The organism is Rheinheimera texasensis DSM 17496, assembly GCF_000711985.1.
GTDB lineage: Bacteria > Pseudomonadota > Gammaproteobacteria > Enterobacterales > Alteromonadaceae > Pararheinheimera > Pararheinheimera texasensis.
Genome location: NZ_JONU01000007.1, coordinates 115,344 through 173,014, shown reverse-complemented (window position 1 = coordinate 173,014; position 57,671 = coordinate 115,344). Strand labels below are relative to the sequence as shown.

52 protein-coding genes and 1 pseudogene (2 of these 53 cut by a window edge) are annotated in these 57,671 nt (G+C 51.5%); 32 read left to right on the top strand and 21 right to left on the bottom strand.

Going from position 1 to position 57,671, the window contains the following annotated elements; translation table 11 throughout:
• Nucleotides 1-611: the 5' end (the start) of a M61 family metallopeptidase gene (locus tag Q399_RS0100920; RefSeq protein ID WP_051685641.1), read on the bottom strand. The gene continues 1,186 nt to the left of window position 1, outside the view; the window shows 611 of its 1,797 coding nt (coding positions 1-611); it begins with the start codon at nucleotides 609-611; its stop codon lies off the left edge, out of view.
• A 66-nt stretch (nucleotides 612-677) separates the two neighbouring features.
• On the opposite strand from Q399_RS0100920, the gene hinT reads away from it, so the two are divergent.
• The 4 genes from hinT to Q399_RS0100900 all read left to right on the top strand — a co-directional run bounded on the left by hinT (nucleotide 678) and on the right by Q399_RS0100900 (nucleotide 3,494).
• A complete protein-coding gene (gene hinT / locus Q399_RS0100915; RefSeq protein WP_031564500.1) occupies nucleotides 678-1,028 on the top strand; it encodes a purine nucleoside phosphoramidase in 351 nt (116 codons plus the stop codon).
• A 65-nt stretch (nucleotides 1,029-1,093) separates the two neighbouring features.
• Nucleotides 1,094-1,492 carry an acyl-CoA thioesterase gene (locus Q399_RS0100910; protein WP_031564499.1) on the top strand — a complete coding sequence of 133 codons (399 nt, stop codon included), beginning with the start codon at nucleotides 1,094-1,096 and terminating at the stop codon, nucleotides 1,490-1,492.
• 111 nt (nucleotides 1,493-1,603) lie between these two features.
• The gene (locus Q399_RS0100905) at nucleotides 1,604-2,683 is read left to right on the top strand and encodes a sensor histidine kinase (RefSeq protein WP_031564497.1); all 1,080 of its coding nucleotides are present in this window, start codon (nucleotides 1,604-1,606) and stop codon (nucleotides 2,681-2,683) included.
• Entirely contained in the window at nucleotides 2,667-3,494 is an 828-nt protein-coding gene (locus Q399_RS0100900) for a LytR/AlgR family response regulator transcription factor (protein WP_245612796.1), read from the top strand. Before Q399_RS0100905 ends, Q399_RS0100900 begins: the two co-directional genes overlap by 17 nt.
• A gap of 70 nt (nucleotides 3,495-3,564) precedes the next feature.
• Here Q399_RS0100900 and Q399_RS0100895 read toward each other — a convergent pair whose 3' ends face one another.
• Nucleotides 3,565-4,551: an ATP-dependent 6-phosphofructokinase gene (locus Q399_RS0100895; protein ID WP_031564492.1), complete on the bottom strand. Its 987-nt coding sequence runs from the start codon at nucleotides 4,549-4,551 to the stop codon at nucleotides 3,565-3,567.
• A gap of 178 nt (nucleotides 4,552-4,729) precedes the next feature.
• On the opposite strand from Q399_RS0100895, the gene Q399_RS0100890 reads away from it, so the two are divergent.
• Nucleotides 4,730-5,680: a DMT family transporter gene (locus tag Q399_RS0100890; RefSeq protein ID WP_031564490.1), complete on the top strand. Its 951-nt coding sequence runs from the start codon at nucleotides 4,730-4,732 to the stop codon at nucleotides 5,678-5,680.
• 101 nt (nucleotides 5,681-5,781) lie between these two features.
• Here the strand turns inward: Q399_RS0100890 and pyk are convergent, their stop codons facing one another.
• Nucleotides 5,782-7,218, bottom strand: coding sequence for a pyruvate kinase (pyk, locus tag Q399_RS0100885; protein ID WP_031564487.1), 1,437 nt, complete (start codon nucleotides 7,216-7,218; stop codon nucleotides 5,782-5,784).
• Between the two features lie 136 nt (nucleotides 7,219-7,354).
• Entirely contained in the window at nucleotides 7,355-8,212 is an 858-nt protein-coding gene (locus Q399_RS0100880) for a MurR/RpiR family transcriptional regulator (RefSeq protein ID WP_031564485.1), read from the bottom strand.
• 264 nt (nucleotides 8,213-8,476) lie between these two features.
• Between Q399_RS0100880 and zwf the strand changes: the two genes are divergently transcribed.
• From zwf to Q399_RS0100855, 5 genes are read left to right on the top strand one after another with little or no spacing between them, the layout of a single operon-like run.
• Nucleotides 8,477-9,949 (top strand): glucose-6-phosphate dehydrogenase, encoded by a 1,473-nt coding sequence (zwf, locus tag Q399_RS0100875; RefSeq protein ID WP_031564483.1) that lies wholly within the window; start codon nucleotides 8,477-8,479, stop codon nucleotides 9,947-9,949.
• Between the two features lies 1 nt (nucleotide 9,950).
• Entirely contained in the window at nucleotides 9,951-10,640 is a 690-nt protein-coding gene (pgl, locus tag Q399_RS0100870; protein ID WP_031564481.1) for a 6-phosphogluconolactonase, read from the top strand.
• Nucleotides 10,641-10,648: 8 nt separating this feature from the next.
• A complete protein-coding gene (edd, locus tag Q399_RS0100865) occupies nucleotides 10,649-12,481 on the top strand; it encodes a phosphogluconate dehydratase (RefSeq protein ID WP_031564479.1) in 1,833 nt (610 codons plus the stop codon).
• Nucleotides 12,474-13,448, top strand: a complete 975-nt coding sequence (gene glk, locus Q399_RS0100860; protein ID WP_031564477.1) for a glucokinase — start codon at nucleotides 12,474-12,476, stop codon at nucleotides 13,446-13,448. Before edd ends, glk begins: the two co-directional genes overlap by 8 nt.
• 2 nt (nucleotides 13,449-13,450) lie before the next feature.
• A complete protein-coding gene (locus Q399_RS0100855) occupies nucleotides 13,451-14,098 on the top strand; it encodes a bifunctional 4-hydroxy-2-oxoglutarate aldolase/2-dehydro-3-deoxy-phosphogluconate aldolase (RefSeq protein WP_031564475.1) in 648 nt (215 codons plus the stop codon).
• A 75-nt stretch (nucleotides 14,099-14,173) separates the two neighbouring features.
• Here the strand turns inward: Q399_RS0100855 and Q399_RS0100850 are convergent, their stop codons facing one another.
• Nucleotides 14,174-15,595, bottom strand: a complete 1,422-nt coding sequence (locus tag Q399_RS0100850) for an aminotransferase-like domain-containing protein (protein WP_031564473.1) — start codon at nucleotides 15,593-15,595, stop codon at nucleotides 14,174-14,176.
• 146 nt (nucleotides 15,596-15,741) lie between these two features.
• On the opposite strand from Q399_RS0100850, the gene Q399_RS0100845 reads away from it, so the two are divergent.
• The 5 genes and pseudogenes from Q399_RS0100845 to Q399_RS22495 all read left to right on the top strand — a co-directional run bounded on the left by Q399_RS0100845 (nucleotide 15,742) and on the right by Q399_RS22495 (nucleotide 20,987).
• On the top strand, nucleotides 15,742-16,653 hold the full coding sequence (locus Q399_RS0100845) for a DMT family transporter (protein WP_031564470.1): 912 nt from the start codon (nucleotides 15,742-15,744) through the stop codon (nucleotides 16,651-16,653).
• Nucleotides 16,654-16,806: 153 nt separating this feature from the next.
• Nucleotides 16,807-18,411 carry an ABC-F family ATPase gene (locus tag Q399_RS0100840; RefSeq protein WP_084164125.1) on the top strand — a complete coding sequence of 535 codons (1,605 nt, stop codon included), beginning with the start codon at nucleotides 16,807-16,809 and terminating at the stop codon, nucleotides 18,409-18,411.
• A 173-nt stretch (nucleotides 18,412-18,584) separates the two neighbouring features.
• On the top strand, nucleotides 18,585-19,667 hold the full coding sequence (locus Q399_RS0100835) for a methyl-accepting chemotaxis protein (protein ID WP_031564467.1): 1,083 nt from the start codon (nucleotides 18,585-18,587) through the stop codon (nucleotides 19,665-19,667).
• Between the two features lie 180 nt (nucleotides 19,668-19,847).
• Nucleotides 19,848-20,576 (top strand): annotated as a pseudogene (locus Q399_RS22500) (methyl-accepting chemotaxis protein); the annotation flags it as partial.
• A gap of 36 nt (nucleotides 20,577-20,612) precedes the next feature.
• Nucleotides 20,613-20,987 carry a CZB domain-containing protein gene (locus Q399_RS22495; protein ID WP_422784839.1) on the top strand — a complete coding sequence of 125 codons (375 nt, stop codon included), beginning with the start codon at nucleotides 20,613-20,615 and terminating at the stop codon, nucleotides 20,985-20,987.
• A 71-nt stretch (nucleotides 20,988-21,058) separates the two neighbouring features.
• Here Q399_RS22495 and Q399_RS0100825 read toward each other — a convergent pair whose 3' ends face one another.
• The gene (locus Q399_RS0100825; protein ID WP_031564463.1) at nucleotides 21,059-23,290 is read right to left on the bottom strand and encodes a methyl-accepting chemotaxis protein; all 2,232 of its coding nucleotides are present in this window, start codon (nucleotides 23,288-23,290) and stop codon (nucleotides 21,059-21,061) included.
• 237 nt (nucleotides 23,291-23,527) lie between these two features.
• Between Q399_RS0100825 and Q399_RS0100820 the strand changes: the two genes are divergently transcribed.
• Entirely contained in the window at nucleotides 23,528-24,394 is an 867-nt protein-coding gene (locus tag Q399_RS0100820; protein ID WP_031564461.1) for an MBL fold metallo-hydrolase, read from the top strand.
• A gap of 140 nt (nucleotides 24,395-24,534) precedes the next feature.
• Nucleotides 24,535-24,996, top strand: coding sequence for a dienelactone hydrolase family protein (locus tag Q399_RS0100815; protein WP_157836198.1), 462 nt, complete (start codon nucleotides 24,535-24,537; stop codon nucleotides 24,994-24,996).
• Between the two features lie 246 nt (nucleotides 24,997-25,242).
• Here the strand turns inward: Q399_RS0100815 and Q399_RS0100810 are convergent, their stop codons facing one another.
• The 4 genes from Q399_RS0100810 to Q399_RS0100795 form a co-directional block, all read right to left on the bottom strand.
• On the bottom strand, nucleotides 25,243-26,046 hold the full coding sequence (locus Q399_RS0100810) for a DUF1338 domain-containing protein (protein WP_031564457.1): 804 nt from the start codon (nucleotides 26,044-26,046) through the stop codon (nucleotides 25,243-25,245).
• 101 nt (nucleotides 26,047-26,147) lie between these two features.
• Entirely contained in the window at nucleotides 26,148-27,635 is a 1,488-nt protein-coding gene (gene astD, locus Q399_RS0100805; RefSeq protein ID WP_037045442.1) for a succinylglutamate-semialdehyde dehydrogenase, read from the bottom strand.
• Nucleotides 27,632-28,660, bottom strand: a complete 1,029-nt coding sequence (gene astA / locus Q399_RS0100800) for an arginine N-succinyltransferase (RefSeq protein WP_031564453.1) — start codon at nucleotides 28,658-28,660, stop codon at nucleotides 27,632-27,634. The genes astD and astA overlap by 4 nt, the downstream gene beginning before the upstream one ends.
• Before the next feature lie 53 nt (nucleotides 28,661-28,713).
• Complete coding sequence (locus tag Q399_RS0100795) at nucleotides 28,714-29,925, bottom strand: aspartate aminotransferase family protein (protein ID WP_031564451.1); 1,212 nt, start codon at nucleotides 29,923-29,925, stop codon at nucleotides 28,714-28,716.
• Between the two features lie 203 nt (nucleotides 29,926-30,128).
• On the opposite strand from Q399_RS0100795, the gene Q399_RS0100790 reads away from it, so the two are divergent.
• The 10 genes from Q399_RS0100790 (at nucleotide 30,129) to Q399_RS0100745 (ending at nucleotide 39,239) form a co-directional block, all read left to right on the top strand.
• Entirely contained in the window at nucleotides 30,129-30,557 is a 429-nt protein-coding gene (locus Q399_RS0100790; protein WP_031564449.1) for an Lrp/AsnC family transcriptional regulator, read from the top strand.
• 159 nt (nucleotides 30,558-30,716) lie between these two features.
• Complete coding sequence (locus Q399_RS0100785) at nucleotides 30,717-32,408, top strand: NAD-dependent malic enzyme (RefSeq protein WP_031564448.1); 1,692 nt, start codon at nucleotides 30,717-30,719, stop codon at nucleotides 32,406-32,408.
• A gap of 131 nt (nucleotides 32,409-32,539) precedes the next feature.
• Nucleotides 32,540-33,172: a hypothetical protein gene (locus Q399_RS0100780; RefSeq protein WP_031564446.1), complete on the top strand. Its 633-nt coding sequence runs from the start codon at nucleotides 32,540-32,542 to the stop codon at nucleotides 33,170-33,172.
• Between the two features lie 102 nt (nucleotides 33,173-33,274).
• Complete coding sequence (locus Q399_RS0100775) at nucleotides 33,275-33,766, top strand: DUF1543 domain-containing protein (RefSeq protein WP_031564444.1); 492 nt, start codon at nucleotides 33,275-33,277, stop codon at nucleotides 33,764-33,766.
• 113 nt (nucleotides 33,767-33,879) lie between these two features.
• Complete coding sequence (locus Q399_RS0100770; RefSeq protein WP_157836197.1) at nucleotides 33,880-35,967, top strand: TonB-dependent copper receptor; 2,088 nt, start codon at nucleotides 33,880-33,882, stop codon at nucleotides 35,965-35,967.
• Entirely contained in the window at nucleotides 35,967-36,452 is a 486-nt protein-coding gene (locus Q399_RS21300; RefSeq protein WP_051685638.1) for a copper uptake system-associated protein, read from the top strand. The genes Q399_RS0100770 and Q399_RS21300 overlap by 1 nt, the downstream gene beginning before the upstream one ends.
• Nucleotides 36,453-36,473: 21 nt before the next feature.
• A complete protein-coding gene (locus Q399_RS0100760; RefSeq protein WP_031564439.1) occupies nucleotides 36,474-36,773 on the top strand; it encodes a hypothetical protein in 300 nt (99 codons plus the stop codon).
• 164 nt (nucleotides 36,774-36,937) lie between these two features.
• Entirely contained in the window at nucleotides 36,938-37,642 is a 705-nt protein-coding gene (locus tag Q399_RS0100755) for an SOS response-associated peptidase (protein WP_031564436.1), read from the top strand.
• A 512-nt stretch (nucleotides 37,643-38,154) separates the two neighbouring features.
• On the top strand, nucleotides 38,155-38,658 hold the full coding sequence (locus Q399_RS0100750; RefSeq protein WP_157836196.1) for a DUF2726 domain-containing protein: 504 nt from the start codon (nucleotides 38,155-38,157) through the stop codon (nucleotides 38,656-38,658).
• A 287-nt stretch (nucleotides 38,659-38,945) separates the two neighbouring features.
• Nucleotides 38,946-39,239 (top strand): BrnA antitoxin family protein, encoded by a 294-nt coding sequence (locus Q399_RS0100745; RefSeq protein WP_031564431.1) that lies wholly within the window; start codon nucleotides 38,946-38,948, stop codon nucleotides 39,237-39,239.
• A gap of 293 nt (nucleotides 39,240-39,532) precedes the next feature.
• Here the strand turns inward: Q399_RS0100745 and Q399_RS0100740 are convergent, their stop codons facing one another.
• From Q399_RS0100740 to gyrA, 10 genes are all read right to left on the bottom strand, one after another.
• A complete protein-coding gene (locus tag Q399_RS0100740) occupies nucleotides 39,533-41,251 on the bottom strand; it encodes a potassium/proton antiporter (RefSeq protein WP_031564429.1) in 1,719 nt (572 codons plus the stop codon).
• Nucleotides 41,252-41,274: 23 nt separating this feature from the next.
• Entirely contained in the window at nucleotides 41,275-41,976 is a 702-nt protein-coding gene (gene pyrF / locus Q399_RS0100735; protein ID WP_031564427.1) for an orotidine-5'-phosphate decarboxylase, read from the bottom strand.
• Nucleotides 41,977-42,007: 31 nt separating this feature from the next.
• Nucleotides 42,008-43,138 carry a tetratricopeptide repeat protein gene (locus Q399_RS0100730; protein WP_031564425.1) on the bottom strand — a complete coding sequence of 377 codons (1,131 nt, stop codon included), beginning with the start codon at nucleotides 43,136-43,138 and terminating at the stop codon, nucleotides 42,008-42,010.
• Between the two features lie 4 nt (nucleotides 43,139-43,142).
• Complete coding sequence (locus tag Q399_RS0100725) at nucleotides 43,143-43,385, bottom strand: lipopolysaccharide assembly protein LapA domain-containing protein (RefSeq protein ID WP_031564423.1); 243 nt, start codon at nucleotides 43,383-43,385, stop codon at nucleotides 43,143-43,145.
• A gap of 44 nt (nucleotides 43,386-43,429) precedes the next feature.
• Complete coding sequence (gene ihfB, locus Q399_RS0100720) at nucleotides 43,430-43,783, bottom strand: integration host factor subunit beta (protein ID WP_479691986.1); 354 nt, start codon at nucleotides 43,781-43,783, stop codon at nucleotides 43,430-43,432.
• Between the two features lie 3 nt (nucleotides 43,784-43,786).
• Nucleotides 43,787-45,460, bottom strand: a complete 1,674-nt coding sequence (gene rpsA, locus Q399_RS0100715) for a 30S ribosomal protein S1 (RefSeq protein WP_031564420.1) — start codon at nucleotides 45,458-45,460, stop codon at nucleotides 43,787-43,789.
• Between the two features lie 100 nt (nucleotides 45,461-45,560).
• A complete protein-coding gene (gene cmk, locus Q399_RS0100710; protein ID WP_031564417.1) occupies nucleotides 45,561-46,244 on the bottom strand; it encodes a (d)CMP kinase in 684 nt (227 codons plus the stop codon).
• 121 nt (nucleotides 46,245-46,365) lie between these two features.
• Nucleotides 46,366-47,643, bottom strand: a complete 1,278-nt coding sequence (aroA, locus tag Q399_RS0100705; RefSeq protein WP_031564414.1) for a 3-phosphoshikimate 1-carboxyvinyltransferase — start codon at nucleotides 47,641-47,643, stop codon at nucleotides 46,366-46,368.
• The gene (serC, locus tag Q399_RS0100700) at nucleotides 47,643-48,725 is read right to left on the bottom strand and encodes a 3-phosphoserine/phosphohydroxythreonine transaminase (protein WP_031564411.1); all 1,083 of its coding nucleotides are present in this window, start codon (nucleotides 48,723-48,725) and stop codon (nucleotides 47,643-47,645) included. Before serC ends, aroA begins: the two co-directional genes overlap by 1 nt.
• A 213-nt stretch (nucleotides 48,726-48,938) precedes the next feature.
• A complete protein-coding gene (gene gyrA / locus Q399_RS0100695; RefSeq protein WP_031564409.1) occupies nucleotides 48,939-51,575 on the bottom strand; it encodes a DNA topoisomerase (ATP-hydrolyzing) subunit A in 2,637 nt (878 codons plus the stop codon).
• Between the two features lie 201 nt (nucleotides 51,576-51,776).
• Between gyrA and ubiG the strand changes: the two genes are divergently transcribed.
• The 5 genes from ubiG (at nucleotide 51,777) to yfaE (ending at nucleotide 57,431) form a co-directional block, all read left to right on the top strand.
• Entirely contained in the window at nucleotides 51,777-52,502 is a 726-nt protein-coding gene (ubiG, locus tag Q399_RS0100690) for a bifunctional 2-polyprenyl-6-hydroxyphenol methylase/3-demethylubiquinol 3-O-methyltransferase UbiG (protein WP_031564406.1), read from the top strand.
• A complete protein-coding gene (locus Q399_RS0100685; RefSeq protein ID WP_051685636.1) occupies nucleotides 52,496-53,179 on the top strand; it encodes an HAD family hydrolase in 684 nt (227 codons plus the stop codon). Before ubiG ends, Q399_RS0100685 begins: the two co-directional genes overlap by 7 nt.
• A gap of 476 nt (nucleotides 53,180-53,655) precedes the next feature.
• Entirely contained in the window at nucleotides 53,656-55,944 is a 2,289-nt protein-coding gene (nrdA, locus tag Q399_RS0100675; RefSeq protein WP_031564400.1) for a class 1a ribonucleoside-diphosphate reductase subunit alpha, read from the top strand.
• A gap of 102 nt (nucleotides 55,945-56,046) precedes the next feature.
• The gene (gene nrdB / locus Q399_RS0100670) at nucleotides 56,047-57,177 is read left to right on the top strand and encodes a class Ia ribonucleoside-diphosphate reductase subunit beta (protein WP_031564398.1); all 1,131 of its coding nucleotides are present in this window, start codon (nucleotides 56,047-56,049) and stop codon (nucleotides 57,175-57,177) included.
• Entirely contained in the window at nucleotides 57,177-57,431 is a 255-nt protein-coding gene (gene yfaE, locus Q399_RS0100665; RefSeq protein ID WP_031564396.1) for a class I ribonucleotide reductase maintenance protein YfaE, read from the top strand. Before nrdB ends, yfaE begins: the two co-directional genes overlap by 1 nt.
• Before the next feature lie 201 nt (nucleotides 57,432-57,632).
• On the opposite strand, the gene Q399_RS0100660 is transcribed toward yfaE, so the two are convergent.
• On the bottom strand, nucleotides 57,633-57,671 hold the 3' end of the coding sequence (locus Q399_RS0100660) for a YceI family protein (protein ID WP_031564393.1). The gene runs 531 nt beyond the window's last position; only the last 39 of its 570 coding nucleotides appear in the window; its start codon lies off the right edge, out of view; the stop codon is at nucleotides 57,633-57,635.

Here is a 57,671-nt window from a genome sequence, read left to right as displayed (position 1 = left end):
ATACGCTGCACGTCTGTCGCAACTGCACCGCATAACACCAGATGATGCGGCACCTTATCGATGACAAAACTGGCGACATCCAGCTTACCTGCCAGAACCGGACAATCAATTAACTGCGCATAATTAGGCGCGCGATAAAAACCAAATTGCAACGGCGCCGTGTCTTCTGCTCGCGGTAAGCCTGTCGCCAGTTGCCAGTGTTGCGGAGCCTGGCCGCGCCGGATCTCAACCAAATGCGGCAGATGCTGTTGCCCAACGACCTGCAGGCAGCTCGCCGCAGGATTTATAACGGCAATATCGGCACTGAGATAATTAGCGCGCACTGACAAATCAAAGGCATAAAGCCGATAACTTACTTTGACCTGTTGGCTCCGATGTTCAAGTAACCAGCTTTGTTTATCGGTCTGAACCAGCGGCAACGGCCCGGCCTGGTCATATGCCCGGATATCCAGCAGATGGCGGGCAAAGTCGCGGATCATATAAGAACCGGGGATCCAGGCCGGCAGAGTCAAAAGCACACCTGCTTTGTCATGCGGCATCAGTTCCACGCAAATATCGACATAGTGACCGGCTAAATCTGCCAGTTCCAGCTGGTAACGAACTTCATTCATCACATATACTTCCGGCTTGCTGTTTCGCCGGATTATAACGCCGGCGCTGCATAATAAGGAGTTGAAATGGCACAAGAAACGATTTTCAGTAAAATTATCCGCCGCGAAATCCCCGCTGACATTTTATATCAGGACGAACTGGTCACAGCTTTTCGCGATATCAATCCACGCGCCCCAACGCATATTCTGATTATCCCTAATGTATTAATCCCGACCGCGAATGATGTCGAAGCAGTGCACGAAGCTGCACTCGGCCGGCTCTTTACCGTCGCGCGCAAACTCGCTGCAGAGGCTGGTATTGCGGAGAATGGCTATCGGCTGATTGTAAACTGCAATCAACACGGTGGTCAGGAAGTGTTTCACCTACATATGCATTTAGTCGGTGGCAAAGCATTAGGCCCGATGCTGGCGCGCTGAAGCGTTTGTCGGATACGCCGTACATCAACTAGAATGCGCGGCTTTTCCATTAGGGAGTTCCCAATATGATGAACGAAGCACAAGTTGCAGTGCGCATTGAGCAAGCAGTCACCCGCGTCACTAAAACCGTATTTCCGGGCCGCACCAATCATCACAATACACTGTTTGGTGGTGAAGCTCTGGCCTGGATGGACGAGGCCGCCTTTATTGCCGCCACGCGTTTTTGTCGCAAGCCACTGGTCACTGTCAGCTCGGACCGTGTCGACTTCAAAGAATCCATCCCGGCCGGGACTATCATTGAACTGGTTGCCCGTATCGACCATGTCGGCCGTACCAGCATCCGTGTGAACGTCGATATATTTGTTGAAAATATGTACAGCGACGACCAGCACCGGGCTATTTCCGGGTCTTTCACTTTTGTCGCGCTTGGACCGGATCGCAAGCCAACTCCGGTACTGGGTTAAGATAAGGCCGACTATCGCTGCGACTAACAGAGACTGGCGCGGGATCAATGCCGATTCATCCGAAGGCAGCTTTGGTATAATCGGCCACCTCATTTAGATGGAAATCTGCGCTTGCTGCGAATTTTTGAAGACCGACACCGCCAGTTTTGGATTTTGCACAGCCTCGGATGGCTGGGTTTTGCGTTGGTTGCTTTTCTCGGTTCGCTCTTTCAGGAAATGCGCGATGCTTATCTGTTAGTCGTTGCGCTCGATGCCTACGCCGGCTGGCTGTTGACGATCCCGCTACGGTATTTCTACCAGCGCATCCGCAGCTGGCATCCGGCCGCGCTGATTGCCACAGTGTTGTTGGCTTCTTTGGTCACCGCGGCCTGCTGGTCGGTTATCAAGAACTTCAACTACTGGGAAATCTACCGGCATGGTTTTCGGCCAAAAGACTGGCTGCAATATCTGGAACAAACCCCGGTCGCTTTTTATGTGATGCTGAGCTGGAGCGGCTTATACTTTGGTGTGCGCTATTATCAAAGCCTACAGCAGGAAAAACAAAAGCTGCTGACTGCATCAAACAAAGCGCACGAAGCCCAGCTCAAGATGTTGCGCTATCAGCTCAATCCACATTTTTTATTTAATACGTTAAACGCCATTTCTACACTGGTGATGCTGGGCGAAGCCGACACTGCCAATAAAATGCTCAGCCGGCTCAGTGACTTTTTACGGTATTCCCTCTACAAAGACCCGATTAAAAAAGTCGCGCTGTCGCAGGAAATTCATGCCGCCGCTTTGTATCTTGAGATTGAAAAAGTCCGCTTTTCTGAACGCCTGACGATTGAATACGACATCGCTGACAACACCGAATCCGCGCTGGTACCCAGCCTGATTTTGCAGCCATTGGTAGAGAATGCGATTAAATATGCCGTCGCCAGGCAGGCAAATGGTGGTCTGATTGCGATTAAGGCACGTAAATTTGGTCATGATTTGCTTATAGAAGTTGCTGACAATGGCCCGGGCATGCCAATTGATGCCGGCCTGCCGAAGGAAAACAGCGGACTTGGGCTGGTGAATACCCGCGAGCGCCTGGCTGCATTGTATGACAAGAATTTCTCACTGGTGCTGACTCACAATCAGCCACAAGGTGTCAAAGTGAATATCCGGATCCCATTTGAGGTGGAAGAGACGAATGAAGAACATGCTTAAAGTTGTCGTAGTCGACGATGAACCGCTGGCACGAAAGGGCATGCTGATGCGGCTTGCTGCATTCAATGAGCTGGAAGTAGTGGCGCAGTGCAGCAATGGTGAAGAAGCCATTCACGCGGTACTGGAACACAAGCCAGATGTGTTATTTCTCGATGTTGAAATGCCGGTGTTAGATGGTTTTGCTGTGCTCAAACAATTACAGCAACAACTGAAACAGCTGCCTTATGTGATTTTTGTCACAGCATTTGATCATTATGCGCTGAGTGCATTTGATGTCAGCGCCGTCGATTATGTGTTAAAACCGGTGGAAACAGAAAGACTGCAGGCTGCTGTGGAAAAACTGCTGCGGGCTTATGAAGCCCGCGACGACCACAAGCATAAAGGCCAGCTCGCTGAAGTGGTGGCAAAGCTCACCGGTGAAGATACCGCGCAAATCTTAGGCCGTCTGGATAATGAACAACCGGTGATGAACGACAAGTTCCCGGACGCCATCAGCATCAAAGATTCCGGTGAAATCACCCGGGTGCTGGTCGCAAACATCGATTGGGTCGACGCGGCTGGCGACTATATGTGTATTCACACCAATGACGGTCAAACCCACATTTTGCGCCGCACCATGAAAGAGCTGGAGCAGGAACTGGACCCGCGTTTATTTGTGCGGGTGCATCGCTCGGCGATCGTCAATGTCGGCACTATCGCTAAATTGCAGATGCTGGCCAACGGCGAACATCAGTTGATGCTGACCAACGGCCAGTCGGTGAAAGTCAGCCGCAGTTATAAAGATCGGGTTAAAACTGTATTTGGCAGTTAAGCCGGCATTGCAGACAATAACGGCGTCTTTGAGACGCCGTTTTGTTTTTCAAGGCTCTTTGTCAACTGCTTTAATGCTGCTGTAAAATTCTGTCCTGCCAGGCTAATAAAAACGGGTCCGCTTTTTTGTGCTGGGCACCAGTGAGCCGAAGCGGAAACAACACCGCCTGACCGGCCTGTTCGCCAGCCATCATCATATGTGCATGGCCAGCCACCAGCTGTTCCACTGAATATGCGCCCAGTTTGGTTGCCAGAATACGGTCTGAACCGACCGGACTGCCGCCGCGTTGTAAGTGGCCAAGCACCACAGCGCGGCATTCAGTACCGCTTTGCACGGACAACTCCTGCGCCAGAGTCGCGGCGCCAGCAGGATACATGGTTTCTGCCAGCACAATAATGTAACTGCAAGCACCATGTTGTTGCTGATAACTGCGGATGTCGGCAGCGATGTCTGCGACATCAACAACTTCACCATACTCAGGGCAAATAATTTGCTCCGCACTGCCGGCAATACCAGCTGATAGCGCCAGATAACCGGTGTGGCGGCCCATCACTTCAACCAAAAAGGTCCGTTCAAAGGCATCGGCGGTGTCGCGAATTTTATCGATAGCTTCTAATGCCGTTTCCAGTGCTGTGGCAAAGCCGATGGTTAGATCAGTGCCATCCAAATCATTGTCGATGGTGCCAGGCAACCCAACCAACTGCCCGCGGTAATGTTGCGATAATGCTACACAGCCACGAAATGAACCGTCACCGCCAATCACCAGCAGTGCTTCAATGCAAAGCTCATGCAGAATTTCTGCGGCTTGCTGTGGGCCGCCGGGCTCCGGTAAACGTTTGCAGCGTGCGCTTTTAAGAATAGTGCCGCCAATGTGAGCTATCTGACGAACGTCTGCAGTAGTTAATATTTGGAAGTCACGCTGAAAAATGCCATTAAAACCGTGGCGAAAACCAATGACCTCAATGCCATACTGGCAGGCGGTCAACACTACAGCACGCAGCGCAGCGTTCATCCCGGGCGCATCACCACCCGAAGTCAGGACACCAATTTTTTTCATTTGTTTTACCCACAAGCGTTCATCTAACACCAGCATAAACCAGCGTAAATCATTTTTAGTTGATATAACGCAAACAGCAGACAATCCGCGACAAAATGCAGCGATAACTGCGGATAACAGGCGACAAATGTGGCAAAAACAACGACAATAGCGCGCTTTTTTTAACTAAGGGTAGGGTATGCATCAGGCGTCCGGCCGCAGTTTTTACGGCTTTATTCTGGCGTTAGTCACTGCAGTGCTTTGGGGTATGTTGCCCATTGCATTAAAACATTTATTGATGGATCTCAGCGCCAATACCATCACCTGGGTGCGGTTTTTAGTAGCGGCTTTGTTTGTGAGTCTGGTGCTTTGGCAAAAAAATGCGCTGCCAGCGGTGCGTGGTCTGAGTAAAAAAGCGCTAACGCTTTTAATCATCGCTATCGGCGGTTTGTTGTCTAATTACATCTTATACCTGATGGGCTTGCATTTATTAACGGCAGAAACAGCACAGGTGGTGATCCAGCTGGCGCCTTTTCTGATGATGATGGGCGGCATTTTTATCTTCCGCGAGCAGCTTTTACTGTGGCAAAAGATTGGTGCAACCTTGTTAGTGTCGGGATTATTACTGTTTTTTAATGAAAAACTGCTGATCTTGCTGACCCAGTTTAATCAGGACAGCCTCGGTGTGTTACTGGTGGTCATCGCCGCTGTGACCTGGGCTTGTTATGCGCTGGCACAAAAGCAGCTATTGATGACTTTTAACTCGCAGCAAATCATGTGGTTTATTTATCTGGCCGGCGCAGTATGTTTCCTGCCGCTGATTGATTTGAACCCGGTGCTGCAGCTGACTGGCTTACAGTGGGGTTTGCTGGCGTTTTGTTGTCTCAACACCATCATCGCGTATGGCGCATTTGCCGAAGCGCTGGAACACTGGGAAGCGTCGAAGGTCAGCGCTGTGCTTGCTATTACGCCGCTGCTGACTATTTTGTTCGCCAATATCGTCAGCTGGTTGTTTCCGGATGCTGCGCCAGCGCAGGGACTGAATTTCTGGTCCGTGACTGGTGCATTGCTGGTGGTCGCCGGTTCCGCCATCACAGCGTTATCACCGTTGTTAAAACACCATCTGGCTGGGAAACGACAGGCTGGCTAATACCAGCTGTTGCGAGTTTGCAGCTTGTTTACTTGTAAGTCAGCCATGCTGAAAAGCAAAAAAGGTCGCGATTGCGACCTTTTTTGCTTTTCACGCTGCGGTTATTTTACCGTAACAATTTTGCAGGTGTTTGAAGCACCAACGGTTTCCATCACATCACCGTGGGTCAGGATCACCAGGTCACCACTTTGCAGACCTGCCGCTTTTTTCACCGCGGCAACAGCTTCATCGGCGATATGGTCGTTGCTGATGCCATGGCTGTCAAACGACACCGGGTAAACACCGCGATACAACGCCATCTTGTTCAGCGTTTTCACATGACGCGATAACGCATAAATCGGATGCGATGAGGTGATGCGCGACATCAGTTTGGCGGTATAACCAGATTCAGTCAGCGCAATAATGGCTTTGATACCCGCCAGATGGTTTGCCGCGTACATCGCTGATAAGGCGATAGTTTCGCTGATTTCAGTGAAAGTAACGTCCATCCGGTGTTTAGACGACAACACTTTTGGATGCTTCTCAGCGCCGTCACAAACCCGGCCCATCGCTTTGACGGTTTCAGTCGGATATTTACCGGCAGCCGTTTCGGCTGACAGCATCACGGCGTCAGTGCCATCGAGAACGGCGTTTGCCACATCCATCACTTCGGCACGGGTAGGCATCGGACTTTCAATCATGCTTTCCATCATTTGCGTCGCCGTGATCACCACACGGTTCAGCTGACGGGAGCGGGCGATAATACGTTTTTGCTGGCCAACCAATTCGGCGTCGCCAATTTCTACACCTAAGTCACCGCGGGCAACCATCACGGCATCAGATGCCCGAATGATATCGTCCAGCGTTTCGTCATCAGCAACAGCCTCGGCGCGTTCTACTTTAGACACTATTAAGGCTTCAGAACCAGCCGCACGGGCCAGTTGACGAGCTAAACGTAAATCATCACCAGTGCGCGGGAAAGACACTGCGAGATAATCCACATCGATATCGGCAGCAAGCGCGATATCGTTTTTGTCTTTGTCCGTCAGAGCCGGCGCAGATAAACCACCGCCCTGGCGGTTAATGCCTTTGTTATTGCTGAGTTTGCCGCCAACTGTGACCTTGGTAACAATCCGGCTGCCTTCAACATGAGACACCACCAGTTGAATACGACCGTCGTCTAACAGCAATAAGTCGCCCGGGAATACATCACCCGGCAGCTCTTTATAGTCGATACCAACCTGGGTTTCATCACCGAGGCCTTTGCCAAGCGTTGCGTCCAACACGTATTCCTGGCCTTCAGCCAGTTCAACACAGTTGTTTTTGAAAGTAGAAACGCGAATTTTCGGGCCCTGCAGATCACCTAAGATAGCGACATGAGCGTTACAAGCCGCAGCTGCAGCGCGCACCATGGCCGCGCGTTGCTTGTGATCGTCGGCGGTGCCGTGTGAGAAGTTAAAACGAAAAACTGAGGCGCCGGCCTGAATTAATTTTTCAATGGCGGCCTGGGTATTAGTGGCTGGACCTAGCGTGGCGACTATTTTGGTTCTTCTTGGCATTGGCAACTCCTGCCTGTTGATTGGCAAAAACCGGGCGGGTGCCCGGTTCGAACTGCATTAGTTTAATGTAATTAAATTACAGAATATAGCGAGCATCTGAAAAAAAACTACAATTTTGGCCGTTTAACTGCTCCGATCAGCTATGAAAATCCTTTTTATCGAAACGCGAGCCACGCAAACTGTCTTTTACTTTCTTCAGATTTTCCCTGAACTTAGTGCCGCGACGCAGCGTAAAGCCGGTGGCAAGAATATCAATCAGCACCAATTGCGCCACGCGGGATGCCATCGGCATATACATATCAGTGTCTTCTGGTACATCCAGTGACAACACCAGCGTACATTCTTTCGCCAGCGGACTGTCATAGGCCGTGATACCAATGACTGTGGCGTCGTTTTCACGCGCGATGGCGGCGATGTCACAGAGGTTTTTCGTGCGGCCGGTGTGGGAAATACAGACAACGACATCACCTTCAGCACTATTAATGGCGCTCATGCGCTGCATAACGATATCGTCGAAACAAACCACCGGCACATTAAAGCGAAAGAACTTGTTCTGCGCATCATGGGCCACAGAAGCAGAAGCACCGAGGCCAAAAAAGGAGATTTTCTTCGCCTGAGTCAGCACGTCAACGGCCCGGTTAATCGTTGGGATATCAACGTTTTGCCGCGCAGCATCTAAGGCCGCCATCGTCGATTCAAAGATCTTGGCTGTATAAGCCTCAGGGCCGTCGTCTTCTTCGACGTGGCGGTTTACATAAGGTGTGCCGTTCGCCAGGCTTTGTGCCAGATGTAATTTAAAATCCGGGAATCCCTTGGTATCGAGGCGACGACAGAAACGGTTGACGGTCGGCTCAGAGACGTCTGCCATTTTTGCCAGTGCTGCAATACTGCTGTGGATGGTCGTTTGCGGGTTGGCCAGGATCACATCTGCCACTTTTCGCTCTGACTTACTAAAGCTGTTGACACTGTTGACGATTTTTTCCAGCACATTCATCCGCTTTTACCTGCATGTTATGAGACCTGCGACAGCAGGTTGATGTAATATTATCTGTAGTCTGACAAAGCCGGCTACATCAAAAGTGCTAAATTTACCACACTCAGGATGATAGTTGTCAAAGACTGCCTGAAGGCAACCGGCCCGTCAAAATCTTTAGTTATTATGTAATTTAATTACATCTTATTAGGTTTACAAGCGCTTTTCAGTCGGCTAGTATGCGGCTAAGTGTTGTAAAATTACATCTATTCAAGGGTCATTTGCATGACAGCAACAGCACAATCAAACAAAGCCTGCGATTTAATTCTGTTTGGCACCAAAGGCGACCTGGCGCGCCGTAAGTTATTACCCGCTTTATATCAACTGGAACGCGCCGGCCTGTTACACACGGACTCCCGCATTATCGGGGTTGCCCGTGACGCCATGAGCCTCGCCGACTATGTCGCGTTAGTTGAGACCAATTTACATAAGTTTATTAAAGAGCCGATTGAAGCGGATGTCTGGCAACGGTTGCAGGCTAAGCTGGTCTATGTGCAGATTGATCTGTCAAAAGAAGCAGATTATCTGCAATTAAAGGCAGTAACCAATCCGGCCAAACGAATTCCGGTCAGTTATTTCGCCACAGCACCTTCGTTATTTGGCAATATCTGTAAGGGGCTCGATTCAGCGGGTCTGTCAGCTGAGCCATCCCGCGTAGTGCTGGAAAAGCCTATCGGCCATTGTTTGGAATCGTCCAAAGTCATCAACGACGAAGTGGCGCGTTATTTCAAAGAATCGCAAATTTACCGCATCGACCACTACTTAGGCAAAGAAACAGTACTGAACCTGTTAGCACTGCGCTTTGCCAATGCGATTTTCGCTTCCAACTGGGACCACAATGCCATTGACCATGTGCAGATCTCAGTGGCCGAAGAAGTAGGCGTAGAGGGGCGTTGGGGTTATTACGACGACGCCGGCCAGATGCGCGACATGGTGCAAAACCACTTATTACAGGTGCTGTCGCTAATCGCGATGGAACCACCGGCACGATTGGATGCCGACAGCATCCGCGACGAAAAACTCAAAGTTCTCAAAGCGCTGCGGCCGATTAACCTGCAAAACGTGCAGGAAAAAACCGTGCGTGGCCAATATGCAGCCGGCTTTGTCGGCGGTAAAGCAGTGCCCGGTTATCTGGAAGAAGAGGACGCACGGCCGAACAGCAAGACCGAGACTTTTGTCGCGATTAAAGTCGATATCGACAACTGGCGCTGGGCCGGCGTACCGTTTTACCTGCGTACCGGTAAACGCATGCCAAATAAAGTGTCGGAAGTGGTGATTTGCTTTAAGCCACAGCCACACAACATTTTCCATGAAACTTATAAACAGTTACCGGCAAACAAACTGATCATCCGCTTACAACCGGATGAAGGCGTTGAGATCCAGATCATGAACAAGATCCCGGGCCTCGGCGAGACGATGCAACTGCAACAAAGCAAACTGGATTTAAGTTTTGATGAAACTTTCCAGTCACAACGGATCGCGGATGCTTACGAGCGTTTGTTGTTAGAAGCAATGTTGGGCAATCAATATTTGTTTGTGCGGCGTGATGAAGTAGAACAAGCCTGGAAGTGGGTCGACGGTATTCTCGACGCCTGGCGCGTCAATAATGAGCCGCCAAAAGCCTATCAGGCCGGCACCTGGGGCCCGGTAGCCGCCATCTCTTTGCTGGCGCGCGACGACCGAAACTGGGACGAATAACATGCAGCTGCAGCAATTTTCTGACTCACAAGCGCTGAACGCAGCTTTTGCCGCTGACATCAGCGCTAAACTGCAACAGGCGATCATTGAGCGCGGCACAGCGGTGTTGGTTGTCTCCGGCGGCCGTACACCGTTGCCTTTGTTTCAGACGCTGGCGAACACAGATTTAGACTGGTCAAAAGTCACGATCACGCTGGCAGATGACCGTTATCTGCCAGACGATGCGCCGGACAGTAATGAACGGCTGGTAAAATCAGCGTTATTACAGCACAAAGCAGCGGTAGCGACCTTTGTCAGTCTGTATGCCCCGGCTGAGGACGCCGAAGCCGCCGTGCCTGAGCTGTTAGCCCGCGTTCGTGATTTACCGCGCTTTGATGTGGTGATTTTGGGCATGGGCGAAGACGGTCATACCGCTTCGTTATTTCCCTGCAGCAAAGAACTGAATGCTGGCCTTGCCGACGATGCGCCGGATTTACTGGCGACCAATCCGACCACTGCTCCATATCAGCGGATCAGCTTCAGCAAACAGCGACTGGCGCAGGGGCGGGCGATTTTTCTGCATCTGGTTGGCAGCAAAAAATTACAAGTGCTGCAGCAGGCAGCTGCCGGTACTGACGTGGCAGCCATGCCAATCCGTGCTTTTATTCAGCTGACAGACCCAGAATTGTCAGTTATGTACGCAGATCAATAGAGGTTTATATGCACCCGGTCATACAACAGGTTACAGAACGGATTTTAGCGCGCAGTGAAAAAAGTCGGGCTATTTATCTGCAACGGATGGAAAAAGCCCGGCGCAAAGGCCCGCATCGCGGCGCTTTAGCCTGTGGCAATCTGGCGCATGGTTTTGCCGCCTGTAGTACACAGGAAAAAACTGACCTGCGCAGTCTGACCAAAGCCAATATCGGCATTATTTCCAGCTACAACGACATGTTGTCAGCCCATCAGCCGTATGAAACCTATCCGGCACTGATTAAACAAGCCTGTGCTGAAGTGGGTAGTGTCGCCCAATTTGCCGGCGGTGTACCGGCAATGTGTGACGGTGTCACCCAGGGCCAGCCGGGCATGGAGCTGTCGTTGTTATCACGCGACATCATTGCGATGTCTGCGGCTGTCGGCCTGTCACATAATATGTTTGACGGCGCCATGATGCTGGGGATTTGTGACAAAATCGTGCCGGGTTTACTGATGGCAGCTTTAAGTTTCGGCCACCTGCCGTTTGTGTTCGTGCCTGCAGGACCAATGCCATCTGGTATTCCGAATAAAGAAAAAGCCCGGGTGCGCCAGCTTTACGCTGAAGGCAAAGTGGGTAAAGACGAGTTACTGGATTCAGAAGCCAAATCTTACCACGCACCGGGCACTTGCACTTTCTACGGCACTGCTAACTCGAACCAGTTAGTGGTCGAAATGATGGGCCTGCACTTGCCGGGTTCGTCTTTTGTTAATCCGGGTACAGAGCTGCGCGATGCACTGACCAAAGCCGCTGCACGTCAGGTCACGCGTCTGACTGATTTAGGCGCCAATTACACACCAATCGGCCAAATCGTCGATGTCAAAGCAGTGGTCAACGGTATTGTTGGTTTGCTGGCAACCGGTGGTTCTACCAACCACACCATGCACTTAGTGGCAGTGGCCCGCAGCGCCGGCTTCATCGTGAACTGGGACGATTTCGAAGATTTGTCTAAAGCCACACCGTTACTGGCAAAAATCTATCCAAACGGCGAAGCCGACGTCAACCACTTCCATCAGGCCGGTGGTATGGCAGTGCTTATTCGTGAACTGTTAGACGCAGGTTTGGTGCATGAAGACGTGCACACTGTGGCTGGTTTTGGTTTGCGTCGTTACACCCAGGTGCCAGAGCTGCAAAACGGCGAACTGGTGTGGGTGGATGGCCCGGCCAAGTCACTGGACGACAAAGTCATTTCATCGGTCGCCAAGCCATTCAAAGCTACCGGCGGTGTGCATGTATTGGCTGGTAACATTGGTCGTGGCGTGATTAAAACTTCGTCACTGCGTGAAGGTACTGACATTGTTGAAGCGCCAGCAGTGGTATTCAGCGACCAGCACCAGCTGGATGCAGCCTTTAAAGCAGGTGCGCTGAATAAAGATTGTGTCGTCGTGGTGCGCTTCCAGGGGCCAAAAGCCTGTGGTATGCCGGAACTGCACAAATTGACCCCGCCGCTTGGCGTGCTGCAGGACCGAGGTTTTAAAGTCGCACTGGTCACTGACGGCCGCATGTCAGGCGCGTCCGGTAAAGTGCCGGCCGCTATCCATGTCACACCGGAAGCTATCGAAGGCGGCCCAATTGCCCGTATTCAGGACGGCGATATGATCCGTGTGAATGCACAAACCGGCGAATTACAGGTGCTGGTCGAAGCAGCGGAATTTAATGCACGGCCGCTCGCCACCTGCGACATGTCAGAAAGTTATTATGGCATGGGCCGCGAAATTTTCGGTGGCCTGCGCACAGTACTGACCGGTGCTGAACAAGGGGCCTGCAGTCTGTTTACCACTGAGGAGCACCTCAATGGCTAATGCTGCGATCCGCTTCGCCATAGTCGCTGACATTGGCGGTACCAATGCGCGTTTTAGCCGGGTCGATTTGACCACGCTGGAACTGGACAAGGTCGTGGTGTATCCGTGCGCGGAATTCGCCACGCTGGCCTTAGCGCTGCAGTATTACCGCGAGCAACAAAGCCTGACTGACATCGCCCATGTGGCAGTGGCTATTGCCTGTCCGGTCACCGGTGACTTTGTCAAAATGACAAATTTCCATTGGGAATTTTCCATCACGCAAATCAAAGCCGAACTGGGTCTTGTTGAATTTATCGTGCTGAACGATTTCACCGCTGTGGCGATGTCGCTGCCGGCTATTCGTGATGCCGAGCTGGTGAAAACCGGCGCAGGTGAGCGTGATCTGACCAAACCTATGGCTGTACTGGGTGCTGGTACTGGTTTAGGCGTGGCACACTTAATCCCAACGCAGCAGGGTTATATCCCATTGCCTGGTGAGGGCGGACACACCGACTGGACTGCGCAGAACGAGCAGGAATGGTTTATCCAGCGTTATCTGGCTGCGCATTATGGCCATGTCTCGCCGGAGCGGCTGTTATCAGGCCCTGGTCTGGAAAGTTTGTATCTGGCGCTTGCTGCTTATCAGCAGCTGGACGTGCCGGCCAAAACTGCCGCAGAAATCGGCCAGCAGGCACTCGATGGCAGTTGTGCGTTAAGCCAGGCCGTTGTCGCGCAGTTTTTTGCCTCGCTTGGCAGTCTGGCCGGTGATTTGGCACTGACCTTAAGTACCTTCGGTGGGGTTTATGTCGCCGGGGGTATTACACCAAAACTGCTGCCTTTGCTGGAACAAAGCGAGTTTCGTAGCAGATTTGAAGCCAAAGGACGTTTTACGGCGTTCAACCGGCAAATCGCAACTTATATCGTCACTGCAGAGCAACCGGGCTTACTCGGCTGTGCAGTTTACTTAAAACAAAAATTGGCGGGCTGATTATGTCGTTTTCAAACTGGCAGTTACAACCAGACACCTTATTTGCGCAAGGCCCGGTCGTTCCGGTGATCGTGATTAAAGACCTGGCTACGGCCGTTCCTATGGCGAAGGCCTTGTTGGCCGGTGGTATCAAAGTACTGGAAGTGACGCTGCGCACGCCGGTCGCGCTGGAAGCCATTGCCTTGTTATCCAAAGAAGTGCCGGATGCAATTGTTGGCGCCGGAACCGTGACCACCGCCGACCAGCTGCAAAAAGTGGTTGAAGCTGGCGCTAAATTTGCCATCAGCCCGGGCTTGACCCGTGAATTGCTGGTCGCTGGTAAAGAAGCGCCAATTCCGTTGATCCCGGGCATAGCATCAATCTCAGAACTGATGGAAGGCACAGGTTTAGGCTACACCCACTTTAAATTCTTCCCGGCAGAAGCGGCTGGTGGCGTGAAGACATTGAAGTCTATTCATGGCCCGTTCTCGGATATCCGTTTCTGCCCAACCGGCGGCATCAACGAGAAAAACTTCCTCGAGTATCTGGCGCTGCCAAACGTGCGTTGTGTTGGTGGCAGCTGGATTGTGCCGGATGACGCTATTGTCGCCGGTGACTGGGACCGTATCACCCAGCTGTGTAAAGATGCGGTGGTTAAAGCTCAGGCTTGATCTCTGTAACAGCATGATAAAACCGGCTACTGCCGGTTTTTTTATTTTGATACCCAGGAGTAATAATCAGGCTGTTCAATTAGCTTTTAGCTGTGCCAAAGCCTCATCCAAGACCTGCCACAACCGCGGCTCGGCACATTGACTGATATTAACCCGCATAAACCGGTCGGCATCCGGCCATTGGCTGAAATTTGGCCCCGGCGCCAGTACCACTTGTGCCTTGGCCGCGAGCGCTGTCAGCGCGCGACTGCTGATACCGGGCGGCAGTTGCAGCCAAAGGGCAAAACCAGCCTCAGGCACAAACCATGGCACAATGTCGCGTTTAACAAATTCCGCAATGACGTCACGACGCAGCCCGTCTAACCGCTGCTGTAATTGCTTCAGATGACGGCGGTAGCTACCGCTGGTCAGTACCTGATAGACCACCCGTTCCACAGTGGCCGGGGTTGAGGTACTGCTGATCAGTTTTAAATCGGTCAGTGAGGCAATGAGCTGTGGCGAGGCGGCGATATAACCCACGCGTAAGTCAGCTGAAATGGTTTTCGACAAACTGCCCAGATAAACGCCGTCCTGCAAACCGGTCAGACTGGCATAACGCAGCGCTGGTTGCTGCTCAAAATCGGCGTAAATATCATCTTCGATTAACAGCACCTGATGCTGTTTCAATAACGATAATACCTGTACCGCTTTAGGTGGGCTGACACAAGTGCCGACCGGATTCGACAACACTGAATTGGTCAGATAAGCGCGTACTTTATGGCTGCTGAGTAAAGTGCTCAGCGCAGTTAAATCAGGGCCATCGGCAGTGCGGGGTAGGTACAGCAGCTCCAACTGATGCAACCGCAGCATCGCCTGAAAGTTATAAAAGCCCGGGTCATCCACAATGACTTTGTCGCCAGGCTTTAACAACAGACGCAGAACTAAATCCAGTGCGTGAGTAGCACTGTGAGTCAATAACAACTGCTGCGGCGCGAGCGAAATCCGCAGTTCCGCCAGGCGGTTCACCAGATATTGCCGCAGCGGCAGATAACCCTGTGCTGGGCCGTAGTCAGTCAACGCCTGCTCTTGCCGGGCAATTTCTTTTAATGCCGCGCGGATCTCCTGCTGCGGCAGAAAGTCTGGGGTTAACCAGCCGGCAGCCGGTTTCAGCCAATTCGCCTCGCGCTGCAGCGTCTGGCGCATCAGCGCCACTTCATCGGCGAGCTCACTGGGGCTGCTGTTTTCATGCAGTTGCAGCGCCGGATTACGCCGCGCAACAAACACACCGCTGCCGGGCCGGCTTAGCACTAACCCTTCGGCATTAAGCCGCTCATACACATCGGCCACAGTAAATTTGCTGATGCCCAAATGCGACGCCAGCGCACGAACTGAGGGCAGGCGTGCACCGGCCGGCCAGCTGCCCTGCTGAATTTGCCGTTTGCTCTGTTGCAGCAATTGCTGCGTCAGGCCCTGTGCCGCGGCACTGTCGAGCAGAAAATCCTGTAGCGCCACTTGCATAATTCTCTCCCGCCCCTAGTGAACTGTCACGGCCAAACGACCAATACAGTTTGATAACAGTCTCAACAACTGTCCTGAGTGTACCGGTTTTTCTGCATTATTGTCAGTAGCAATTCAGCGTGCCGCTGTAAAGCAGGGAGTTTTTTATGTCAGAGCAGGTTTTGCCAAAGAATACGGTCAACACTCAGGCGTTGTCGCCGATGGCGATTGCTTATTTATGGGGGCTAAGCGGTGTGTTGATGTTTTCCGGCGGTCTGGTTGCGACCCGCATTGCGGTGCTGGAGCTGCCGGCGCTGTTTGTAGGTGCTGGCCGCGCTGCGGTTGCCGGTATTTTAAGCCTGCTGCTGTTGGCCGGGCTAAAACAACAGCTCCCGGAACGGCGCTACTGGCCAGGTTTATTGGTAGTGGCTTTTGGTGCTGTGTTCGCTTATCCGTTGTTATCTGCGTTGGCATTGCAGTGGACGGACGCCAGCCACGCCACTTTAGTGACTGCGCTGATGCCGCTGTTTACGGCGGTTTTTGGTGCCTGGCTCAGTGCTCAGGTGCCAAGACTTGGCTTTTGGTTGTTTGCCTGCGCCGGGGCGCTATTGGTGCTCGGTTACAGTCTGGCGCAGCATAAAATCAATTCTCTGGCACTGGCTGATGCTTTGCTATTACTGGCTTGTCTTTGTTGTGGGCTGGCCTATGCCAAAGGCGCCATGCTGGCAAAAGATCTCGGCAGCTGGCAGGTGATTTGCTGGGCACTGGTGCTGTCGTTGCCACTGTCATTGCCCTTGACTGTGGTGCAGTTGCCGGCTATTTCGCTAGCAGATATCTCAGTGTCCGCCTGGCTTGGCTTTGTATATCTGTCTTTGTTTTCGATGTTTCTCGGCTTTTTTGCCTGGTATCGCGGCCTGTCATTAGGCGGGGTGGCGCAGATCAGTCAGTTGCAGCAGCTGAGTCCGTTTTTGGGCTTAGGCTGGGCGGCAGTTTGTCTAGGTGAACACATCAGTGTGGTGCAGCTGGGTATTGCTGCGCTGGTGGTGCTTTGTATCGTGCTCGGACGGCGTTTTGGTTGATAAAACTTCTGTGAACTGTGACTTCTGCCACATCACGGCGTAGCCAAAATTTGGGTTAGCCGCTATAATAGCGCGCTTTTTGTCCCGGCCATGCGCCGGGCTTTTTTTGCTAACACGCTAACGGGCCCGCTCGGCCAACAGGAACCCCTGACTGTGATCTCTACTGCCAATATTACGATGCAATTCGGCGCCAAGCCGCTGTTTGAAAACATTTCGGTCAAATTCGGTCAAGGTAACCGCTATGGCCTGATCGGCGCCAACGGCTGTGGTAAATCCACTTTTATGAAGATCCTGAGCCGGGAGCTGGACCCGTCCGCCGGTATCGTGATGGTCGAGCCGAATATGCGCGTCGCCAAGTTGCATCAGGATCAGTTCGCCTTTGAACAATACAGTGTCATCGATACCGTGATCATGGGCCACGCCGAACTGTGGCAGGTTAAAGCCGAACGTGACCGGATTTATTCCAGCGCCGAAATGACCGAAGAGGATGGCATGAAGGTCGCTGATCTCGAAGTCGCTTTTGGTGAAATGGACGGTTACACCGCGGAAAGCCGCGCCGGTGAACTGTTATTAGGTGTTGGTATTCCGGTTGAACAACATTTCGGCCCGATGTCGGCAGTGGCGCCGGGCTGGAAACTGCGGGTGTTACTGGCGCAAGTACTGTTTGCCGATCCGGATATCATGCTGCTGGACGAACCAACCAACAACTTAGATATTAATACCATTCGCTGGTTGGAAGATACGCTGGCTGAACGCAACAGCACCATGATCATCATTTCGCACGACCGTCACTTCTTAAACAGCGTCTGTACCCATATGGCCGACCTTGATTACGGTGAACTGCGCTTATATCCGGGCAATTACGACGAATACATGCTGGCAGCGATGCAGGCGCGTGAACGTCTGATGTCAGACAACGCCAAGAAAAAAGCCCAGATTGATGAATTAAAAGCCTTCGTTGCGCGTTTCTCGGCGAACGCCTCTAAAGCGCGTCAGGCCACGTCACGTGCCAAGCAAATGGACAAAATCAAACTGGAAGAAGTGAAAGCCTCAAGCCGGGTGAATCCATTTATCCGTTTTGAACAGCAAAAACAGCTGTACCGACTGGCACTGGAAGTCGAAGATTTATCTAAAGGCTTTGATGGTAAAAAAGTGCTGAATAAAGTCAGCATGATGATCGAAGTCGGGGAAAAAGTGGCCATCCTCGGTGCCAACGGTATCGGTAAAACCACACTGCTGAAGTGTCTTGTCGGTGAATATCCGGTCGATGGCGGTCTGGTGAAATGGTCAGAAAACGTCAATATCGGTTATTACGCTCAGGACCACGAATATGAGTTCGCCGGCGACATGAAAGAAATGTCGTTATTTGACTGGATGTCATACTGGAAACAACCATCAGACGACGAACAAGCGGTGCGCGGTATTCTAGGCCGGTTGTTGTTCAGTCAGGACGACATCAAGAAGAAAGTTAAAGTGTTATCCGGTGGTGAAAAAGGCCGCATGTTGTTTGGTAAGCTGATGCTGCAACGGCCGAACATTCTGATCATGGACGAACCAACCAACCACCTGGATATGGAATCGATTGAATCGCTGAACATGGCGCTGGAGCTGTTTAAAGGCACCTTGTTGTTTGTCAGCCACGACCGTGAGTTTGTTTCATCACTGGCAACGCGGATCATTGAGATCACCGACCATGACGTGCGCAACTTCGTCGGCAGTTACGACGACTATCTGGCACAACAACTGGCGCAGGCATAATCCTAACAGCCTACATTGCGAAAAAAAGCACCTTCGGGTGCTTTTTTTCCGCCTATTTTCCACCAGTTCGGTAATTATCCGGCTTTCTTAATCCATTTACCTGCCGAGGGGCTTCTCAGCGTCAAAGCCTTGTCTTAGGATGGTTGTTCAATAATAAGAAATCGGGGAACCTCATGTTTTTTAATCGTGCGCTGAAAGAAGAAAACCAACAACTCAGGGAGCAGCTCAAAGAAGCACAACGCCAGGCCAGGGACAGCACACAGTATTTAGAGCAGCAGCTGGCCGGTCTTGAACAGCAGCTGCAGCAGCATGCCGCAGCACAACAGCAAAACCAATGGCAGGAAGTGCAACTACAAGGTGGCGAAGTGTTGAATGCAGTGCGGCAAAGTTTAAGCCGCCATGCGGATGACCTGATCGCCGAACGCACTGCACTGGCCAAACTGGAAGATATTTTTGGCCAGACCCAAAGTGCCATCCGCACTCTGGAAGACCGTGCCGTACAAATTACCGAGCATGCCAACCAAAGCGCGGCGACAGCTGCAGTGCTGGATGGTACCGCCAGTTCCATCAATCAGCTGATTTCGAGCATTCAGGAAATTTCCGACCAAACCAACTTACTGGCGCTCAATGCCGCGATTGAAGCGGCCCGCGCCGGTGAAGCCGGCCGCGGTTTTGCTGTTGTGGCCGATGAAGTGCGTCAACTTGCCGGCAAAGCCAATGAAGCGAGCAAACAAATCGAAAGCCTGATCCGCAAGGTGATAGAACAAACCAACAATATCAAAACCATGGTGTCACACAGCCAGCAAAGTGCGGCGGATGTGTCCTTGTCGTCCAAACAAATCGATTCTGTGGTCAACGAAGTGATTAATCGCTCGGAAGCGATGAAAAAACTTATCCGCAGCACAACCACGTTAACTTACCTTGATGGTTTGAAAATGGATTACATCAGCTGGAAAGCCGGTGTTTATCAGGCGATAGCCCAACAACGCGACTTGCCCGCATCGCAAGCCGAGCAAAAATTTCAGCAATGGTGCGGCGCTGGTGGTTATGGCGCCAAACATTATGGTCAGCTCAGCAGTTTCCGCAGTATCGAAAGCCCACACCGCGGCATGCATCAGGCTGCACGCGACGCGGTTCAGGCAGGGCGTAGCGGGGACACTTCGGCGCTTGCGCGGGCACTAGGACAGATGGAAGATGCTGCCCAACAAGTGGTGGTTGCTATAGAGCGGCTGCAGCAGGATGTCCGGGCGCAATAAATTTCCGCACTCTTTGACCTGAGACAATAGTCGAACTGTCGACTTAATCGTTTTTGTGTCAGGATGACAACAAAACCACGCCTGAATTGACAAGGTGAGCGAGTAAAGGCGTGGTTAGCTGTGTGGTGAGTTACGATGTCAGAACCTCACCATGCCCCATTTTGATCATTGCAAACACCGATGGATCTTCGTGTTATGCGCCAGCCCCCCTCTGACCGTACCGGAGCAACACTTATGTTTTTCACTTCAGCGTTAAAACAACGGATTGCCGAACTCGAACAACAACTCAGTCAGCAACAAAATCAACATCAACAGGAAATCGAACAACTGCATCATCAGCACCGTCAGCAACTGGCGAAAAACGAAGCGGCACTGCAACATGATGCACATCAACAGACTGTCTGTGCCACTATGCTGTTAGGTGGCGCCATGCTGAATCAGATCCGAGAAGAGTTGGCAAAAAATGCCGGCCAGCTGGAACACGAACATCGGGCCTTAACCGCGCTGGACGATATTTTCGGCCAGACCCATCAGGCGCTGGCCAATCTGGACCAGCGTGCCAGTCAAATCAGTAAAGATGCCGAGCAAAGTGCTTCTGTTACGGCAGTTTTGGATGGTACAGCAAACGCGATTAATCAGCTGATCTCCAGCATTCAGGAAATTTCCGACCAGACCAATTTGCTGGCACTCAATGCCGCCATTGAAGCAGCACGGGCAGGTGAGGCCGGTCGTGGTTTTGCCGTAGTCGCTGATGAAGTGCGGCAGCTGGCTGGTAAAGCACATCAGGCCAGCAACCAGATTGAACAGCTGGTCAAACAAATCATTGATCAGACGGGGCAAATTCGCAGTACTGTCGAGCAGAGCCGGCACAGCGCGACCGATGTCGCCACCTCCAGCAGCCAGATTGGTGCCGTGGTCGAACAGGTTATTAATACATCCAGTCATATGCAAAGCGTCATCAATCAAAGCGCAACCATGGCGTTTTTAAATACGGTGAAGCTCGACCATGCGGTGTGGAAACACAATGTCTATGAGCTGATCCAGCAACAGCGCTTCGGTGACACGGTGAATGCGCATACTGAATGCCGCTTAGGCAAATGGTATTTTGAAGGCGAAGGCAAAAAGCGTTACAGCGGTCAACGTAGTTTTCAGCAGTTAGACACGCCGCACAAAGCAGTGCATCAGTCCGGACGTGAAGCTTTAGCGGCCGGGCAACGCGGTGATTTTGCAGGCATGCAGCAAGCGTTGTTACAGATGGAACAAGCCAGTGCACAAGTCACTGACCTTATTACTCAGCTGCAACAGGAGATTTGGGCTTAACCGGGCTCTTTGCGGGATGCCACTGCCGTCATAGCCGGTGGCCTGCCAGTCTTGCTGCTATTGCCCGCGATTTAAACCTTAAGCTGGCTGGCCTGTGTTAACAACTGCGCACTGAGGCGTTGCTGCACTTCTGATTGCTCGGCCAGCATGCTCATTGCGCTGTCAGTCTCAACTGCCGACTGATGAATTTGCGCCAGTGCGGCACTGATTTGCTGGCTACGTGCGCATTCTTCGCTGCCAAGCCGGTGGATATCGGTGGCCACCTGCACAATTCTGGCGGCAGCGGCGCGAATTTGCGTCAGCATGGTATCGGCATGGGCCGCGCTTTGCAGACAATGTTCAGCCGTTTGCTGCTCCAGCTCCAGCCCCTGACGGGTTTGAGCCACTGAGCCAGCCAGCCGGTTTAACATCGTCTGAATTTCTGCGGTGGCATTAGCGGTATTGGCGGATAGACGCCGTACTTCATCAGCGACCACGGCAAAACCACGGCCATGTTCGCCGGCACGGGCCGCTTCAATGGCCGCGTTCAGCGCCAGCAAATTAGTTTGCTCCGCCACGCCACGAATAGTTTCCAACACCTGCATAATATCGGTCGATGCTTTATCCAGCGTCAGCATACTGCCGGCCGAATGTTTGACCTGCTCGGCCAACTGGCCAATCTGCTGATTCAGCGTTTTCACACTGTCCTCACCCGACACCGCTTGTTGATGGGTCAGGGCGGCATCGTCATTGGCCAGAGTGATTTGTTGCTGCAGTTGTAACAACGCAGCGGAAGCCTGGGCCGCTTCAACGTCCAGCTGCGTCAGCGCCGCTTTTTGCTGATAGACCGCTGTTTTGCTGCGCATGCTGATTTGCAGATTCTGTGCTGCCAGTTCCTGACTTTGCTGGCCGGCTTGCTGCACGCCACGCAGCAGCAGCGATAAACGGCTAAACAGTTGCTGCAGTGCCGAAGTGGTCTGACTGAGTTCGGTATCACGTTGCGGTGCAAATTGTTGCCTTAAGTCTTGCTGTTCGGCGGCCTGCATCAGCTGCACTGACAGCTGTTCCAGCGGTTTCGCAATACCGAAACCTAAACGGCGGGCCAGCCAGAATAACAAAACTGCAAGGCCGATGGCAGTCAGCGCGCTGCCTAACCACAGTTGTTGCTGCAGTCCCTGCAGCGACTGATAGAGCTCAGCAGTCTGCTGCTGCGTCACCAGTAGCACTGGCTGGCCACCGAGTGACACGGTTTCGGTACGCTGCAGATAGTCCCCGCCATCAGCGCCGGTGATCTGCCGGATTTGTTGTTTACCCTGTAGCAATGCGCGGATATCTGCAGCGACCGGGGTCGGCTGCGTGTTATCGCGCAGGGTAGTCAGCAGCTGGCCGCTGCCGTCCAGTAAGTAGCTGTCGCCGGAATGACCGAGGCCAATCGCGCTCCAGTTTTGCTGATCGGACATCAAAGCACTGACCGTAGCGAGCGGCAGCTGCAGCACCAGCACACCATTTAGTTTCTGGTCCTGCGGATTTAACACCGGCGCAGCCATAAACAGCGTCAAATGATCAAACTGCGCAGCAAAAGGCGCAGCAGCAGAAACTTGCCAGCCTGCTGCGGGTTGTTTGATCACCTGCTGCACTAAAGCCGCCAGTGCTGTTTTAGCGAAAGCACCGTCCTGTAGCGACGTGGCAAAGGCCGGGCCTTTGTTGACGGAATACAACACAGCTTTGGACTGTGCATCCACCAGATATAAATCGTCATAATGCAGTCGCGTCACCAGCTCGCGAAAACTCTGGTGAAATCTCTTGTGCTGCTGACCATAAACCGAGCCATCGGCACGGTCGGTCATTTTTGCCAGTTCACCGGGGTTATGCGGGTTAGTTGCGAGGTAATAACGCTGCAGCAAGAGGGTTTCCAACGAGGCCTTTTCCAGCCATTTGGCAACGTCTGGCTGGGCACCAAAGCTACTGGCTAAAGGAAGATAACGCTTTTGATACCACTGGCCGACTTCAGTACGCAGTGCATCGATACCGGGATTTTCGACTTCGTAACGATACGACTGATAAGGATTTTTCAGTGCCTGCAACGCTTCCTGCGTCATGCGGTTGTATGCCAGACTCTGCAACAAATCACGCTGCTGGTCCATATATTGACTCAGCGCCTGACGCCGGCCTGTTGCGACGGCCAAAAAACGCTGCTCAATGCTGTCGCTCAACGCCGTTTCGGCATTTTTACCGGCAATAAAACTACTGATCCCAACAGCCAGCACTACGGCGCCAATTGTTGTACCACCCATTACCCACATCAGTCTTTGTGCAATTTTCATCTGCGTTGTTCCACCATCAAACCAGCCCGTCGGCAGGGATCGCGCTGAGCTTAGGTGGATTAGATGACAGATTTGTGACATACGAGCCATTTAGATGGCTAAACCACCTTAATTGCTGGTTTACCAGACAACAACAAGCATATTACTTTTTTGCATATAACTAGTGCTTATAGTTATAGAATTAATTTGATATAGTTTTCGCAGATTTTCTAAGGTCGTTTGCCAGACGAGGCGCTTATGTCATCACTGCAGTTTTTAAGCTATTTCGACAAAGACTCTAATACTTTTAGTTACTTAGTGTGGGAGTCGGCAAGTAAGGCCGCAGTGGTCATTGACCCGGTACTAAATTTTGATCCGGCGTCGGGGCGAACCAGCAGCGCCGCAGTAGAGCGCATCATCCAGGACATCCAAGCGCAGCAGCTACAACTCAATTACATTCTGGAAACCCATGTACACGCCGACCATTTAAGTGGCGCAGCGGCATTAAAAGCGCTGTGTGGCGGCACTGTGCCGGTCGGCATTGGTGACCAAATTTGCCGGGTGCAGCAGGTATTCGGTGCGCTGTTTGCGCTGCCGACTCTGGCCGATGGCAAGCCATTTGACCTGTTACTCCCCGATGACACCATTTTGCCATTAGGCGACGCTAACATCCGCGTGTTGCATACGCCGGGTCATACTCCGGCTTGTGTATCTTTTCTGATTGGCGATTTGTTGTTTGTCGGCGACACCTTGTTTATGCCGGATTACGGCACCGCGCGCTGTGATTTCCCGGGCGGAGACGCAGCCACTTTATATCGCTCCATTCAAAAGCTGTTTGCGCTGCCTGATAGTACCCGGATGTTAATGTGTCACGACTATGGCGCTCCTGGCAGGCCTGATGTTGCCAACGAAACCAGTGTCGGCGAACAAAAATCTCAAAACATTCATGTCGGGCAGGGCCGCATGGAGGCTGATTTTGTCACTTTGCGCACCACCCGCGACGCCACCCTCAGCATGCCAAAATTGCTGCTGCCTTCCGTGCAGGTCAATATGCAGGCTGGTGAATTGCCAACGGCAGAAGCAAACGGCATCCGTTACCTGAAGCTGCCACTGAATCAGTTTTAAACAAGATGAAATCAACACGACATCTGCTGGTAGCCACCGATATTTTTGGTGCAACGCCAGCCTTGCGGGAAACTTTGGCAACACTGCCAGATATTTTACGCGGGCAGTTACAACTCACGCTTTGTCAGCCGGACAGCTGCATGAAAACCACAACCGTTTTTACGGATGACCAGCTGGCCTACCACGCATTTTTACAACAAGGCGGACTTGAGCGATATCAACAGCAGGTGCTGCAAACGCTGACAGCGGTTCAACCTGATCTGGTGCTGGGTTTCAGTGCCGGTGCTGCAGCACTCTGGTGTTCGTTAAGTCGTGCAGACTGTGCTGATTCAGCCGGGCAAGCGTTGCTCTGTTATGGCGGCCAAATCCGGCAGTACAGTGAATTAACGCCGCATTGGCCAGTGACTTGCCTGTGGAGTGATGAAAGTCATTTTGATGTGGTAGCGCTGCAACAACAGCTCGGCCAGTCCGGCAATGTGCGACAACAGCACTGGTCGCAGCGGCATGGCTTTATTAACCCGCACTCGACAGGGTATGACGCCAGCGCTGCGGATCTGTTCTGGCAGCGTTGTCAGCAATGGATACAAAACGGCGATTTTTAATCTGCGGCAAAAAAACAGCGGGCCCGAAGGCCCGCTGGCTTTTTCAACATCTTCACTTCAATTGACACACTCTTGAGGTGAATTCTTAAAGACCAACAAGCGAACTGCCCCCCGGCAGCTCAAACCTGCAGTCTGGATGCTCTGAGTTTTCAGGCTCAGTGAGCATTCGTTGGCGCCATTCGACCGGCATGTGACCGTCCATGGTTCGCATACACAAGCGCTTTAAATGGCGCCTTATCTGGCACCTTATCTGGCATTAGTACTTTCAAAAATTTTGTCCGCAGAAGCTGCGACAAAACCGGTATAGAGCGAGCCGTCTGCCGTTGGGTAACGCAGCGCGAATTCATAGAAACAACTTGGCACCGATAACACACCATCAGTGAAAGCAACTTCGGCTTCATCAGCCAGCGTCGAGGACTGCTCCAGCAACACGTCGGCGGAACCCTTGATTTCGCCACCTGAGGTATTGAGCGCGAAACCGGCGTCTTTCAGCGCCTGATTCACACTTTCAAGGGTGGTAAAGTTCTGCAGCGCATTCACCGACACCGTGAAATGGTTAGCGCGGAAACCCCAAACGGCCATCCAGGCGGCATATTCGCTTTCTTCCAGCAGCAGGCGATATGTTGCCTGATCAATGTCCCAGTGCCGGCCTGAGTAAATAAAATTCTCAGCAGTCACGGCTTCCACCGGGATTTGAGCAACCAGCTTCTGCACGGCTTGCTGCAGCATTGGCGAGCATTTTTCTACCAGCAACTCAGAAATAAACACTTTTGGCGCTGTTGGGTCCGGATGCTCAAAATGTTTGGCATAGAGCTTTTTCGCTTCGAAGTGATATTCACCGGCTTCGCGATAACCCACCGCCAGAAAATGGGCAGCCAGTTTATCCAGACCAACTTTATCCAGATTAAAAGTACGCAGCGCGATATGGTCGTTGATCACATCATCCTGCTGGCCAGAGCCGAGCAGGGCATGGATCTTCTCTGCAGAAGGAGTCAGTTGCACGTAGTCTTGCCACAGAGCGGCGAATAAATCTTTAAAATTGCTATGCATGGGTTTGCCTGTTATTTACTGCTAAGGCCGCAGATTTTAAAGCGCTACGGCCGGAACTACTTTGATCTTGCTAAAACTTTGTTTACTTTAAGCGGCTGGGCTCAGAGGCTGAGGCCAGGGCTTAAGGTTGCCGGCAGACTGACTTTGTCTGCTTCAACCGACGCCACCGGGTAAGCGCAATAATCCGCCGCATAATAAGCGCTGGCGCGATGATTACCGCTGGCACCGATGCCACCAAAAGGCGCACTGCTGGACGCACCGGTGATAGGTTTGTTCCAGTTGACGATACCGGCGCGGATACGGCTGAAAAACAGCTCGTAATCGCTGGCACTGTCCGCCAGCAAACCGGCAGACAAACCAAAGCTGGTATTGTTCGCTTCATCAATGGCCGCCTGAAAATCTGTGTAGCGATACAATTTCAGCAGCGGGCCAAAATGCTCTTCATCCGGCAGTGTTTTGGCGTGTGTCACATCGATAATACCTGGCGTGACAAAACCCAAACTCGGATCTATCTGTGTCAATTTCAACAGCGGCACGCCACCGAGCGCTTCAATATCTGCCTGCGCCTTGACCATGCCGGCAGCCGCTTTGCTGCTAATCATCGAGGCGTAAAACGGCTGTACTTCGGCAAAAGGTGCGCCGACAGCTAACTGCTTAGTCGCAGCCACTAAAGCGTCCAGAATGGCATCGCCATTGGCGGATTGTTCGATGAACAACCGGCGCGCACAGGTACAGCGCTGACCGCTGGTGATAAAAGCCGACTGGATAATGTCATGGACTGCTGCTTTCACATCTGCAACATCTTTAACAATCAGCGGGTTATTGCCGCCCATTTCCAGCGCCAGAATTTTGCCCGGATGGCCGGCAAATTGTTTGTGCAGCAGATGCCCGGTATTTGAGCTGCCGGTGAAAAATAAACCATCGATGCCCGGTAAATTGGCAATAGCTTTACCGGTAGTCACTTCGCCTTGCAGCAAATTCAGCACGCCGGCCGGTAGACCGGCCGCCAGCCACAGTTCCAGCATATGCTGCGCAACTAGAGGCGTTAATTCTGAAGGCTTAAATAACACAGTGTTACCGGCAATCAGCGCCGGGACTATATGGCCATTCGGCAAGTGGCCCGGGAAGTTATAAGGGCCAAACACAGCTACCACACCATGCGGTTTATGCCGGATAAAAGCCCGTGCGCCTGGCATCGGATTTTCCACTGTGCCGGTGCGTTCCTGATGGGCTTTGACTGAAATAGCGATTTTGCCAATCATCGCCGCGACTTCAGTGCGGCTTTCCCACAGAGATTTCCCGGTATCAAGCGCAATAGTGCGCGCTAAGGCTTCGGTGTTGGCTTTGAGTTGTTCAGCAAAAGCTTCCGCGATCGCGATACGTTCGGCCAGCGGTCGCGCTGACCAGCTATAAAAAGCGCTGCTGGCTGCCTGATAAGCTTGTTGGACTTGTGCTTCATCCGCTGCCTGGCCTTGCCAGACGACCTGATTGGTCGCCGGGTCAACAGACTGGAACAATGCGCCAGCACCTGCCTGCCACGCACCGTTGATCAGCTGTAAGCCCTGAATAATGTTTGTTGCCTGACTCATTTGGCACCCCGGTCCAGATTTAAATAACGCACTTCATCGCCGGCACTGACTTGCAGTCCATCAGCAATAGCCTGAGTAATAATCAACACATCGCCGTCAACTTGCGCCTGATTGCTGATTGTGGCGCGAAAGCCAGCCACTTGCGGATTGGAAATCGCCAGCGTTGGGCCTTCAACCGGCACGCCAATTGCGACTTTAATGCGGTGGCTGCTGCGCACTGATTTAATCTGCTTAAGCTGCGCTTCAACAGTCGGGCCGGCGTCAAACAAATCAACATAACCGCGGTGAATAAACCCTTCGTTTTCCAGCAGTTTCAGCGCAGGCGCCGTATTCACATGCACCTGACCAATCACGTCCTGCGCCGATTTTGGCAGCAAGGAGACATAAATCGGGTGGCGTGGCATCAAATCAGCGATAAAACCTTTGTTGCCGATACCAATCATATGGTCGGCAGTCGGGAAGTCGATACTGAAAAAATACGACTGTAACCACTGCCAGAACGGCGGCAGCGCGTTTTCGTCAGCAACACCACGCATCTCGGCAATGACGATTTTCGAGAAACGTTTTGGATGTTCCGCCATAAACATAAAACGGACTTTAGATAAAAACCGGCCATACATGCCGCTACGGTAAGGTTCGCGCAGGAACAGCGTACAAATCTCTGACACGCCGGTGTAGTCGTTGCACATGGTCAGCACTTCGACCGGGTTGTAGACGTTCAGCTCATTGCTGTGATGCACCACAGTGCTTTTGTGGAAATGGTACAAAGGCGTGGTGAGGCCTACTGAGGCCTCAATGCCGGAGGTGCCTAAGATCTCACCAGTGTCGGTGTCTTCCAGCACAAACAAATAACCCTGATTGCCGGGCTGCTCGGTGTCGATACCAAAGCTGTGCTCGGAATGGGCGATTTTTTGTTTCAGTTTCTGCTCGTTGACCGGCAGCGAAGTGAAACCGGCACCGGATTCGATGGCGATTTGCATCAGCGCCGGATAATCGGCTTGGGTAATAGGGCGGATCAATAACATGTTTAAATCCTGGCAAAGGCCGACGCCAGGCGCCGGCTTGTCAAAGTCATAGATCAGCCGCGTGCTGCGACCAGCTTGGCAATGGCTGCTTCAAAACGCGCCATACCGTCCAGAATATCCTGCTCTGGAATGACCAGTGACGGCGCAAACCGCACCACGTTGTAACCAGCCATCAGCACCAGCAGGCCTTGTTCTGCCGCCGCCAGCATAAAATCACGTGATTTGCCGGCCCATTCGGTATTGAGCGCCGCGCCAATCAACAGGCCCTGACCGCGCACTTCACTGAACACCTGATATTTTGCATTAATCGCATGCAAAGCGTCTTTAAACAGTTTCTCACGGGTTTTGACGCCGTTTAATACTTCCGGTGTGTTGACAGTGTCATAAGCCGCCAGCGCCACAGCACAAGCCAGCGGGTTACCGCCGTAAGTACTGCCATGCGTACCCACGACCAGGTGTTTAGCCAGCTCCGTTGTGGTTAACATAGCGCCAATCGGAAAGCCGCCGCCCAATGCTTTCGCTGTGGTTAACACGTCTGGAGTGACGCCAAGGCCCATATAAGCGTACAGCTCACCGGTGCGGCCGACGCCGCTTTGCACTTCATCGAACACCAGCAATGCATTGTGTTGGTCGCACAGTTCACGCACGCCCTGGATAAATTCTTTGCTTGGGCTGATGATGCCGCCTTCACCTTGCAGCGGTTCTAATACCACAGCACAAGTGCGGTCAGAGATCAGCGCTTTAAGGCTGTCCAAATTGTTATATTCGGCGTGGTCGATGTCGGCTGGTTTAGGACCGAAACCATCAGAATAAGCCGGCTGACCGCCGACGGTCACAGTGAACAGCGTGCGGCCGTGGAAGCCCATTTTAAAAGCGATGATTTGGGATTTTTCGGCACCGAATTTATTCAGTGCGACGCGGCGCACCAGCTTCAGTGCAGCTTCGTTGGCTTCGGCGCCTGAGTTGGCGAAATAAACTTTTTCGGCGAAGGTGGTGTCAACCAGACGCTGTGCTAACGCCAGTGCCGGTTCGTTGGTCATGGTGTTGGATAAATGCCACAGTTTATTGGCTTGTTCGGTCAGCGCTTTGACTAACACCGGGTGGCAATGGCCCAGACAGTTGACAGCGATCCCGCCGGCAAAATCGATAAACTCGCGATCCTGCTGGTCCCACAACCGGGAGCCAAGACCACGCACCGGAATAATCGGTGACGGGGCGTAGTTCGGGACCATAACTTCATCAAACAGGGCGCGGGTTAATTGCATTTAGAATTCCTCGTGAGTGCTGTCGCCGTCTATAGCGGCTTTTTGAAGCCCTGGTGTTGTTCTGCATTGGCCATTTAACAAAGCAGCATGCATCATCCCAGGACGGAATGCCTTTATTATATTGGGCAGGGCAGTCAAACTGCAGTATCATAATCAGCAAATATACGATTTGTTTTGCCATATTGACGGAGTGTTTTGACAAAATGCTAAGCAAAGAAGATGAAAGACTGTTAGCGCTGCTGCGCACCAATGCCCGGGCCAGCGTGTCTGATCTGGCGCGGCTGTTAGATTTATCCCGCTCTACAGTGCAGACCCGTATCGCGCGGCTGGAGCAGACCGGCGTCATTCGCGGTTATGTGCTGGACTACGGTGACAGCTACACCAAGTCGTTAGTGTCCGCTCACGTGTCAATCAAAGTGAAACAAAAGCTGACGGTCAAAACCAATAACGAGTTGAAACAAATCCCGCAAATTGCAGAGTTGTACGCGATTAGCGGCGAATACGACCTGATTGCCGTAGTGCAGGCGCAAAGTACCGAGCAGCTCAGTCATTTACTCGATCAGATTGGTGATCTGGACGGCGTCGAACGGACTAATTCTTCGGTGATCCTCGAAACCAAATTTAAACGATAAAGTCAGATGCACGACAATGATGGTGCGGCACCGACAAAATGCCAATAGCCACCGGTAGCCGCAAATGTCCGACCAGTTGTCTGAAATTTTACTACAGGGTCTGAACAGCGGTAGAATCCGCCCACTTTTCGCCAGATGGCCGCTATTTCCGGGAATATTATGAGTCAAGCAGATAACACCCCTTTGTACACCCACTATGCCGGCCCGGCACTGCTGGAAACGCCTTTGCTGAATAAGGGCAGTGCCTTCAGCCGCGAAGAGCGCGCCGCATTTAACTTAACCGGCCTGTTGCCACCGCGTTATGAAACCATCGAAGAGCAGGCCGCCCGTGCATATATGCAGTATTCGTCGTTTGAAGAGCCAATCAACAAACACATCTATCTGCGGGTGGTGCAGGACAATAATGAAACTTTGTTTCACCGCCTGCTGCAAAACCATCTCGAAGAAATGCTGCCAATTATTTACACGCCAACTGTTGGCGACGCCTGTGAGCGTTTCTCCGACATTTACCGCAGCGCCCGTGGTTTGTTTATTTCTTACAGCGACCGCGACCAGTTAGACGATGTGCTGCGTAGCGCCACCAAGAAAAAGGTCAAAGTCATCGTCGTCACTGACGGCGAACGTGTATTGGGCCTCGGCGATCAGGGTATTGGTGGTATGGGCATTTCGATTGGTAAGTTGTCGCTGTATACCGCCTGTGGCGGCATCAGCCCGGCTTATACCTTGCCGGTCTGCCTCGATGTCGGTACCAACAACGAAAAGCTGCTGAACGACCCGTTTTATATGGGTAACCGCCATCGTCGTATCAGCGGCGACGAGTACTATGAATTCGTCGACAAATTTATCAAAGCGGTGAAGCGCCGCTGGCCAGAAGCTATGGTGCAGTTTGAAGACTTCGCCCAGCCGAATGCCATGCCGCTGCTGAAACGCTACCGTGACCAGATCTGTTGTTTTAATGACGACATTCAGGGCACTGCCGCTGTCACCGTTGGTACTTTACTAGCGGCTTGTCGTTCAAAAGGCGTGAAACTTTCTGATCAAAAAGTGGTATTTGTTGGTGCAGGCTCAGCCGGCTGTGGTATTGCCGAGCAAGTGATCAGCCAGATGGTCAGCGAAGGCATTGATGATAAAACAGCACGTGGTCAGGTGTTTATGGTGGACCGCCATGGCTTGCTGACCGAGGGCATGGAAGATTTACGCGATTTCCAGCAAGCGCTAGTGCAAACCAAAGCCGCGATCGGCCACTGGTCGTTTAGCGGCGATTACGCCTCGCTGCGGGATGTGATGAATTGCGCCAAACCGGACATTTTAATCGGTGTCTCCGGCGTTGCCGGTCTGTTTACTGAAGCAGTTGTCAAAGCGATGAAGAAAAACTGTGCGCTCCCCATCATTATGCCGCTCAGTAACCCCATCAAGCAGATTGAAGCCCGGCCGGAAAAAATTATTGAATGGACTGAAGGTGAAGTCATTATCGCGACCGGCAGCCCATTTAAACCTATTGAATATAATGGCAAAACCTATCCGGTGGCGCAGTGTAACAACAGCTATATCTTCCCTGGTATCGGTCTTGGCGTGCTGGCTTGTAAAGCCCGCCATATCAGTGACGAGATGCTGCGGGTTGCCAGCGAAACGCTGGCCGCAGCCTCGCCACTGGCCAACACAGGCGAGGGCGGTATTCTGCCACCATTGACGCAATTATCTGAGTTATCAAAAGAAATTGCCTTTGCGGTAGCGAAAATGGCGATGGCGCAAGGCCATGCCTTAGAAATGGATGACGAGCGTTTACTGCGCAAAATTAACAGCAATTTCTGGAAACCAGAATACCGGCTGTATAAACGCGTCAGCAGCTAAACCCAGGCCGGCGAAATACCCACAAGTGTTTCGCCGGCAACTTTCTGCAATTTTTTCCAGCATTCACCAACTTTTTTAAAAAGCATCACGACCAACAGGTATCAACATTTTGTGAAGAGCCCGAGGTCAACATGCAAACTAAGATTCAACGCCAAATCCCAACCCATCATTTTCATCGTTTCACCTTCGCTATTTTACTACTGGGCAGCTGCAGCCTGGTGCTTGCCTCACAGCAGGCCACAGCGGAGCAAGCCATAGCCAAACAATCAATGGCGACCGGGCACAAACTTCAGGTACTGAAAGACTGCAAACTGCAGTCCGAACGCGACCTGACGCCGGCAGAAGTCAGCGCCTGGCAAGACGTAAAAAAGGCCGAACTTAAAATGGACCAGCTGCAAATCCCGCTGGACCAGATGAGCAAAGCGCTGCAGCCACATCAGGATAAAATGGAGCAACTGAGCGCAGAGCTGGAGCAACAAACCAAAAGTCACCGCATACCGGACGACGAACTGCTGGAGCAAACCCGCATGACGGCTGAGCGCATCGAAGATATTACCGACAGCTATCAAGGCGATATCGACGCCATCAGTAGCTATGGTGACCACATCGGCCAGGTCGCCAAAGTGTTTGAACAACAAGTCACGGCACAACTCCCCGCCGGCAGTTATGATCAGCTACGGGTGGTCACGCCGGGCGACAAAACCGCCGCCGATTGCAACAGCGGCATGTTTTTCAGCAAATCGCTGCGGTTTAACAAAAGCTAAACTCCAGACCCGACAACAGAAAATATCTGGCGTGGACAACTGTTGACGAGCGGCCAGTTTTCTTTAAGCTTGGCCGCACACAAACAGCACAGGGACAACCGGATGTTATTTATTGTGATGCTGGGTGGCAAACACCCGGCCGCCAAAATTGAAGTACATGACGTGGTATTTGCCTTTGGCCAGCAGCTCAGTGATTGTTTTGACCAGCTCAGACAACAATGGTTTGGTACAGCCAAAGGCCTGCATATCGACTCTTGGTGGCAAGTGCAGGGCGTCGATGGTTATCAGCTGCATTTTAGCGACGTCGCCCCCAAAGCCGGCGAGCCACGACTGTATTTCATTAACCTAGGCGGTTATTTACCTGGTAGTTTTGGCGAAGATCATCAGTATTTACTAGTGGTCGCGCACGATCCGGTTGAAGCCAAGCAACTTGGTAAACTTCGGATGCCGCGGCTGTGGGACAAACCACACACGGACAATCTGTATGACGTCGACGACTGTCTTCCGATAGATGCCGTCGAAGGCCGTTTTGTCCATCTGATACCCGGCGATTATGCGCAGGCGCAACAGGGCAACGACTACATCTTGCTCTAATGTTAAACCAGGGGAACGGCCCGCAGTCACACCGGCTGCGACAATTTGTCGCATAGGGGCTGCAGGAACTTTTACGTAAAATCAGGCACATGCATTTTCTAAAGGTATGTGCCGTGACCATTCAACATTCATTTCTTGTTTCTTATAAATTATCCCGTTTGACGCTGGCGCTTAGCCTGTTTTGCCTGCCGGTTTCAGTGCTGGCAAACACCGTGGCCGATGCTGATGCTGCTAACAAAGCCGAAAAAGATATCGAGCGGGTCCAGGTCACCGGCGTCGTGCTGAACGGCCCTGGCCAGCTGGTGATGGACCCGAAAGCGCCGCGTCAGCCATTACCGGCACACGACGGTGCTGACTACCTGAAAACTATCCCGGGTTTTTCCGTCACCCGTAAAGGCGGCGCCGACGGTGACGCTGTGTTCCGCGGCATGGCGGGTTCTCGCCTTGGCATTCTGGTTGATGGCGAAAATATTTTAGGCGGCTGTAATTTCCGCATGGATGCGCCAACGGCGTATATCTATCCGGAATTACATGATTCGATGACAGTGATCAAAGGCCCGCAATCCGTCGCTCACGGGGCCGGGCATTCTGCTGCTGTTATTCTGTTTGACCGCAACGTGGCGCCATTTGAACAAGCCGGTTTTCGCACTCACAGCAGTCTGACCACTGCGAGCTTTGGCCGCCATGACGAACTGGCTGATTTACAGTTCGGTCAACAAAATGGCTATGTGTTATTAAGCGGCAGTAACTCAGCTGCAGATGACTATCAAGACGGCGATGGCAACGATATCCACTCCCGGTATCAGCGTTACAGCGGCAATATCGCAGTCGGTTGGACACCGGATGTCGATACGAAAGTAGAGTTGTCTGGTGCCCGCAGTGACGGCGAAGCCGCTTATGCCGACAGGGGCATGGATGGTACCCGTTTCCGGCGAGATAGTCTGAATCTGCGTATTGAGAAGAACAACATCACGCCCTGGTTGGAGCAAGTCAAATTCCACTGGTTCGATAACGAAGTCGACCATTTGATGGATGACCAACAACTACGCAAACCCGGCATGATGGGCTATGCCAATTTATTGCGCGATACCAAAGGCGGGCGCCTCAGTGCCGTTTTTACGCCGTCAATGAACTACAAAGTGACACTGGGCGCGGACCAACAAGACAGTGGGCATAGTTCACGCTCGGCGCCCGCGTCTGGTATTTACAGCGCTTTACTCGACGATGCCAAGATCTCTCAGGTCGGCGTATTCGCAGAATGGCGTTATCAGCTGGCGCAATTTGATACTGTCGTGGCCGGCTATCGGCTGGACCAATGGCAGGCAACAGACGAACGGCTGAAAATCGCCGGCATGATGAGTGCCATGCCAAACCCAACGGCCGGGCAGCAGCGCGACGATGACCTGCACAGTGGTTTTGCCCGATATGAACATCAATTCAGTAGCATTCCGGCCAGTTGGTACATTGGCGTTGGCAGCACTGCGCGCTTCCCGGATTATTGGGAATTGATTGCCAAAGAAGGTATCAAATCGAAGAGTGCTTTTCAGGAGATAGCGCCGGAACAAACCACACAGCTGGATGTAGGTTATTTGTTTAAAGACGCAGACACCGAGTGGTCAGCTTCGGCTTTTTACAATGAGATCAGTGACTATATCTTGGTAGATTACAGCAACATGATGAAATCAAATGGTTTTGTCAGAAACATCGACGCCAGCAGTTATGGTGCTGAATTTGGTGTACAGCAAAAATTCTCCCACCACTGGCAAGCTGATGCGACGCTGGCATACACCCGCGGCGATAACGACACTGACGGTACTGCTTTACCGCAAGTATCACCGCTGGAGATCAAACTAGGCCTGAGCTATGCCGAGGATAACTGGTCAGTGGGTTCTTTGGTGCGGATTGTTGGTCCACAAAGCCACTTTGACCGCAACAAGGGTAATATTGTCGGAAAAGATTTAGGCGCAACATCAGGTTTCTCAGTCCTTTCACTAAACGCCAGTTGGCGGCCGGTGCAGAGCTTATTGTTCACCGCTGGCGTCGACAATTTGCTCGACCGCACTTATGCCGAATTTGTCAGCCGCGCCGCCGGTAATGGTATGGGTGGCGGCATCCCGGGTTATGTCCAGACGCTACGCGTTAATGAACCGGGCCGCACCGCCTGGTTAAAAGCGCAGTGGAACTGGGACGGTCATTTCTGATGCGCACGTTGCACAGTGCGTTGTTTTTCTGTGGTTTATTTATGCTCGCGCCGATCGCAACGGCGCAGCATGTTGCCGCAGACAGTCATAGCCAAAGCATGGCAGGTACGGATCTGGAACAAATTCACGGCTTTATGCGAAAAACCTGGCATAGCAGCGAACACCCGTTAAGGCTGGGGCCGACCCATATCGCAGGTGATTTTGCGGTTGCTGACTGGTGGCACCAAGGGAAGGGTGGCCGCGCGGTGTTTAAGCGCAGTAATCAGCAATGGCAGCTGATTTTATGCGGCGGCGCCGGCATATTGCAAAGCACTTTATGGCAGCAATTGGGCCTGACGCCATCCGCTGCGGCAGAAGTTGTCGATGCGTTGCAACATGCCGAGCAAAGTGTCAGCGTAGCAGACAAGGCATTGCTGGATGCTTTTGGCGCAACAGTGACTATGCAAGCGGAACATGCGCGGCATCCAAAGTCGACGTCACTTTAAAATCATCTCACTGCAGTGGCAATGGGTGCTGCTGCCTTTGACCAAGCCTGTGTTTATCCCCCTTGTAACCACAGGCGCGACCAACGTGAATTCCCGCTGGCGACAGCCAAAAGCAGGCGGGACTTTTTCCTGGAGTTTGCCGTGCTGGTAGAAAATGTGGTTTTTGTCCTTCGTTTCCTGTTGCTGGTATCAATGCTGACGGCATTTATCTATGTCATTTCACCAGCGGATCCTAAGCGTGACTCATTAGAGCAACGTATAGAATCTGGCGTTTTTGCTTTTGGAGCAGCCATTGGACTACTGATCCTGCAGATCTTTTAAGCTCAAACATCGTAAAAACGGCTAGAAAGGACGGCAATTAAATGAGTCAGGGCAGTGTGAGCTGCCCATTCGGCCTGCACACCAGTCCCAAATACCTGTGTACTGGCGGTCCATTAGCAGCTGCGGTTATAGTGGTGCATCGCTGATGGTTTACGGGGAAGAGCATGTGTGGGCGTCTGAATGTAACCGATAATCCATTGCTCATCGAACTACTGGAGCAGCTTGGCATACAATTGTTTTCCGCTGCTCCCGCGCAAATGCAGCTGGACTTGCCAATCAGAACAGGGCGTTTTATCTGTGCCACCAATCTGGTTTCAATCGTGTTACAACAAGACGGTCAGCGCAGGTTGCAAGACGCCGTCTGGTGGCTGTTACTGGAACCGACAGAACAGGGCTTTAAACCAGGCCCATATACCAGTTTTAATACCAGAGCTGACAAACTCCATGTACGTGGCAGCGCCGGCTTCCAGCCATTTCGCCAACAACGTTGCATCATCCCGGCCAGTGGCTTTGGTGAAACTGAAACTCTGCAAGGCGTCAACCGTTACACGGACTTTATGGGAAAGCGCGCCCTGGCTTTCGCCGGCCTGTACCGCACCTGGCTCAATAAAAGCACCGGCGAACTCACATATTCGTGTTCAATCATCACGTTAGCTCCACATCCAAAGCTAATGCCATATCACAGTAAAGCCATGCCGATGATGCTGCCATCAAGTGCTTTTGATGCGTGGCTTGATCCACACAGCAGTATCAACGAATTCGATTGCTTACTGCAGCCAAAAATCGACACAGGGCTCCTGGCAATTCCAATCAATAAACCGAGCTTGTATCAACCAATCGCAGAAGCGATTGAAATAGAGCCAGATTAGGCGCTTGATGCACTGTACATAGCATCAAATGTTGCTGACAGACTGGTTGAGTGCTGAAGTTAGAAACTCAAATAGATTAGCGGGAGTGTTCGCGGCCTTGGTGCTGACGTTAAACCTAGCGAGTTCACCAAGCCAGAGTGATGCGGTCACTCCCGCATAATTCGATTTAACATAATATACATTATGGGTTATTATGTACACTGTCAAAATGTCGATATTTTCATTAATATCAATGTTATATGTATTGCTCTAATTTAGGAAATAACTACCAAACTATCCACAGCTGATGCAGCTATCTGCAGTTTTTCATTTTACACAATCACCGCTGAGAATCAGCGCCACCTTATGTCCGCTAATGTGTTGATTATGTGAAATGCTTACCTGGCTTCTGCTAGCTAACTTAATCAAAGTTAACGACTTTTCTCTGCTGATGATCTATGGCAAATTGCATTTAGTGCTGTGCTGGTTTGCGTCCCAAGCACTGTGGAATTTTCACTGCAATGGAGAGCTTTATGTCTGATGCTGTAATGATTTTTTTCGGCGTTATTTTGCTGCTTATTGTGCTGAAGCTGTTATTTGGCAAAAACAACGCTGCTGGCCAGCCTTATCCTTATGTTCTGAACAAAACGCTGTTTAGTCCTGCTGAGCGTTCTTTTCTTGGTGTGCTGGATTTAGCCGTTGCCGATCAATACCGGATCTTCGGCAAAGTCCGGGTTGCCGATATTTTGTTACCAGGCAAAGGCCTGAACAAAAGTCACTGGAAAATTGCCTTTAATAAAATTGCCGCCAAGCATTTTGATTTTGTGCTGTGCAACAAACAAACGCTTGAAGTGATTGCCGTGATTGAACTGGATGACAAAAGCCATCAAAAAGGTAAAACCCAAAAACGAGATTTAGTGATAGCATCCGCATGTGCCAGCGCAGGTTTACCATTGATACGGTTCGCGGCACAAGCCAGCTATCAGGTGACTGAAATTCAACAGAAAATCCAGACAGAACTGTCTTTAAAAGACTAATAAAATCAGCGCCCTGCTTCGCTTTTGCCAGCTTTTTACACAGCCACAAGCGCATTACAAGCACCATTTATTTGTAGCTACAATTTGTCAAAAGCTGTTGAATTTGAATTCTAGTCAGCGCGTTATCTGATTGATGAGCGCCAAGACTATGGCGAAACCCGAATTCGGGCGCTGGGCCTGCCAAATCGGATGTGTTGGCCGTGTGCATGCCCTTGTGTTTACTGAAATCGCCGGTGGCATTCGCGTCATCAGCTTTCGCAAAGCGAATAAGCGAGAGGTAGTCGAATATGAAAAAACCAGCAGTGTCTGACCTGCCACTGGGCGAGAATCCAGAGTGGTCTGCCGGTGATGTGGAAAAATCAGTGTCTTTTGCTGGTTTGCCTGCGGCTTTACGCTCGACTTTGTCTGGCCGCGGACGCGGTCAGCAAAAAGAGCCTGTAAAGCAACTGGTGTCTGTTCGTTATAGTCAGGAAGTGATTAATAAGTTCAAGGCCACCGGTACTGGCTGGCAGACTAGGATGGATAAAGCCTTGCTGGACTGGTTAGCTGAGCATGACCCGAACGAAATCCGCATAAAGTGACTCAAACAAAAAGGCCCAATCGGGCCTTTTTTGCTTCTGGGTCTGAGGTATCAACGAAAACGGGCTGGGGTTATTAGGGGGCAAAGCCCCCTGATGAAGCGCGGAGCGCGGTAACCCAAGGCCAGTGCAGCTGGCCGCTGAAGCGAAGCTTCCTCACTGAAAAAATATGACCTTTAATTTTCATCGAGATTGATTAAAAACAAAATGTATGATGCTGCCAAATGCAAGGCTAAGGAAACCAATGAATAACTTTCCTAAAGCACCACTTACAGATACCTGTAAAACACCGGTTATCAAGCCGGTTTAATACCAACCTGCAAAATACGGTCTTGTTCATCGATTTGCCGCACAGTCAGAATGAGTTGGTCGAGCTGGACGTCGTCACCAACCACGACGCGGCGGAAAAAGCGCGCGCTGATATAATCTGAAATGGATTGTGTTGGGTCTAACTGACCAAAATCTATGGTGTAGAACGCGCCCAAATCGGCCAGTGTGATTTGACCGTTGAGGACAAATTCACCGAAGAAGTCTTGTTTGCTCTGGCTGGCTTCAGCCGCGTAACTAGACAGCACTTCACTGACTACAGCGCTGTCGGCAGCCTTAGCCATCACCATCAGTGTGTCGTTGGCTTTAAAACGCGTGCAATCCAGACATTGGATCCATTCACCATTTCGAACTATGCCTAAAAACTGCACTGAGGATGGCACCGGTAACATGGTCCAGTCGGTATCGAGTACCGGTGAATCGGCGTTGACCTGATACGCCAACACCTGCAGCACGTCTTTGCTTTGTGCGACTTCCAGCGGCATCACATAATCTGCACCAGGGGCTTTTGGTACTTCCAGTTTTAACCAACGCGCGACCGGTGCTATCGACCAACCCTGAATTAACAGCGATACAATCACTACGAAAAACGCCACGTTAAAGTACAAATCTTTATTCGGCACGCCGGCAAGCCAGGGAATTAAAGCGAGGATAATCGGCACAGCGCCGCGCAGCCCTACCCAGCTGATAAAAATCTGGTCACGTTTGGGGAAATGAAACGGCAGCAGGCTCAGCACCACAGCAAGCGGCCGCGCGACGAAAATCATCACCAGCGCCAGTGCGATAGCTGGCAGCAGATAGTCCAGCAGATCCGTTGGTGTCACCAGCAAACCCAACATCAAAAACATGATGATTTGACTAAGCCATGCCAAACCATCCTGCAAACGCAGAATATGTTGAACTGGGGCAAGCCGCGCATTGCCCACCAGAAAACCAGCAAGGTACACGGCCAAAAATCCACTACCGCCAAACTGGTTAGTCAGACCGTACAGCAACAAAGCACAGGAAATAGCAAATAACGGGAAGAACGCCGGGCTTAACGGTAACTTACGGCAAAGCCAAATCAGCGACCTGCCACCGCCCCAGCCGAACAAAGCGCCAACCAACGCCTGCTGCACAAAAACCAGCATGGTGCTCCAGCCAAGCGCTGCTTCACCTGCGACCACACTGACCAGTGTAAATGTCAGCATCACCGCCATCGGGTCGTTACTGCCCGACTCTATTTCCAGTGTCGACGCCACCCGCTCTTTGATATTAAGCCCGGCCGACTGAAAAATAGAAAACACCGCAGCAGCGTCGGTCGAGCTTAAAATAGCCCCAAGCAACAAGCCTTCTAACAAGGTGAGCTTAAACAGATACATGGCCGCAAGGCCCAAAATCAGACAGGTAATGACAACGCCGACAGTCGCGAGCGCCGCCGAAGGCGCTAACACAACTTTGACCCGGTCAGGATGCGTGCGCATCCCGCCGTCAAATAAGATAATGACCAGCGCGACTGAACCAATCAGCAGCGCCACATCGGGATTTGCAAATTGAATGCCCAAGACCCCATCTTCACCAGCCAGCATGCCCATCACCAGAAAGATCAGCAACAAAGGCGCGCCAAAGCGCGCTGAGATCAAGGTTGCAATGATACTGACCGTGAACAGCGCACCGAATATCAGAATATTGAGGTTGACTGCATCCAATAAAACATCCTTCTGAGAGCGGTTTAAACCGCGCTTAATTCCCGATAAATCGCCTGTAAAGCGGCCAGCGGATCAGCCGCTTTGGTAATAGGCCGGCCAATCACCATATAATCAACACCCACAGCGACAGCTTGTGCCGGCGTCATCACGCGTTTTTGGTCATCCGCACCGGCAAATGCCGGGCGAATACCAGGCGTAACTAATTGAAATTCTTTACCAAATTGCTGTTTCAGCAGGCTTGCTTCATGCGCTGAACAGACCACGCCGTCCAAGCCCGCTTGCTGCGTCAGGCCCGCAAGTTTCAGCACCTGCTGTTCAGGCGTCAAGGTGATGCCCAATTCGAGTAAATCAGCCTGCTCCATCGACGTCAACACAGTCACGGCAATCAGCAGTGGCTTGTCAGCGCCATAGCTTTGCAGTGCTTCACGTGCCGCCACCATCATCCGGCTACCGCCACTGGCATGCACGTTGACCATCCAGACGCCAAGATCTGCCGCGGCTTTTACCGCTTTTGCTACTGTGTTTGGAATATCGTGAAATTTTAAATCGAGGAACACGTCAAAGCGGCGTTGTTGTAGTTCACGGACAAAATCGGGGCCGAAATGGGTAAACATCTCTTTGCCGACTTTTAACCGGCACAGAGTTGGGTCAAGCTGGCTCACCAGATTTAATGCTGCGCCTTGGTCTTCATAATCCAGCGCCACCACAACAGGGCTTAATTGCATAACGATAATTCCACTAACAGAAAGGGCAAGATTAGCGGCCGTCAATGCCGCCCAGAGGTTCAACCGTCTCCCATTGCTGGCAGGACGGACATAACCAGTATTGCTGCCGGGTTTTAAAACCGCAATTGCGGCAGCTATACAGGATTTTCGTATCAAGATAGGCGCGCACCAGGCCGTCGATGGCCTGTAGGGCTTCCATCTGCGTTGGCTGATTTAGCTGCCTGATTTGCAGCAACCGCTGGAATAAACGAATATTCGGCTGTTGCTGCAGTTTTTCCAGCAGCAGCTGTTCACCCGCCGCAGGCGAGCCGGTCTGCACCAGCCAGTCGCACATAAAGATAGTGGCTGTGATGTTTTTATTTTTGTGTACCAGCTGGCTTAACAACGGATACCACTCGTCTTCCGGCAATTGGCAGCGTTGTAGTTCCGGCAGAATATCAGCAGCCCACTGTGGTTTTTGTGTCAGCACCGATTTATAGGCCACAGCGGCGTCGGCCAATGACTGCTCGGCTAATAGTTTTCTTGCCAGCTGCAGCCTTGGCCTAATTGCCTGCGGATATTTTTGCGCCAAAATACGTAGCGCCATCACATCCATCGGCTTTTTCTGGTCTTCGCAGCGCATATTGGCGAGCGCAATCCGCAACGAACGCGAATCAGTTTTATCCACTTGCGGCGCAAAATCAGCAGCCTTATGCCAGTCATGCGTCACGACAAAAATGGCAAATAGTTGTTTTAACGCGGTTTCCTGCAACGGGTCGCTATCAACCAGCTTTCGCAATAAACTTTCAGCGCGGTCATACAAACCGGCGGAAAAATAGTCTTTCGCCAGTTCCAGCTGAATCTGCTGGGCCTGTGCTTTGGGGAGCTTTAACTGGTGTAATTTTTCATGAATGCGGATAGCTTTATCCCAATCGCCCTTGCGCCGGAATAAGTTGGCCAGTGCCAGATAGGTATCAATAGTCGCAGCTTCGATATCGAGCAATTGCAGCAGCTGCTCAATCGCTTTGTCTTCCTGATCGGTCAGCAGGAAATTTAACCCGGAGGACAGGTTTTTCGCGACGTTTGCTTTGTTTTTCAGCTCTTCCTGCCGCAGACTGTTGCGGCCAAAAAACCAGCCATAAGCGGCGGCAACAGGCAACAACAGAAATAGCAGTTCAAGCATAGGATCAGGTCTTGCTCATCGCCCGGTTAATCCAGCGTTTGGTACGCAACTTCACCAGAATTGTCAAAGACAGGCTCAGACCGATGGCAAAGCCGAGCAGTAAAAATAACAGGGCGATATCGACAACCCGCAGCTCAGCTTTGGCAATAAAATAGTTTAATTCAGCGACTTGCTGGTTGATTGAGCCGAAAAACAGACCAATCAGGATGAGCACAGAAAAACACAGGAAAAAAATCAGCTTTCTCAAACTCGGCTCCGTTAGCACCGTCGCTGCATCAGCGCGGACAAGACTCAGGTATTTTCTTTGACGCGGTCGCGTAATTCTTTACCTGGTTTAAAATGCGGGACGTATTTACCGTCAAGTTCAACTTTGTCGCCGGTTTTCGGATTGCGACCTACCCGTGGAGCTCTGAAGTGTAAGGAGAAACTACCGAAACCGCGGATCTCAATGCGCTCGTTCGCAGCGAGAGAACCGGCCATTTGCTCGAGAATTTCTTTAACGGCGGACTCAACATCTTTTACCTGGATATGAGGAAAATCAGTTGCTAACTTTTCGATCAACTCAGATTTGGTCATAAGGACTCCGCTTACACTGTTGCTGGAAAATGCCGGTTGAGGCAAATGCCCCAACCGACCGGCTTGCATCAATTACTCAGATTTCTGAGCTGCTTTGAATGCTTCAGCCATTGCGTTACCACCAAAAGCAGAATCGTCCTGCTTGATTGATTCTAACGCTTCTTTCTCTTCAGCTTCGAACTTGGCTTTGATTGACAGGCTGATCACGCGGTTTTTGCGGTCAACACCCATCAGGCGAGCTTCAACTTCTTCACCTACTTTCAGCGCAGTAGTTGCGTCTTCGATACGCTCACGAGCGATATCAGAAACGCGAACATAACCTTCTACGCCGCCTTCCAGTAATACTGTCGCGCCTTTCGCGTCAACTGCAGTTACTGTACCTTTAACGATAGCACCTTTTTTGTTATCAGCAAGATAGCCGTTGAACGGGTCTTCGTCTAATTGCTTGATGCCTAAAGAGATACGCTCGCGCTCTGGGTCAACTTGCAGAACAACGGCAGACACTTCGTCGCCTTTCTTGAATTCACGTACGGCGTCTTCGCCTGTTGAATTCCAGCTGATGTCTGACAGGTGAACCAGGCCGTCAATGCCGCCGTCCAGACCAATGAAGATACCGAAGTCAGTGATTGACTTGATCTTACCGGAAACGCGGTCGCCTTTGTTGAAGCCTTTAGCAAACTCTTCCCATGGGTTGGCTTTGCACTGTTTCAGACCTAAAGAAATACGACGACGTTCTTCGTCGATTTCCAGAACCATAACTTCCACTGAATCACCTAAGTTAACAACTTTAGATGGGTGGATGTTTTTGTTGGTCCAGTCCATTTCTGAAACGTGTACCAGACCTTCAACGCCTTCTTCGATTTCAACGAAGCAGCCGTAATCGGTCAGGTTGGTTACGCGACCAGTGATGCGAGCACCTTCTGGGTAACGAGAAGCGATAGCTGCCCATGGATCTTCGCCCATCTGTTTCAGACCCAGAGAAACACGTTGCTTCTCGCGGTCGAACTTCAGAACTTTTACCGGGATTTCGTCGCCAACATTGACGATTTCGCTTGGGTGCTTAACGCGTTTCCAAGCCATGTCAGTGATGTGCAGTAAGCCGTCTACGCCACCCAGGTCAACGAATGCACCGTAGTCAGTCAGGTTCTTAACGATACCTTTGACTTCCATGCCTTCTTCCAGGTTTTGCAGCAGAGTATCGCGCTCAGCTGAGCTTTCAGATTCGATAACAGCGCGGCGAGAAACTACAACGTTGTTACGCTTCTGATCTAATTTGATGACTTTGAACTCAAGTTCTTTGTGTTCTAAGTGCAGCGTGTCACGTACTGGACGGACATCGACTAATGAACCAGGCAGGAATGCACGGATACCGTCAACTTCGACAGTGAAACCGCCTTTAACTTTGCCAGTGATAACACCGATAACGGTGGCTTTTTCTTCACAAGCTTTTTCCAGGCGTACCCAGGACTCGTGACGTTTGGCTTTTTCGCGAGACAGTAATGTCTCACCGAAACCATCTTCAACTGCGTCCAGAGCTACGTCGATGATGTCACCAACGTTCACTTCAACTTCGCCAGCCAGGTTTTTGAATTGTTCAACCGGGATCGCAGCTTCAGATTTCAGACCGGCGTCAACCAGTACTACGTCTTTGTGGATTGCTACGATAGTGCCCTTAACGATTGAACCTGGGCGAGTTTCGATAGTCTTGAGGCTTTCCTCAAATAATTGTGCAAAATTTTCAGTCATTTTTCACTGTTTCGGTTAGTTGCTCCACCTTAGGTCCATATTGGGTGGGGTTGCTTAATTTACCGCGAGGCATCCATGTCTGCGGCTGTCCAAAGTAATGTCAGGCCTGGTTCAACTGCTTCTTCATGAAGCTCAGGACTTCTGCCAACACTTGTTCAATAGATTTATCGGTCGAATCCAGCAGGTACGCATCAGCAGCCGGTTTCAGCGGCGCCACCGCACGATTCATATCGCGCTCGTCCCTTGCCTGAATTTCGCTCAAAAGGTCGCCGATGTTAACATCATGGCCCTTTTGTTTCAACTCTAAATAACGCCGTCTGGCGCGCTCTTCAGCCGCGGCGGTCAAGAAGATTTTTACTTCAGCACCAGGGAAAACCACAGTCCCCATATCACGGCCGTCGGCGACTAAACCCGGAGCTTCGCGGAAGGCGCGTTGGCGGCGTAATAAGGCTTCTCGGACGCGTGGTAATGAGGCAATTTTTGAGGCAACGGAGCCGACTTCTTCGGTGCGGATAGTATGAGTGACGTTTTCGCCTTCGAGCGTAATACGCACATTGCCGGCATCGTCCGAGTTAAACTGAACATCCAGGTGTGCAGCCAGTGGTTGCAGTGCTTCTTCGTCATCGGCAGCGATGTCGTGATGAATAGCTGCAAGCGCCAGTACCCGGTAGATTGCGCCGCTGTCGAGCAGGTGCCAGCCTAATTGTTGGGCGACCAGACGGCAAATTGTGCCTTTACCGGAACCGCCGGGGCCGTCAATCGTGATGACCGGAATACTCTGCATGCTGCCTCCAGATAACTGGTAAAACCACTAAAGGCCGGCATTATACAGACAAATGTTAAAAAAAGCGCGGTTTCTCTAAGAAAAACCGCGCCTTAGCGTCACTTGATATTGGTTACGCGTTTTAGGTTGCTAAGCCGTTAAACACTTCAAAATACTGCGGAAATGTTTTGCGGGTGCAATCCGGATCTTCAATAGTCACACCACAATCGGCAAAAGCCAACATTGAGAAACACATGGCCATGCGATGGTCATTGTAAGTGGCGATACTGGCGTGTTGGATCTGAGCCGGTGGCGTCACTTTCAGGTAGTCTTCGCCTTCTTCCACTTCGGCACCGACTTTACGCAGTTCCGTCGCCATCGCATGCAAACGGTCTGTTTCTTTGACGCGCCAGTTATAGACGTTTCGGATCAGCGTCGGTCCTTTAGCGAATAACGCTGTCGTAGCAATGGTCATAGCCGCATCAGGAATGGCGTTGTAATCACGATCGATGCCATTTAATTGGTTTCGCGTAACCGAAATATAGTCATCGCCCCATTCCACGGTCGCGCCCATCGCTTCCAGCGCATCAGCAAAGCGAATGTCGCCTTGCACTGCGTGTTTGCCGATACCAGTGACTTTGACACTGCCGCCAATGGCCGCTGCGGCAAGGAAATAACTGGCAGACGATGCGTCGCCTTCAACCAGCCAGTTGCCCGGAGAGACATATTGTTGGCGGCCGGCAATGACAAACTTCTGATAATTCTGGTTATCGATAGTCACACCAAAGCGGCTCATCAGTGCCAGTGTGATATCGATATAGGGTTTAGATACCAAGTCACCCACGATCTCGATTTCACTGTCATCTGCTAATAAAGGTGCAACCATCAGCACAGCAGTTAAAAACTGGCTGGAAATACTACCATCAATTTTTACAGTGCCACCGCTTAAGGCTTTGCCACGGATCTGCAGCGGCGGGAAACCGTCTTGCTGCAAATAGCTGATATCGGCGCCAAGCTGGCGCAGCGCGTCAACCAAGTGCCCAATAGGCCGCTCGTACATCCGTGGCTCGCCAGTCAAAGTGACATCCACATTTGACGCTGCCAGCGCAGCCGTTAATGGCCGCATCGCTGTGCCGGCATTACCGAGAAAAAGCTCCAGTGGCGCCGGATGATGGAATAACCCACCGAGGCCCTGAACCACACATTTACTTTTACAATCAGACAGCTGATAGGACACACCCAACGCCGTCAGTGCATTGAGCATATGTTCGATATCGTCGCTGTGCAGCAGATTGCTGATCCGAGTTTCGCCCTTTGCCAGTGCGGCCAGCAGCAACACCCGGTTAGAGATACTTTTTGAACCCGGTAAATGTACTGTGCCTTGTACGCCGTTGATTTTCTGCAGGGTTAAGGTCTTCATCAGCCGTTCACCCGCTCAAATTCACGCATAAAAGTGACAAGCGTCTGCACGCCTTCCAGCGGCATAGCATTGTAAATGCTGGCGCGCATGCCCCCCACCATTCGGTGGCCTTTCAAGGCCAATAAACCGTTGGCTTCAGCCTCAGCAACGAACTTGTCATTGAGGCGCTCATCGGCCAGCAAAAACGGCACATTCATCCAGGAACGGTAACGCGTATCCACGTCATTGCGATAAAAATCGCTTTGGTCGACATAGTTGTATAGCGTTTGCGCCTTCAGCTGATTCAGCTTGCCCATTGCTTCGACGCCGCCCTGACGCTTTAGCCACTGGAAGACCAGCCCGGCCAGATACCAGGCATAAGTCGGCGGTGTGTTAAACATTGAGTCGTTTTCGGCCGCCAGACGATAATCCAGCACGGCCGGAATTGCCGCTCCGGCTGGCGGTAACAAATCTTCGCGCACCAGCGCCAACGTCAGGCCTGAAGGGCCGATATTTTTCTGCGCGCCGGCATAAATGACGCCATAACGGCTAACATCGATAGGCCGCGATAAAATCGTTGAAGATAAGTCGGCTACCAGTGGCACCTGTGTTTGCGGCAAATCAGTAAATTCGAGGCCGTCGACGGTTTCGTTCGGACAAAAATGCACAAAAGCCGATTTTGCATCCAGATGCCAGTCGGCTGCAGCTTTGAGGCTACGCAGGCCATCTTCGGTTTTCTGCGCAATACCCTGAACGGCAATAGTGCCAAATTTGTGCGCTTCTTCAGCGGCAGCTTTCGACCAGGCGCCGGAAACGATGTAGTCAGCGCTTTGGCCGGCTTTGAGTAAATTCAGCGGCACCGCAGAAAACTGGCCGCGGCCACCACCGTGCATAAACAGCACTTTATAATTGGCCGGCACCTGTAATAAATCGCGTAAGTCTTGCTCTGCCTGTGCCGCGACTTTAATAAAGTCTTTGCCACGATGGCTCATTTCCATAATGGAACAACCCCGGCCATGCCAGTTGATCAGCTCTTCCTGCGCTTGCTGCATCACTTCCACCGGCAACATTGCCGGACCGGCACAAAAGTTATAGGTCGTCATTTTTACCTCATTGCGTCAAACATAATATTCGCGGATTAAAACGGGCTTGGGACCTGGCGGCAGACTTTGACGGTTTTGTTATTATCGAAGTACCGGCACTGCAGCAATTTTCGCCATCTGGATGGCTCAATTTATGAGGCTCACTGTATCGCATTTTACGACCGGCAGAAACCCGCAGACAGAAAAAAGGCACCCGCAGGTGCCTTTTCGAATTTACTCTTCTGAGTCGTCCGCGGTATCCGCTTCGACTTCAACATCGACCCGGTTCTGCGCATCCAGCTGCTGCACTTCTGCTTCTGCCGCAGCCAGCTCCTCAGCATCCTGAATTTCGTCGATACGCTGTACGCCTACGACTTTTTCATTTTCCTGGGTACGGATCAGAATGACGCCAGCGGTATTACGACCGACTTGTGACACTTCTTTCACGCGGGTCCGCACCAGTGTGCCTTTGTTCGAGATCAGCATGATTTCATCGAGCGCGTTAACCTGCACAGCGCCTACCACCAGACCATTACGCTCTGACACTTTGATCGACACCACACCCTGCGTTGCACGGCTCTTCTCTGGATACTGGTCTAACGGTGTGCGTTTGCCATAACCGTTTTCAGTGACAGTCAGAATAGCGCCATCCGACTTCGGCACAATTAATGACACCACAGAGCCGTTTTCACGCAGTTTGATACCGCGAACGCCGGTCGCGGTGCGGCCCATGCCACGCACTTGTTCTTCGTGGAAACGCACCACTTTACCGTCGTCAGAGAACAGCATGATTTGGCTGTTGCCGTCCGTGATATCCACGCCAATCAACTGGTCACCTTCGTTCAGATTCACGGCGATAATGCCGTTCGAACGTGGCCGTGAGTATTCGGTCAGCGCAGTTTTCTTCACTGTGCCGTTGGCAGTCGCCATAAAGACAAACTTGCCTTCTTCGTATTCGCGTACCGGCAGAATGGCGGTGATGCGCTCGTTTTCTTCCAGCGGCAACAGGTTGACGATAGGTTTACCGCGCGCCTGACGCGATGCCAGCGGCAGTTGATACACCTTGAGCCAATAGAGGCGACCACTGTCAGAGAAACACAAAATAGTGTCGTGCGTGGAGGCAATCAGTAACTGGTCGACGAAGTCTTCGTCTTTGACAGTCGTTGCCGCTTTACCACGGCCACCGCGACGCTGTGCTTCATAATCGGTCAGCGCCTGATATTTGGCGTAACCCAAGTGCGACAAGGTCACAACGACATCTTCTTCGGCAATCAAATCTTCCATATTGATATCCAGCGCATTGTCCTGGATCTCAGTACGGCGGGCATCGCCATATTGCAGTTTCGCGGCCTCTAATTCTTCACAAATCACTTCCATCAACCGGACTGAACTGGCAAGGATATGCAGCAATTCAGCGATTAAATCCAGCAGTTCTTTGTATTCGCCGAGGATTTTTTCGTGTTCAAGGCCGGTTAATTTATGCAGACGTAAATCCAGGATGGCCTGAGCTTGTTGTTCAGTCAGGTAATAATAGCCATCACGGATACCGAAATGCGCTTCCAGCCATTCCGGACGGGCAGCACTTTCACCGGCACGCTCCAGCATTTCCTGCACGTTACCCAGTTTCCAGCCGCGTGAGACTAAACCAGATTTGGCATCTGACGGGCTGTTCGACGTTTTAATCAGTTCGATGATTTCATCGATATTGGTCAGCGCAATCGCCAGACCTTCTAAGATATGCGCGCGGTCACGGGCTTTTTTCAGGTCGTAGACGGTACGGCGTGTCACCACTTCGCGGCGGTGCAGCACAAAACACTCAAGAATTTCTTTCAGGCCCAGTAACTTCGGCTGGCCCTGATCCAGTGCCACCATGTTGATACCAAACACAGTTTGCATCTGAGTATTGGCATATAAATGGTTCAGCAGCACATCACTCGATTCGCCGCGTTTGACTTCAATAACAATGCGCATACCGTCTTTGTCAGACTCGTCGCGCAGCGCACTGATGCCTTCAATGCGTTTTTCTTTGACCAGTTCGGCGATTTTTTCAATCAGACGCGCTTTGTTGACCTGATACGGAATTTCAGTGACGACAATCGACTCACGGCCTGATTTGTCATCCGTTTCGATGTGGGTTTTAGCGCGGATATAGACTTTGCCGCGGCCAGTGCGGTAAGCCTCTTCGATACCACGGCGGCCGTTAATAATAGCGGCAGTCGGGAAATCCGGGCCCGGGATATGTTCCATCAGCTCCGGAATAGTGATGTCCGGATTAGCGATAATAGCCAGACAGGCATTAATCACTTCAGTGATGTTGTGTGGCGGAATGTTGGTCGCCATACCGACCGCGATACCGCTGGAACCATTGATCAGTAAGTTAGGGATTTTGGTCGGCAATACAGCCGGGATTTGTTCAGTGCCGTCGTAGTTCGGCACAAAATCAACCGTTTCTTTGTCTAAATCAGCCAGCAATTCCTGGGTGATTTTGGCCATCCGCACTTCGGTATAACGCATGGCTGCGGCAGAGTCGCCGTCAACAGAACCGAAGTTACCCTGGCCATCAACCAGCATATAACGCAAAGAAAACGGCTGGGCCATCCGGACTATGGTGTCGTACACAGCACTGTCACCATGCGGGTGGTATTTACCGATGACGTCACCGACCACACGGGCAGATTTTTTGTAGGCTTTATTCCAGTCGTTACCGAGTTCTTTCATTGCGAATAAAACACGGCGGTGCACTGGCTTCAAACCGTCGCGCACATCCGGCAACGCCCGGCCGACGATTACGCTCATCGCGTAATCCAGATAAGAGTTCTTTAATTCTTCTTCAATATTGATGGGAACAATTTCTTTGGCCAGATTTGTCATAAAAAGCGTTATATCCCTTAAAATCAGTGGGTTGGCTTGCGTATAGTTGTTATCTCGGCAAACCACGAACAGGGGATTCTAACACAATAGCGCCATGTTGCCATGATCATGTGTGGCAACTTTTTAGCACCGCTTTGGCGTGTGCATTGCGTGTTCAGACTAAGCCTTTATAATGGCCGCAAATTTCTCCCGGACTGCCTTATGACTGAGTTCACTTCCCCCGCGCCTGCCAATGTCGATCAGGCTGAAATTAATAAGTTTAATGAGCTGGCTTCCCGTTGGTGGGACCCGGCCGGTGAATTTAAACCGCTACACCAGTTAAACCCGACCCGGCTCAGTTATATCAGTGATCAGGTGCAGGGTTTATTCGGCAAGCAGGTAGTCGATGTGGGCTGTGGCGGCGGTATTCTGGCAGAAAGTATGGCCAAAGCCGGCGCTGTGGTGACTGGCATCGATATGGCACCGGAATCATTAGCCGTCGCTAAGTTGCACGCATTGGAAGCCGGCGTCAGTGTCAGTTATCAGCAAAGTACTGCTGAGCAGTTCGCAGCTGCACATCCGGCACAATTTGAACTGGTCACCTGCATGGAAATGCTCGAGCACGTGCCGGCGCCGGCCTCTGTCGTGCAGGCCTGTGCAGATTTAGCCGCGCCGGGCGCTACGCTGGTGTTTTCCACCCTCAATAAAACCGCCAAAAGTTATTTGTTTGCCATTCTCGGCGCTGAGCATCTGCTGAAATTGGTGCCCAAAGGCACACACGATTTCCAGAAATTTATCCGCCCGTCTGAACTGATGCGGTTTATTGAAGCGGCCGGCCTGGAGCTGGTTGATTGCACCGGACTGCACTATAACCCGCTCAATCAAAGCTTCCGAATTGGTGATGGCGTCGACGTGAATTATTTCGTGGTGGCGCACAAACCATGCTGATCTCAGTAAAAACCGGTCAGCCACTGCGGCCGGCCAAGGCCGTGTTATTTGATTTAGACGGGACCTTAGTCGACACCGCGGATGATTTAGGCGCAGCGCTCAATCATGTGTTGGTCAAATACGGCTTTGCGCCTGTGACCGCCGAGCGATATCGGCCTGTGGCGTCGCATGGCGCAAAAGGTTTATTAGAGCTGGGTTTTGGTCATTCACTACGCGAGTTCCCCTTTACCACGTTGCGCAATGAGTTACTGGATTATTATCAGCAGCATTTAACAGTGCACAGCAAGCTGTTTGGCGGTGCGGATCAATTTCTGCCGCTACTGAGCGAAAGCCAAATTCCCTGGGGCATTGTGACCAATAAGCCTTATAAGCTGGCTGCAGCAATGCTCAGGCAAATGCGCGGTATGGAACAATGCCAAATCCTGCTCGGTGGCGACAGTTTACATCAGCGTAAACCCAGTCCGGTGCCACTGTGGGTGGCGGCGCATAAAATGGGTGTGGCAGCCGCAGATTGCTGGTATATCGGCGATGCCGAGCGCGATATCGAAGCTGCGAACCGCGCTGGCATGACATCCATCATTGCCGACTATGGTTTTATCGCCACTACAGATACCCCAGAGCTGTGGGGAGCCGATTGCCGGGTCGACCACTTACTGGCACTGAAGCCGGCTTTGTAGTTTGTCAGACTTGAGGAAATAAACCGCCACTCTGGCGGTTTATTTCTGTGTGGTACATCGCTTTTTACTTACCGGGTATTTACCCTTTGTTTGCAGCACCGCTCAGCTTTTCAGCAGACGTCTGGCCGCATGCTGTTTGCTTTTCAGTCAGTGCTTTTTACTTTTTAACCGATCAATTTAATTCTGTTTTTTTTGTGCGGATCGCTTGCTTCCTGCGATCCGTTCAACCACCCGAAGCTGACAAGTTAGTGACCACTGACATAGCAAAAATCAAGCCCATTTTCACAAAATTTTTAGGGTTGCATTCGAATTTGATCCACCTTATCTTGTGATTCGTTATGCTTTTAGCCCTATATCTAGTGCTTCCGGTTTTATCGCCCCCCAAGGCGCCGGACAGCCCTTCTCTTGCGGGCAGGCAGCCTGACAGCAGTCAGCGACAACCCTAAAAATTACAACTAAGACGGAACTCTTTCGCAATGAATCAGCCATTATACGTAACCAAAAGAGACGGTACCCGCGAGCCTCTGGACCTTGATAAAATTCACCGCGTCATCGACTGGGCGGCCGAAGGTCTGCAAAATGTATCTGTCTCTCAGGTTGAACTGAAATCTCACATTCAGTTTTACGATGGCATCAAAACTGCGGATATCCACGAAACTATTATTAAAGCTGCCGCCGATCTGATCTCTAAAGAAACGCCGGACTATCAGTACATGGCCGCCCGCCTTGCAGTGTTTCACCTGCGCAAAAAAGCCTATGGCCAGTTTGAACCGCCAAAGCTGTACGACCATGTCGTGCAGATGGTGGAAACCAAGCGCTATGACGCCCATATTCTGGCCGATTACAGCAAAGAAGAAATTGACCAGATTGACAGTTTTATTGACCACAACCGTGACATGAACTTCAGCTACGCAGCCGTCAAACAGCTCGAAGGTAAGTACCTGGTGCAAAACCGCGTCACAGGTCAGATTTATGAAAGCGCGCAGTTCCTCTATATCCTGGTCGCTGCCTGCCTGTTTGCCAATTATCCAAAAGCCACCCGTTTGGATTACCTGCGCCGTTTTTACGATGCGGTGTCGCTGTTTAAGATATCGCTGCCAACACCTATTATGTCGGGCGTACGCACGCCAACCCGCCAATTCAGCTCTTGTGTGCTGATTGAATGTGGTGACAGCCTGGATTCTATTAACGCCACCTCAAGCGCTATCGTCAAATACGTCAGCCAGCGCGCCGGCATCGGCATCAACGCTGGTCGCATCCGTGCACTGGGTAGCCCAATTCGCAATGGCGAAGCCTTCCACACCGGCTGTATTCCGTTTTACAAACACTTCCAGACTGCCGTGAAGAGCTGCTCACAAGGCGGCGTACGTGGTGGCGCTGCCACCCTGTTTTACCCACTGTGGCATTTAGAAGTAGAAAGTTTGCTGGTACTGAAAAACAACCGCGGTGTCGAAGAAAACCGCGTACGTCATCTCGACTACGGCGTGCAGTTTAATCGCCTGATGTATCAGCGTCTGATTAAAGACGAAATGATCACGCTGTTCAGCCCATCTGACGTGCCAGGCCTGTACGATGCGTTTTTTGAAGATCAGGACCTGTTCGAGCAGCTGTATGTCAAATACGAAAACGACGGTTCTATCCGCAAAAAACGTATGAAAGCGCTGGAGCTGTTCACGTTGTTTATGCAGGAGCGCGCGTCGACCGGCCGCATTTATCTGCAGAACGTTGACCACTGCAACACGCACAGCCCGTTTAATCCGAAGTTCGCCCCGGTGCGCCAGAGTAACCTCTGTCTGGAAATCGCGCTGCCGACCAAGCCATTAAATGACGTCAACGATCCAAACGGTGAAATTGCGTTGTGTACGCTGTCTGCTTTTAACCTCGGCGCGATTGAGCATTTAGGTGAGCTGGAAGAGCTGGCAGAACTGGCGGTGCGCGCACTGGACAGCCTGCTGGATTATCAGGATTACCCAATCCCTGCGGCGTTCCAGGCGTCGATGAACCGCCGTACTTTGGGCGTTGGTGTTATTAACTACGCCTATTATCTGGCAAAAAATGGTGTCAAATACTCAGATGGTTCTGCCAATGCACTGACGCACCGCACTTTTGAAGCCATTCAGTATTATCTGATGAAAGCCTCAAACAAGCTGGCGCAGGAATTTGGCCCTTGCCCGCTGTTTAATGAAACCACTTATTCTGAAGGTATCATGCCGATTGATACCTACAAAAAAGATCTGGATAAAGTCTGTAACGAAGCGCTGCAGCTGGACTGGGAGCAACTGCGTAAAGACGTGGTCAAACATGGTCTGCGCAACTCAACCCTGTCAGCGCTGATGCCGTCAGAAACCTCGTCGCAAATCAGTAATGCGACGAACGGTATTGAACCGCCACGTGGCCATATCAGTATCAAAGCCAGTAAAGATGGCATTCTGAAGCAAGTGGTACCAGAGTATGAACGACTGAAAAACCAATATGAATTGCTGTGGGATATGCCAAGCAATGATGGTTACATCAGCCTGGTGGCCATTATGCAGAAGTTCGTCGACCAGACAATTTCTGCCAACACTAACTATGATCCGGCCAAGTTCGACGGTGGCAAAGTGCCGATGAAGGTGTTGCTGAAAGACTTACTGACAGCCTACAAACTCGGCGTGAAGACGATGTACTATCACAACACCCGTGACGGCGCATCAGATGTGCAGGAAGATATCAAGCCTGCAGCCGCTGAAGATGATGGCTGCGCCGGCGGCGCCTGTAAGATCTGATAAAAAATTGATTGCAAGAGCGGAGCCCGGTGCTCCGCTTTGTTGTGTCAGCAACCGCATTGCTGATCCTGTATTTCTAAAAGTATAAAAACGAGAGAATCCATGACCTATACCACTTTTAACCGGACCAACAATGATCAGCTGAAAGAGCCGATGTTTTTTGGCAACTCGGTAAACGTGTCGCGCTACGACCAACAGAAATACGGCATTTTCGAAAAATTAATCGAAAAGCAGCTGAGTTTCTTCTGGCGGCCGGAGGAAGTGGATGTCAGTAAAGACCGGATCGATTTCCAGCATTTGCCGGATCATGAAAAACATATTTTTATCAGCAACCTGAAGTACCAGACCTTACTCGACTCAGTACAAGGCCGCTCGCCCAACGTGGCGTTACTACCGATTGTGTCCTTGCCGGAACTGGAAACCTGGATCGAAACCTGGGCCTTCAGTGAAACCATTCACAGCCGTAGCTACACCCACATTGTGCGTAATATCACCACTGAGCCGCACAAAATTTTCGACGACATTCTGCTGAACGAAAAAATCATCGAACGCGCAGATGAAGTGACGCGGTATTATGACGAACTGATTGCGTCGATTAACCTGTATCACCTGTGTGGTGAAGGCACGCATCAAGTTAACGGCGAGCGCCGCTCGGTGTCGCTGCGTGAACTGAAACGACAGCTGTACCTATGCATCATGTCGGTGAATGTATTAGAAGCCATCCGTTTTTATGTCAGCTTTGCCTGTAGTTTTGCCTTCGCCGAGCGCGAACTGATGGAAGGCAACGCGAAAATCATCAAACTGATCGCCCGTGACGAAGCCCTGCATCTCACTGGTACTCAGCACATGCTGAACATTATGGCCGCCGGCGAGGATGACCCGGAAATGGGTGAAATCGCGAAGGAATGTGAGGAACAGGCTTATGCCATTTTCCGTCGCGCTGCGGAGCAGGAAAAAGAATGGGCTGAGTTTTTATTTAAAGACGGCTCGATGATTGGTCTGAACAAAGACATTCTTTGTCAGTACGTTGAATACATTACCAATATCCGTATGGCTGCCATTGGCCTGAAGCCGATTTTCAGCACCACACAAAACCCTATTCCATGGATTAATGCCTGGCTGGTGTCAGACAACGTGCAGGTCGCGCCACAGGAATCTGAGATCAGCTCTTATCTGGTTGGTCAGATTGATAATGAAGTCGACGGCGCTGACTTTGGCGACTTTGATCTCTGATGCATCGGATCCGGCTACAGGATGGCAGCAGTTTTGATTTTGACCCGCAAAGTCCGAACTTGCTGACCAGTCTGGAGCAACAAAAATACCAGGTCAATTTCCACTGCCGTGCCGGCTTTTGCGGCGCCTGCCGCTGCAAACTACTTTCTGGTCAAATCAGCTACCTGGAAGAGCCACTGGCTTTTGTCCGTAAAGGCGAGTTTTTGCCCTGCTGTAGTGTGCCAGCTTCGGATTTAGATATTGAAATTCCGTAGAGCGGCTGAGCTAGCAAAACGCAGACACGCCGTGAACACTCCAGGGGCCCACAGCCGTGTAGGCTCATCATCCGCTGTCCCTGCGGTTGACGGTCTGCTTATTTCGCTACCACAGCTCGCTTCTGCAAGTTCACTTAAATCGCGTGGCTCTTTTAACGCACAAAAAAGCCTGCAACAGCAGGCTTTTCCTTAAGCTCGAACTTATTTACGCACACCTTCAACAACCAGATCCAGATACAC

Coding starts and splice junctions, on each gene's coding strand:
- hinT (WP_031564500.1), top strand. CDS start 678: ATGGCACAAGAAACGATTTTCAGTAAAATTATCCGCCGCGAAATCCCC.
- Q399_RS0100910 (WP_031564499.1), top strand. CDS start 1,094: ATGATGAACGAAGCACAAGTTGCAGTGCGCATTGAGCAAGCAGTCACC.
- Q399_RS0100900 (WP_245612796.1), top strand. CDS start 2,667: ATGAAGAACATGCTTAAAGTTGTCGTAGTCGACGATGAACCGCTGGCA.
- Q399_RS0100895 (WP_031564492.1), bottom strand. CDS start 4,551: ATGAAAAAAATTGGTGTCCTGACTTCGGGTGGTGATGCGCCCGGGATG.
- Q399_RS0100890 (WP_031564490.1), top strand. CDS start 4,730: ATGCATCAGGCGTCCGGCCGCAGTTTTTACGGCTTTATTCTGGCGTTA.
- pyk (WP_031564487.1), bottom strand. CDS start 7,218: ATGCCAAGAAGAACCAAAATAGTCGCCACGCTAGGTCCAGCCACTAAT.
- Q399_RS0100880 (WP_031564485.1), bottom strand. CDS start 8,212: ATGAATGTGCTGGAAAAAATCGTCAACAGTGTCAACAGCTTTAGTAAG.
- zwf (WP_031564483.1), top strand. CDS start 8,477: ATGACAGCAACAGCACAATCAAACAAAGCCTGCGATTTAATTCTGTTT.
- pgl (WP_031564481.1), top strand. CDS start 9,951: ATGCAGCTGCAGCAATTTTCTGACTCACAAGCGCTGAACGCAGCTTTT.
- edd (WP_031564479.1), top strand. CDS start 10,649: ATGCACCCGGTCATACAACAGGTTACAGAACGGATTTTAGCGCGCAGT.
- glk (WP_031564477.1), top strand. CDS start 12,474: ATGGCTAATGCTGCGATCCGCTTCGCCATAGTCGCTGACATTGGCGGT.
- Q399_RS0100855 (WP_031564475.1), top strand. CDS start 13,451: ATGTCGTTTTCAAACTGGCAGTTACAACCAGACACCTTATTTGCGCAA.
- Q399_RS0100850 (WP_031564473.1), bottom strand. CDS start 15,595: ATGCAAGTGGCGCTACAGGATTTTCTGCTCGACAGTGCCGCGGCACAG.
- Q399_RS0100845 (WP_031564470.1), top strand. CDS start 15,742: ATGTCAGAGCAGGTTTTGCCAAAGAATACGGTCAACACTCAGGCGTTG.
- Q399_RS0100835 (WP_031564467.1), top strand. CDS start 18,585: ATGTTTTTTAATCGTGCGCTGAAAGAAGAAAACCAACAACTCAGGGAG.
- Q399_RS22495 (WP_422784839.1), top strand. CDS start 20,613: ATGCAAAGCGTCATCAATCAAAGCGCAACCATGGCGTTTTTAAATACG.
- Q399_RS0100825 (WP_031564463.1), bottom strand. CDS start 23,290: ATGAAAATTGCACAAAGACTGATGTGGGTAATGGGTGGTACAACAATT.
- Q399_RS0100820 (WP_031564461.1), top strand. CDS start 23,528: ATGTCATCACTGCAGTTTTTAAGCTATTTCGACAAAGACTCTAATACT.
- Q399_RS0100815 (WP_157836198.1), top strand. CDS start 24,535: ATGAAAACCACAACCGTTTTTACGGATGACCAGCTGGCCTACCACGCA.
- Q399_RS0100810 (WP_031564457.1), bottom strand. CDS start 26,046: ATGCATAGCAATTTTAAAGATTTATTCGCCGCTCTGTGGCAAGACTAC.
- astD (WP_037045442.1), bottom strand. CDS start 27,635: ATGAGTCAGGCAACAAACATTATTCAGGGCTTACAGCTGATCAACGGT.
- astA (WP_031564453.1), bottom strand. CDS start 28,660: ATGTTATTGATCCGCCCTATTACCCAAGCCGATTATCCGGCGCTGATG.
- Q399_RS0100795 (WP_031564451.1), bottom strand. CDS start 29,925: ATGCAATTAACCCGCGCCCTGTTTGATGAAGTTATGGTCCCGAACTAC.
- Q399_RS0100790 (WP_031564449.1), top strand. CDS start 30,129: ATGCTAAGCAAAGAAGATGAAAGACTGTTAGCGCTGCTGCGCACCAAT.
- Q399_RS0100785 (WP_031564448.1), top strand. CDS start 30,717: ATGAGTCAAGCAGATAACACCCCTTTGTACACCCACTATGCCGGCCCG.
- Q399_RS0100780 (WP_031564446.1), top strand. CDS start 32,540: ATGCAAACTAAGATTCAACGCCAAATCCCAACCCATCATTTTCATCGT.
- Q399_RS0100775 (WP_031564444.1), top strand. CDS start 33,275: ATGTTATTTATTGTGATGCTGGGTGGCAAACACCCGGCCGCCAAAATT.
- Q399_RS21300 (WP_051685638.1), top strand. CDS start 35,967: ATGCGCACGTTGCACAGTGCGTTGTTTTTCTGTGGTTTATTTATGCTC.
- Q399_RS0100760 (WP_031564439.1), top strand. CDS start 36,474: ATGGGTGCTGCTGCCTTTGACCAAGCCTGTGTTTATCCCCCTTGTAAC.
- Q399_RS0100755 (WP_031564436.1), top strand. CDS start 36,938: ATGTGTGGGCGTCTGAATGTAACCGATAATCCATTGCTCATCGAACTA.
- Q399_RS0100750 (WP_157836196.1), top strand. CDS start 38,155: ATGTCTGATGCTGTAATGATTTTTTTCGGCGTTATTTTGCTGCTTATT.
- Q399_RS0100745 (WP_031564431.1), top strand. CDS start 38,946: ATGAAAAAACCAGCAGTGTCTGACCTGCCACTGGGCGAGAATCCAGAG.
- pyrF (WP_031564427.1), bottom strand. CDS start 41,976: ATGCAATTAAGCCCTGTTGTGGTGGCGCTGGATTATGAAGACCAAGGC.
- Q399_RS0100730 (WP_031564425.1), bottom strand. CDS start 43,138: ATGCTTGAACTGCTATTTCTGTTGTTGCCTGTTGCCGCCGCTTATGGC.
- ihfB (WP_479691986.1), bottom strand. CDS start 43,783: ATGCAAGCCGGTCGGTTGGGGCATTTGCCTCAACCGGCATTTTCCAGC.
- rpsA (WP_031564420.1), bottom strand. CDS start 45,460: ATGACTGAAAATTTTGCACAATTATTTGAGGAAAGCCTCAAGACTATC.
- cmk (WP_031564417.1), bottom strand. CDS start 46,244: ATGCAGAGTATTCCGGTCATCACGATTGACGGCCCCGGCGGTTCCGGT.
- aroA (WP_031564414.1), bottom strand. CDS start 47,643: ATGAAGACCTTAACCCTGCAGAAAATCAACGGCGTACAAGGCACAGTA.
- serC (WP_031564411.1), bottom strand. CDS start 48,725: ATGACGACCTATAACTTTTGTGCCGGTCCGGCAATGTTGCCGGTGGAA.
- gyrA (WP_031564409.1), bottom strand. CDS start 51,575: ATGACAAATCTGGCCAAAGAAATTGTTCCCATCAATATTGAAGAAGAA.
- ubiG (WP_031564406.1), top strand. CDS start 51,777: ATGACTGAGTTCACTTCCCCCGCGCCTGCCAATGTCGATCAGGCTGAA.
- Q399_RS0100685 (WP_051685636.1), top strand. CDS start 52,496: ATGCTGATCTCAGTAAAAACCGGTCAGCCACTGCGGCCGGCCAAGGCC.
- nrdA (WP_031564400.1), top strand. CDS start 53,656: ATGAATCAGCCATTATACGTAACCAAAAGAGACGGTACCCGCGAGCCT.
- nrdB (WP_031564398.1), top strand. CDS start 56,047: ATGACCTATACCACTTTTAACCGGACCAACAATGATCAGCTGAAAGAG.
- yfaE (WP_031564396.1), top strand. CDS start 57,177: ATGCATCGGATCCGGCTACAGGATGGCAGCAGTTTTGATTTTGACCCG.